The sequence below is a fragment of the Staphylococcus sp. GDX7P312P genome, from assembly GCF_008385775.1.
Lineage (GTDB): Bacteria > Bacillota > Bacilli > Staphylococcales > Staphylococcaceae > Staphylococcus > Staphylococcus haemolyticus.
The window spans coordinates 1-42420 of the sequence record NZ_VUKI01000003.1 but is presented as its reverse complement, the minus strand read 5'-3'; the positions used below and the strand labels follow the sequence as shown (position 1 = coordinate 42420).

Sequence of the window (42420 nt, the reverse complement as noted above, 5' to 3'; positions counted from 1 at the left end):
TTTTATTTTGTCCCAGCCTCTAGATAAAATTATTATTATTTTTTAGCTTGGTAACTATGATAATTATGCCTATCATCACTAAAATCACTTGGAAAAAGTTACCAATTAACAAGACAATAATGTAAAACGGGATGATAAAAAGCAGTGTTCCAAAGAATATAGAGAAAAATAGTATAACAAAAGACATGTTCTCAGAAATGTTGATATTCAAATTGTTCCCCAACAGCAACCTGATTAAATCATTTACAAACCACACACTTTTCCATATACAATACATAAACACTGCCAGTAAAAATATAGAATAAGGTACTACTACTAACATTTGAATAAACGCAATGATACCGTCCATTAACTATCTCCATTTACATATCAAATTTTTATTACTTTAAAACGTAGATTGAGTATTTATTCGTTTGTTATCTCATTAAAATAAGCACACTGCCATGCTTGTGTCTTAGCTGCTGTTTTATTTAATTCAGTTTCCCACGGTGGATACACCCTCAATGCCATTTTCCCTTTAGACTCATCACTTTTCAAAATACCTTTCTTGATCAATATATCCTTAGGAAATATAAACTGGCCTCTCCGATTATCATCCACAATATTAACTATTAATTGATTCTCTAAATCATCCTCAGTAAAAGGTATATTCGTATTATTTTCATCTTTCTTCCACATAGCGAAAAAGTAGCCTTTTTTGTTAGGTGTCTTTTGAGCTAACCTACTTTTAAAATGTCCATTTCGAGTTTTTATTTCTACCGCTTCATATTGTTGATTCCATTCTTCTAATACATAAGAAACATCAGAATCTGAAAATAACAATTCCAACAAATGATAAGATTGCATCGTCTCAATGGATTTCATAAATATCTCCTTTTATGATATTAATTTCACTTACAGCCAATATTATTTGCATTAAATATACTCTGATTTATTAAAATTAATATATAGAACTGTAGTTAAAATTACTAAGTAGACAACCATCCATATATTAATTATAAGAAAATCCTTATTTAAGATAAGCATTATATCTTCATTTAACATCATCATAAAATCACTTATCGGTGGGAAGATCCATAGAACATAGCTTGAAATAGAAAAAGCTTCAATTATAACAACTCTTAATATTGAAAACAGAAAAATCAACATCATTATTAACCAAACAAATTTATAAGATAGTTTTGGAATTGTTTTTAATAAGGTTGTAATAAGAACGCCCACGATTATTGTAATTATATGACTATAAATACCAATTACAATTTCTATTACATTAGGTATATGCTCAAATCTAAAAGTAATTATAGGATAAATAATTGCGACTATACCCAACGGTAAAATAAGTAATATTGAAAATATTAATTTATTAGTCAAATATGTACTTTTAGATTTTAGTTGAGTAAATAATAATTGTTTTTCTTGGAGAGATTCTGCGTCAATAATTGTTACAGTTATCCAACCAGTTACAAATAAAAGAACCATTGATGTGCTAGCAAAACTAGACATGATTGGTTGACCAGAATAAAAATATATAATAATTAGTAACGTAAAAAATGTCACAAAAGGTGCTATTAGCTTATAAGTTCTAATATAGTTTTTAAATTGATACTTAATTAACGCCATTTTTTGTATACCTTCTTACTTCTTCAATAAAATATCCGTTATGGATTAATAATGCTATCACTTGATTACTTTGAGATGAATTTACAATAATACTTCCATCTTTGCTCATTTGAAAGTCATGTTCTTTTAAAATAATAGATAATTCTTTTTCTGACACTTGTATAATTTTAATCAACATCTTCATATCCGCATTAGTTGAACTATTATCTATTAGATGATTTTGTTCAATATTATATCGATGGGTAACAAACGTATAATCTACTATTTGTTCATGTGAAGTTAGTACTATTGTTGCAAATTGTTTGAATTGAATTAATAACGACTTTAACTCTGCGATGGCATTTTTATCAAGACCAGAAAACGGTTCGTCCATAATATAAATATCTGCTTTTTTAATTAAACACTGGATTAAATTCACCTTTTGTTGAGTACCTTTAGAACATTCATGAATTCTTTTTTGCAAAAATGGTTCTAAGTTAAACAGATGCGTCAATTGACTTATTTTAATGTCAGATTGATTTTTAATACTTATACTATCAATAAAATCCAGATATTCTTTAACAGTTAAATTAATAGTCATTGGCAAATGATCTGGTGCGTAACTTATGTTACCTTTAACACTCATCAATCCACTAGAAGGTTTCATTATATTGGCTAGCATTTTTAAAGTAACACTTTTCCCTGAACCATTCTTACCTTCAATTAAAATAATAGAGTTATTTGGAAACTTCATACTCATATTTTTAATAATTGCTTGATGATTAATTTCTTTTGAAATGTTCTTACCCTCTATCGAAAATGCTTGCATTTCAATACTCCTAAATCTAAAAGACGTTATGTTTATTGTATCTTTCTTACTTATAAAAACAAAATTTTACTATTCAAATACATTATATAAGTATTCTACAATTTCCATATTTTTATTTAATATTTAAATCTAAAAAAAGCCTATCAAAGTGTTCATACTCTGATAGGCTAGGTTGATTCAAGTTTACATCATTAAACTAATAACGCTTTACTTTCAATTTCATGTTTTAACTTTTCAATAAATGCTTGAATATCCATTGTTTCGTTATCATCATGTGCATATTTTCTAACTGAAACAGTGAGATGTTGTTGTTCATCGTCTCCTAATACTAATGTGTATGGAATTTTATTCAATTGGCTTTCTCTAATTTTTTTGCCAAGCTTTTCTTCTCTATCATCTATAGCAACACGGATATTCTCATCTCTTAGTGCTTCTGCAACTGTACGAACGTATCCATCATTATTATCTGATACGCCAATTAAATTCACTTGTACAGGTGCCATCCATAGTGGGAATGCGCCTTTGAAGTGTTCGATTAAAATACCGAAGAAGCGGTCTAGTGAACCGAATACTACTCTATGCAATACAACTGGTCGTTCTTTTTCATTTTGTTCGTTAATGTAAGTTAATTCGAATTTCTCTGGCATTTGGAAATCTAATTGCACTGTAGCACATTGATGACTTCGATTTAATGCGTCTTTAATATGCACATCAATCTTAGGACCATAGAAGGCTCCGTCCCCTTCATTAATAGAATAGTCTAATCCAAGGTCATCCAATACATGTGCCAATGACTGTTCCGCTTCATTCCACAAATCAATTTCACCTAGATAATCATCTGGTCGTGTTGATAGTTCAATACTATAGTCAAAGCCAAAGACTGAATAAATATAATCAATTAATTTCAGAATTTCTTGCACTTCTGATTTGATTTGAGACTTCATAATAAAGATATGCGCGTCATCTTGGCAGAACGTTCTCACGCGTAGTAAACCATTCAACGCACCACTAAATTCATGACGGTGCACTTGACCAAATTCAGCAATTCGAAGCGGTAAATCTTTATAAGATCTAAGTTCATTTTTAAAAATCAACATATGTCCCGGGCAATTCATTGGTTTCAACGCGTAATCATTTTCATCCACTTTAGTGAAATACATGTTCTCATGATAATGGTCCCAATGTCCTGATTCTTCCCAAAGTCGTTTGTTCATCATCAACGGTGTTCTTACTTCATCATAATCGTGTTTCAATTGAACCTCTCTCAAGAAACTTTCCATTTGATTGCGAATGAACTGACCATTAGATAGGTAGAATGGCATACCTGGCGCTTCTTCAGAGAACATGAATAATTTCAACTGTTTACCTAAGCGTCTATGATTTCGCTCTTCCGCTTCTCGTAAGAATTCAAAATAGTCATCAAGTTGATCTTTAGAACTAAACGCTACGCCGTAAATACGTTGCAACATCTTGTTATCACTATTTCCTCGCCAATAGGCACCTGATAGTTTAGTTAATTTAAAATGATTTACAAATTTAGTACTTGGTACGTGTGGCCCAACACATAAATCAATAAACTCACCTTGTTGATAAAGTGAAAGTTGATCATCGCGATGTTCTTCAATAAGTTCCAACTTGTAAGGATTTTCTTTAAAAATGTTTTTAGCCTCAGCATAGCTTAAATCTTGTCGCACAAATTTTAAATTCTCATTGTGTATTTTCTTCATTTCTTTTTCGATTTTATTTAAATCTGCTTCACTAATGGATTCATCTAAATCGATATCATAGTAAAAACCATGCTCAATTACAGGACCGATTGTTAATTTTACATCGGGATATAATCGAGTAAGTGCTTGTGCTAAGACGTGGGCGGCAGAATGTCGCATTACATTTAAACCTTCTTGATCTTTAACTGTGTAAAATGTGAGTTCACAATCTTCTTGGAGAGGATGGGTTAAATCAACTAAGCGGTCATTCACACGACAAACGACTGCTTCCTTATATAAAGATTGGCTAATAGATTTCGCTACATCACTAGCGCGTACACCTGCTTGATAAGCTTTATTACTTCCATCTGGAAATTGGATATTGATTTGTTGATTAGACATGATACATCTCTCCTTAAACATTCATATAAATAAAAAAACCCGTCCCTACAAGAGGGACGAGTTTGTAACACCCGTGGTTCCACCCAACATTCCATCTCAACTAAGAGATGACACTTTAGCCATGCATTAACGCGCATGAAACGTTACATGTTTCCATGTAATCTATGAAAAGGTAGTAAACTATATTTTAGATTAGGAATATCTCAGCGTTTATTCCCTCTCTGTGAATCGTCAACATAGCTCTTGTCCTTCAATCGTGTATTAATTTTTTATAATCATATACCTATCTTATTAGTTAGTCAAATGCGCATCAGGATATCAAATTAACTACATTAATTACCTTTTTGACAATTTATAATTTTTAAAAAACAAAAATATCTAGCCGAAGCTATATTCACACACTTCAACTAGACATTTTTCATTTAAACTTGATATTTAAAGATATTTGGATCATAGATTTTTAATACTTTTACAAATAAATAATGGAAAAATAGTGCAGAAATTAATGGAACAATGATGTACGCAATAGCGATAATCAATAAGCCACTCGTTGTACCCATTTCCAATAAATTTAACGATTTAATCGGTCCAACAAGACCAATGAGCCCGAAACCTGCTGAATCTGGCGTACCTTTAATATTGAGCAAGCCTCCAACAAATCCTGATACACCTGCCGTACATACAATTGGAAGCATCATCATTGGATGACGTATCAACGTCGGCATCATTAATTTTACTGCTCCAAGTAATACCGTAATCGGAATACCTGGTTTATTTACGCGCCAACTACCGACTGCAAGCATAATCGCACTCGCTGCTACACCAACTGCTGCCGAACCAGCCGCTAAGCCTGAAATGCCAATTGCCAAACCTATCCCGATTGAAGATATTGGTGAAACAATCAATATAGAGAAGATCATCGCGATCAATATAGTCATGATAATAGGTTGTGTATTCGTCAATCCATTGATAACATCTCCCAAGCCTAACGTAATCAATTTAGTGTATGGCAAGATTAATAGTCCAAGTAATCCCGCCACAGCACCACCAACGATTGGTAACACAATCATATTTAAACTACCTAATTTATGACTAATCAATAAGATGATACCGACTGCAATCGATGCAGTAATCATCGTATTAATTAAATCTCCTATACCAACAATGACCCACTTATTATCTGTGAAAGTAGATGCGCCAGATCCTACAAATGCAGCTGCACCTGTAACAGCGGTTTGTAATTGCGTTAATTTAAATTGTCCTGCAATTAATACACCTGTCAAAATTGGAATTGAATATTGAATCCCTTGCGTTACAAAGGCTACTTTCGTAAATATATCGTTATACTGACTTAAATATTTACTTAATTCTCCTAATATTGCGTTTGGAATCATACCTACTACAATTGCTAAAGCTACACCATTTAATACATTAAATATAAATGTTCTGGGTGTTATCATTTCTCTCTCGCCCATAATTCTTATACCTCAAAAAGCTTTCTCTTTTTATAAATTTTAATCTTGATTTTAAAGTATTGTATCAATAATTCAATCACATTATTTTAAATCTTTAAAAAATAAATATGTAACATTCATTATTTGTTCACAACTTCGATAATATATTACATTAACAATTACTAATGTAACCTATTTTTGATTACTATATCATTTTGCATGCAATTTCATAAAATAAATTAGGATGAATATTCATTATAATGTTTATAAATTACACTTTATGTATAGATAATACTAATATCATATTTAAGGTTGGGATACATATGCGTACTTTTCAAGAGGAAGATAAAATTAAGTTACTAGCAGATATTATTGAAATTCAGTCAGAAAATGAAAACGAAATCGAAGTCTGTCATTATATACAAAACTTATTAGCACAATACGATATACCTTCTAAAATATTAAAAGTGAGCGAGACAAGAGCGAACTTAGTAGCTGAAATCGGGAGCGGTTCGCCAATATTAGCGATGAGTGGACATATGGACGTAGTTGATGCCGGGCGTCACGATAAATGGACTTATCCGCCATTTAAACTCACAGAACAGGATGGCAAATTATATGGACGTGGAACGACGGATATGAAGGGTGCCTTGATGGGAATGGTTATCGCACTCATTGAATTAAAAATGTCTAGAGATTTACCTAAAGGAACAATACGCTTACTTGCGACAACGGGAGAAGAAAAAGAACAAGAAGGTGCCAAACGATTTGTTAAAGATGGTTATTTAGATGACATTGATGGCTTAATCATCGGAGAACCTACAGATAACGGGGTATTCTATGCACATAAAGGTTCAATGGCGTGTAAAGTGACTGCCACTGGGGTTGCTGCCCATAGTTCAATGCCATTTTTAGGGAAGAATGCAGTAGACTCGTTAGTCCAGTTTATAAATCAATTAAATTCAAAATATGATGATATCAAACAGCATGACCTTCAACATGAGCTAGATGTTGCACCAATGGTAAATAAATTTATGAAGGGCACTTTAAGCGAAAAAGAAGAAAACTTCGCATCAGGATTTACATTGATGGGTTCTATTATTAAAGGTGGCAAACAATTCAACTCTGTACCCGAGGAAGCCTCTATTGAATATAATGTAAGACCTGTGCCTGAGTATAATAATGACTTTGTTAAGACACTATTCCAACAGACAGTTGATGAAATAAATCCTGAAGCATTGTCGTTTGAAGTCGTAAGTGATCATCGTCCTGTCACAAGTGATAAAGATAGCACTTTAATTCAAGTAATTACTGAAGTCGCACCGCATTACGTGAATAAAGAAGACGTCTTTGTCGCAGCATTTATTGGTACTACCGATGCTTCAAGTCTGTTAGGCGATAATCCTAATAATGTAGATCTTGCTATTGTTGGTCCAGGTATTACGATTATGGCCCATCAAGTGGATGAATATATAGAAAAGGACATGTATCTTAAATACATCGATATCTACAAAGACGTTGCAGTTAAGTACTTGGCTGAAAAGTAAATTATATAAAGAAAACGAGACGTAGCACCGACATTCATACCTTAGTTGGTTAAAGATGTCTAATGCTACGTCTGTTTAGTTAGTGTCTTTATTTATGGTCCAGGGGGAAGACTAACCTGTTAGTGACCGTAGTCTACCTTCCCTATAACGTTCATGTTGTTTAATACTAACTGTGACGACAACTATGATAGTTTTTCCCCTATTAGCAAATGCTTAACGTAAATCATTCTTTATGTCTGAAAACAAAGTCTCGATGTCTTCAATATCACTGATATTAGGTATAAATATCATTTCTTTCGCATTTGGATACGGCGATACTAATTCATATCCTTCTAGCTTTTCAAGAGGAGACTTTGTAGCTTTAACTAACAATCTATTATCATACAAACCACCTATCACTTTGTCCTCATAATAAATGAGATACTCCCCCATCATACTTCTCGTTTTAATTTTGCTTGAATTAATTTTATTTAAAAATATTTCGTGAAAACTTTTGTCTGTTGCCATTCGACATCTCCCCTTTGTTCTATGGATACCCCGATATTAAATAAATTGAGCCATTTTAAATTGAAATCATAGTTATTTTGATATTAAAAATATATAATAACGCTACTACACTTAAAGGAGTTGCTATATCATGAAGACGCTACTTATTAATGCCCACCCAGATTTTAATAATGAATCAACGTATACCGCCAAATTAAAAAATTTATTTCTAGATAAATATAAAACTACATTTCCAAACGGGGAAATTGAAGAATTAAATTTATATGATATTGATGTACCTCGTATCGAAGGTGATCAATTATTAAATGTTTGGAACAAGCAAAGTTTAGGCGAGTCCCTATCAGATGATGAAACAAAAATTGCTGATATCTCGGCATTCTTATTAAATCAATTTAAAGCTAATCATCGCATTGTCATTCTAACACCACTTCACAATTTCAATATCACATCGAGATTAAAAGACTACATCGACAACATTATGATTGCTAGAGAAACATTTAGATATACTGAGGATGGTTCTGTTGGCTTAATGACAGATGATTATAAAGCACTATTATTACAAGCAAGTGGTGGTGTCTATACAAATGACGACCGTTATACGCCACTTGAATTCTCATATTACTATTTAAAAGAAATGTTTAAAGAAATCATGGGATTTGATGAGTTTTACATCGCTCGTGCCCAAGGTACGTCAGTCTTACCTGAAGACGAAATCTTAGATGCTGCAAACAAGGATTTAAACAACGTATTCGATGCGTTTTACACACAAAAATAGTTTCAATTACACAAAAAGTGAGCGGGATGACATTACCCTATTTATGTCATCCCGCTCACTTTTTAAAATTTATTAAATTAATAAATCACTACACAATATTATCAATAATTTCTTTACGTAATTTACCTCTGATTTCAGCCATCGTATTTAAATTATATTTTTTATAATCTCCTGAGTTTAAACGAAAGGCATGGACACCAATCACTTCATTTTTACTATTTAAGACTGCCCCACCAGAAGAACCTGGTTCTGCCATCATTTGATAATAGCCAATCGGGTTCACATTACGTGCAGTCATCGTGTATTTCCCCTTTGAATGATACATTGTGCCGGCAGGATCATTTTTATATTTACCAGTCGGCTTACCATAGTGGTACATGTGAATAGGTGTGTTTGCTTTCATAGCTTTAATCGAACTTTCTGATGCAATCTTTCTTATCTTCATATACTTTGAAATATCTTCATACGTATACACTAGAGAAACATCACCATATTGCAGCATTTGAACACCAAAGACTTCAAGTGTACGCACAATTTTAGACCCCTCTTGTAATATGTTGATACGCATATTTTGTGGTTGTGACGGTGTCAAAGGCTTATGCGCGTTTTGATCATTAACAACATGATTCGCAGTTAGAATCGTATGCTTTCCAATTGCTGTACCAGTGCCATATGTTAATTGTTTTACTTTTGGATTCCAATTATAAACTGTTGCGATATTGGCATCTTTCGCCTTAGCATGTTCAATGGTTACACCTTTGTTTCCCGATTTCTTCATAATTTTTAGTGCGTCATCAATACCTGATTCTTTCGTCGTTTGACCGAAATCACGTACATTATCACCGCCGGGCACATTAGATGGCCAACGCTTAGGTGCTTTATTGTAATAATTCTTTTTCGTCGTTGATGATGCTTTTTTAGACGCTTTGACTGTTGTTTGCGCACTTGGTTTTGCAGTTTTAGTCTTAGTTACAACTGCCACTTTCGTAGATGGTTTACTTGCCGATACTTTTGACGAAGTTGGTTTACTTTTCGTTTTAGTAGTTTGTGCTAATAACTGTGGTCTCGCGGATTGTGTACCTGTTACTTTTGATGCTTTTTGTGGTTTTTTATTTGTTGAGACAACTTTTTTGTTAACCTTAGTTGGTTGCTTTTGTATTTGCTTATGTTTTGAAAAGTTTTGCGATGAAGGTTGTACTTTAGTACTTTTTGGTGTCACATGTGTTGAAGTAACATGTGCTCGTTTAGAAGGTGCCATTGTCTTTTGTAACGAAGCTTGATTGCGATTTGTTACCTTAGATGGCGTTTGTACCTTAGGCTGTGTTGCTACAACTTTATCTTTAGATACATTTATTGAGTTATTTTGTTGTTTAACAACAGGTTGTTGAGATGTTTGTTGTACACCTAAATGATCACTTTTAGTAGAAGCATGCGCTTCATTAAATTGAAAAAGAAAAGATAAACACATCGTTATCAGAAAGACTACTAATATAAGTGAATATCTCTTTAATGTTGCCCCTTTGTTCACTATACTCATCCCTACTTTCATCATGTTTCAAATCAATTAATTATTGCTTTAATTTATTATATACCTTAATTGATGTACACTACAATATTCATTTTTATAGTTTTTTAGCTTTTAATAAATATTAAAATTATATAATATCGAATTGTCATCACTTTAATTTATAACAATTTATTCACGCGTTCATAAATTAAAAAGACAGCTAGTAGAATTTAATCTGCCAGCTGCCTATTTTTAATAAATATTAATGATTATTTAGATTTACTATCTTTTTGCTTTCTTTTTTGCAAATAAACACCAAATACAGGTGCCATTCCGACTATTATAAAGAATAGCGTATAAAACATAACATGAACCAATGTACTTAAAGACATTTGCAATGGCCTCCTCTAATGCTACATTTCATTATCACCATAACATTAATCCCTGCCTAATTCTATCTATTATCCATAGGGAGGCAAGACTTACTTCTTCCTCTAATAAATAAAGACCTCATGACTATCATCACGAGGCCTTGATATGAAACATTAATATCTTTTTTATTATATCGTATTATTCATTCTTAAGGGCTTTTTCAATCGCTTTAACGTTCTCTTTCATAAATGATTGATACGTATTTTTGTCATCATCTTGTTGTTTCGTATGTGAGCCCATATTATAGAATTTAATTGTTTTTGCGTCAGTTTCTTTTCTAACTGTATCGGCAACTTTGTTAGATACATTTTCTTCAGCTAAGATATATTTCACTTTATCTTCTTTAATTTGTTTAACAATATTTGTTAAATCTTTTTGGCTAGGTTCTTCAGCATTCATATTTTCGATACCTTCTTGTTTGAAGTTATATCTATCTGCTAAGTAACCAATAGAGTCATGTGAAATATAAACTGTTTTACCTTCATTACCTTTAACTGCTTCTTTCATATCTTTATCGATGCCTTTTAAGTCTTTAACTAATTTATTATAGTTATCTTCATAGTAATCTTTATGTTTACTATCTTTCTTAACTAATTCATCTTTAATTTCTTTAGCAAATTTTTGACTAATCACAGGATCTAACCAGATATGAGGATCATATTTGCCATGATGATGGTGCTCATGTTCTTCGCCGTGTTCATGCTCTTCACCATGTTCATGCTCATGTTCATGTTCTTCGCCTTTTAATAAGTCACTATTTTTATTTAATGTTGATTCTAAAGATAATGTTTTATCTTTATCATTAATGGCTTTGGCAATTTTCTTAGCTACGGGGTCTAAATTATCACCTGTGTATACGAATAAATCTGATTTGCCAATATCAACCATTTGTTTCTGACTTGGGTCATATGTATGTGGGTCTACTCCGTTTGGATAAACTGATTCAACATCAACATATTTACCACCGATTTGTTGCGCAAATGATTTAAGTGGATAAACTGTCGTCTTAACTTCTAACTTACCTTTATGATCAGATGATTTATCACTATCACCTTTGCCACATGCTGCAAGTGATAATGCTAAAACAGCTACAAATAATAAAATAATACTTCTCTTAAACATGTACACATCTCCTAAATCAAAATCATTACGTTTTATTATTCACATTAATCCGTCTAATTGTCAATGCTAATTTTTAAAATTATTAATGTTAGACATCAGAAATGCATTTAATCCCCCTTGATTTATTCATTTTTTGAAAATGTATATCGATTTAGGTATACTTTTTAAATAGTAATAATTACGATTTATTTGTTAGATTATTTCCTTACCTCAATAACAATTTAAAATCGTAACGTTAGCATCTCATACATAGTTAGGAGTTTATTATGGAAATCATTATTGTTGGAGGTTTCTTAGGCAGTGGCAAGACAACGATATTGAACCACCTAATTAAAGACGCATTGAATCATGATTTAAAAACTGCATTGATTATTAATGAATTTGGAAAAATGAGTGTCGATAGTCAACTCATTGAGCCAACTATTCCTATTAGTGAGATTGTAGAAGGCTGCATTTGCTGTGCTATGAAATCAAACGTTTCACAACAATTGCATGAATTATATTTAGAACATCAACCAGATCTTGTGTTTATTGAATGTAGTGGTATCGCTGAACCATTGGCCGTTGTTGACGCCTGTCTAACACCTGTCCTAGCTCCAATTACCACTATTAGAAGTATGCTTGGCATCATTGATGCAAAGTTGTACGAGAAGATAGAAACATACCCTAGAGATATTCAAGCGTTATTTTATGAACAATTAAGTCATTGCTCTACGCTATTTGTAAATAAAATTGATATTGCTGATTTTAATCAAGTCGCTCGCTTATTAAGGCATCTAGAGGTGATTAATGGAGACGCAAACATACAAGTAGGACAATGGGGAGAATTAGCGTTAAACACATTGTTAAACGTGAAACATTTAGATGCTAAACAAAGAGGTACACTCCATCACGCCATCAATCATCGGTTGATAGATACGCCTCGCTCACAACCAAAAGCAGCGTTCATTGAAAGATTAACCCAACTCCCACAACAAGTTTACCGTGTAAAAGGATTTGTTCGTTTTACAGATCATGAATTGATACATCTAGTTCAGTATGCTGAAGGAGAAATCGAATTAACACCGATTCAATTCAAATCAGATGTTCCTTTATATTTGGTAGCTATTGGGAAACATTTAGATGATATCGAGTTAGACTTATAACACTAAAAAAATCCAACACGAAATCGTGTTGGATTGTCATATAAGCTTTTACTAAACAAAAGTAAAAGCTAGTGAATGATAATGCCTTTATCCGTCGTTTCAATTGTGGCATTCTTCGGTGCTTTAATCATTTTCCAAACCCAATAGAAATCACCAGCACAACATCCTGCATGAAATGTGGCAAAGAAGAAAAAGAGCCCTCGCGGAAACCATCCTAAAAATAACGTCACTATAAATAGCGTTGTAATAATGACAAACGGTGCGATACTACTAATTAAAAACGTAAGCGGTGTAAACGTCCCACCTGGTATCGCACAATAAATCATACCGCTAGCTGCCCCAAAGTAGACTTTATTCTTAGATGAAAATAGTTTGAAAAATACCCCGTGAATACACTCATGGACAACAAACATAAGTACAATAAGAATAATCACGAATAATGCGTTAACTAACAAAGAATCAAAAAATTTATGTGCATCCGAAAACTTCATAATAATATAAAAAATGATACCGAAAACGACAAAGCTAATATAAGAATATATAGCTAGTTTATTCGCCAATTTTTTATCTTCTAACAAGTTAATTTCTTCCAAAGATAACGCTCCTTTTGAAAGTTTTGTTACTACTATCGTAATATGATTTCGTGAAGTTCACAATGCATCATTGTTTAATTTTGATTTACTTTACTTTTATTTTTATAGAAGCACTCTTATTCTTAGCTTTATCTTTGGCATACATAACGAGTGTTGTACCTTTTTTCTGTGGTCTAATGTTAATCGCATATGTTCCTTTAGAATTAACAGTAGCACTTCCTAATTTAGTAGAACCTTTGTAAATATAGACGATTGACCCTTTTTCACCTTTTCCAGAAATCGTTCTTGGTGCCATCTTGCTGACTGTCGGCTTTTTAGGTGCTGTTCTATCTAATACAGTTATTGTTACAACTTTACTTTTATTTTTATATTTATTAACTGTATAAAGTTGAATTTTGCTATTCGCCAATTGTTTAGGTATTTTCATAAAATATTTGCCATCTATTACGGACGCTTGCCCTATCTTTTTACCATTCACATAAGCATACATCGTCATTCCCGAAGAAGCTTTACCTCTTATTTCCGTTGAAAAGTCTGCAACAGGATCTACTGAAAATGTTTGTATATTCTCCGTTCTTTCAACTTTAAACTGACAATTAAGTTGATTGTTAGCATACACAGGATCATATCTCATTTCATTACCATATTTATCAGCAGCTAATATTTGATCAATATTCACAACACCTGTCTTAATATAATCCGGAAGTTTAAACTGGAATTTAACTTGCCAGTTACCATTGTCCAATAATGTCAGTGTTCTTGTAGAATGTGTAAACTGCATTGGAATGTATTAATGAAGATGCTGCAACTACTTAATAAACCCTCTGAGTAATGATGCTATTTTTATTACAATAATTACTCGACCTATTAAAATGAACAGCTTTCGGAATTAATTTCTGATATTAAAAAAAATAGCAAAGCGTATTTACCATTGTAAATTGCTTCGCTATTTAAGTATTGGTCCTTATATATACTAAAGTTCTTTTGTAAGATCTGCATTACGCGCTTTTATGGATGGTGTATACTTTAATAAATTACCCAACAGATTACTTTTCATTAATATTCTTCTTAATTTAATACTTTTCTCTCTTTTTTGTACTTCTTTATCATTTATAGATACAAAATTTCTTCTGCCTATTGTCGCACCTTGCTTTTGAAATTGTTTAACTTTAGGTCTTAAAATATTTTCCCATTCATTTAATGCATACTCTATATTATCTGGATATTTTTGTAATACTTTTCCTAATAGATTAGCACCACCCAGTCCTAATGTTGCGCCCATTCCTGAATAAAGTGTTGGACACCATGCTGAGTCACCGACTAGTACAACACGACCTCGATACCATGATGGCATTTTTACTTGGTCCGTTGTACTAAATATGACATCATCAGCTTGATCTAATTGTTCCAACGCAAATTCCATATATTTTCCATAGGGTTTGCCAAATACTTCTCTAATTCTTTCACGTGGATCTTTTTTTCTTTCCCCTTGTGGATTATCCGTTTTATACGTAAATAGAACTGTTGCTGGATGATCCTTAAACGTAAATACAGTAAATGATTTATTAACTTCATGCAAAATGACGCCTTGATCTATTTTTAAATCAGGTGGATTTTCGGTTAGTTGATAGGCACAAATCATATAATCTAATTCTTTTATATATTGTTCATGCGGACCGAATGCTAGTTTTCTTACTTGAGAAAATACACCATCAGCCCCTATAAAAAGATCATAAGAACTTTCAGATTTCATATTAGTTTTAAGATTTTTAGTAGTAACTCTTACTTCAGATGAATTTTGCCAAATAGCATCTGGCACTGTATCAAATAATATTTCGATATCATTTGGCAACGCTTTATAGACAGCGTTCTCAATATCGCCACGCAACATCATCCATGGAGCAAAAGATCTCGGAATATCAGCAAAGCCAAGTGTATAACCGGTAATGCCATTTCTATCTATTGAGAAATTAACAGAAGTAGAACTACGTCTATCATGTAAGAATTGAAGTGCTCCTAAATCTTGAGCAGCAGATCTACCAAGTCCAAATAGCGCCAAGAAATAGCCACCTTTACGCCGTTCTGAGGCTTTCTCAATGATGACAGGATCCCATCCTGCTTTTTTTAAAGCTATTGCTGAAGATATACCACTAATACCTAAGCCTACTATTAATACTTTTTTTCTTTCTTTATTTGTTTTGTTATTTGAAACATTATTAGACATGTTACATTCCCCCTGTGTGTCTAATAATATTTACGAGTAACCTGTTATACAATAATCAAAAACCATCAATCTGTATGTTTAGTAACAAAAGAATAAAAAATGTTGTCAAAAGCACAAACAATCCTAAGATTTTTTTGATAGTTCTATGACTAATTGTTCTAATGGACCTGTGCTCATGAGTGTATATAGATGATTCATGATTTCTTCTTCTGGAATTCTTTCTGAATCTAATACCCAATATTTAATTGTAGTTATGATAGCTCCAGAAATGTAACTGTGAAAATATCTAAAAGGTATATGGTTGATGGTCATTTTATTATTTAAAGCAATTAATAAGTTTTGTGAAATCGTATCTGATAATTTTTCTTCTAATTTACTTTGCCTTTTTAGATTAAATAATACTTCATATAATTCAATATTATTTAAAACAATTTTAATGATGCTATTTGGTACATTATTGATAATCTTATTTAAATCACTAAACTCATTAATTTGTTGGTTAGCTAATCTATCATAATCAATATTTGCTTTCATTCGTTCAATTTCTTTATCTTCTAAGTGACTTAATAAGTCAAATTTATCCATATAATATTTATAAAATGTAGCACGGTTAATATCCGCTTCATCTGCAATCTGTTGAATCGTTATTTCTTCTAAACTATACGTTTTTAAAAGTTGAATAAAACCTTTCTCAATACTAGTAATCGTTCGTTTAACTCTACGATCCATAAAAATCACTCCTTATTTATTAAATAATGACAACATTTCAGATTATATTGTTGTTTAACATTCACATTTAAAGTTATTGATTATTGAATATCCTTATCTGCCTATTATAATAACAAATAGAATGATAAACAACATAGTGTTGTTTTATAAGGAGAGAAATTTTTATGAAAAAGAAATTAGTGTGGATAATTCCCATTGCAATCGTATTAATTTTAATGATTTTAGCGACAGCTTTTTATCCTGCATACAACCCGAAGCCAAAAGATGTACCAATGGCAATATTAAATAAAGATAACGGTATTGAAGTTCAAGGTAATTCAACCAACATTGGTAAAAATCTAGCAGATAATTTGAAGAAAAGTGATAATAAAACGTTAAATTGGGAGTCCGTGAAAAATGAGAAAGACCTTAAGCAAGGACTAAAAGATAATAAATATATTGGCGCTATCGTCTTCGAGAAAGACTTTTCTAAAAATGCCATTAGTAATGCTCAAAGTAAAATTATGACTGAAAAACAAAATGAAATTAAAGAAAAAATAAAGTCTGGTGAATTATCACCTCAACAAATTAAAGCAATGCAAGCAAAAATGGGTAGTAGTTCTCAAGAAATACCAAAACCAAAACAAGCACATATCGAAACAATCATTAATCAAGGCAGTAATGGGCAAGTATCCAATATTGCTCAACAAGCACTAAGTAAAATTACAGAGAACCTTAATAATCAGATTAGTAAGCAAAATGTTGAGTTATTAGCAAAAAATCAAATAGACTTACCAAGTAAGCAATTTAATCAATTTGTGAATCCGGTCAAAGTTGAAACTACAACTTTAAATGAAGTTAAAGATCACCAAGGTAATGGAAATGGTGCTTCAGCAATGTTTACACCAATATGGTTTGCAGCAATGATTACCGCAGTGCTATCATTCTTAACCTTTAAAAACAGAGAAAAATTAACATCACATAAAGATAAATTATGGTTTACAAGTAAAGTTATCCTATCAGTAACAATAGCTGCTTTCGCTGGTGCATTTGTCTATGTCTACTATACAGGTGGAGTATTGAACTTTGATTTTAATCACCCATTAGATACAGCATTATTCATAGCAATTGCAATATTAGGATTTGCACTACTCATACTAGGATTAATGGTATGGATAGGCTTTGGTGCTATTCCAATATTTATTTTATATCTATTCTTCACAATGCAAGCAGTTATGTTGCCTAAAGTAATGGTACCAAAATTCTATCAAGATTGGATTTTACCATGGAGCCCATTCTATCACTATGTAAATACTTTAAAAGAGTTACTATATACTAACTCTGGCTTAACTATGAACGGCACAATATGGATGTTCATTTCATTTATCATATTTGGATTAGTATCACTAATTTCAGCTGTTTGTGTTAAAAAAGCTAAATAACAAAGATACTTAACTACTTTATCATTGTCTATATTTACTAAGAAATTGTTTTAAAACTGTATATCGATTCAAATATACTCCTTAAAGGTGGGTTAAAACCTAACTTTATGGAGTATATTTATGTAACTATTTACTATTTTTCAGTTTTAATTATGATACGTTCTCTACATATTGAATGATAATAAGGTCTCCCTTTTTAACTAGCCTCATACTAAAGCAGACAACAATTCCTTATTCTTGTGCTTTATTTACCTCATCAATAATAAGTTGATTTAACTCTTTGTTCCAAGGATAGGGTTTTGTCAGTATATATGACCCTAACGTTTTGATAGAAATTGCTGTTTCGATGACTTTTAATTGTTGAGATTCTACCTCTTGTTTCACTGTACGGTAAGGTAAAAATGAAAATCCGATATTATCTAATAACAATGATTTAATGACGCCAATACTCCATAACTCTGTTGTTTTATGGATATCTAATTGGTAATCTCGCACAATTTGTTCAAACATGTTTCGATATACTGATCCTTTTTCATTAATCACAAAATGATTGTATTGCTTCTGCTTTAACAATTCATCAAAATGGTCTGGCGCCTCTACATGCGCAACGACGACAATATCCTCTTCACAAATCATTGTGGCATTTAATTTGTCATGATGTACTCCGTCATTTAAGACAAAAGCTATATCCACTTCATCCTCAAGTAATTTCTGATGATTCATACTGCAACTATTATTTTGAAGATTAATATCGATATGAGGATAGTGATTAATGATATTTTTAATCACTTCACTCAACCCCGTCAGCATTAATGATTCGGGTGCTGCTATTCTAATCGTACGCATCAAATTATTATGCTCAGACACTTGTTTAATCCGTTGCGATGCATCATAAATTTGATTAATCATCGGTAGGATATCCTTTAGAAATGGTGTCGGAAGTAATTGTTTATGATTATAATCAAACAACTTTTGGTTTAACGTTTTTTCTAAAAGTTGAACTTGCTGAGTCACATTGGATTGCGTGTAATTCAGTAATTCAGCCGTCTTGGTATAGCTACCTGTTTCTAATAGCGTCTTGATAATTTTTACTTGTCTCATTTCCATGATGTAACCTCCCCTATGTATTACTTATATTAATTCTTCTATTATTAACATTAATTTTACTTATATACATATCCTTACTATAATAGCACAGAAAAGGTAGGCGAATAATGTGTTTTCTTTCTTAATCTATGTCTTTGTAACTTCAATCACACCTGGTCCAAGCAATTTATTTATGATGAACACGACAAGAATATATGGATTACGTGGCGGTAAGTCTTTTATATTAGGTATTCTTTCCGGATTTGCTTTTCTAGGCTTAGTATCCTACATTGCCATACTTCTATTTAGCCAGTGGATTACTTATATCGAGACACCCCTTAAATTCTTAGGATTTGTGTATTTAATTTATCTATCTTATAAAATTTTAACTTCTACTAATAAAAGAACCACTTCCAATGCCTATCACAGCTTTAAAAGTGGTTTTATTCTTCAGGTATTAAACATGAAATCATTATTATTTTTTATTACGTTGATTGGTGCGTTTATCATACCGTCAGTCACTGGTTCAACATCAATTCTAATCTATTTAATGATCAGTGTATTCATAGGTTGGGCTTGTCTCTTAGTTTGGGCATTTGCCGGTAGTGTATTTAATGACTGGTTAAATAAACATCAAACTTCTTTTAATATCATCATGGCATTATTACTATTATATTCAGCAATTTCAATATTCTTTTAAAATAATTCGCCATAAAAATTACTTATCTTCATTTCCAAGTAACGTATTCAAAGTTTTGATGACGCCATCTCTATCATTATCAATCGAAATCAAATTCGCTTTACGTTTTAGTTCTGAATAGGCATTGTCCATTGCGACTTTGAATCGTGCATTTTCAAATAAAGGAATATCGTTTAGACCATCACCAAATACAATCGTTTGTTCACTACTAATATTTAATAATTGTTGTAGAAAGCGAATCGTTTTTCCTTTATCAACATCTTTGTGTGTGATATCTATCCAATTCTCTTCTGCAGCTACTATATAGAGATCATCTTCATATTTGTTTAAACCTTTCACATGTTCAAAGCACTGACCTTGTATGTCAAAAATCGTAATCTTCAACATATCTTTATCAATTGTATTTAAATCTTCTACAAAGGTTACTTTCTCATATGAACCTAGAACCATATCTCGTTCTTTCTCGGAAATATGCTCTTCAGCATAAGCCATACCTTCAGTGCAAACAATAACGACCAAATTTTCATCAATTTGCTTAATTGTATTAATCAACTCTAATCCAAGTTGATTATTGAACGTCTTAGCATAGATATTCATGTCATTGATTTTAATACGCGATGCACTATCTCCGATAATGAATAAATCTTTCGTTAAATCTCCCACAATTGCATCGACACGCTCATTTTGTTTTCCCGTGCAAAAAGCAAAGCGAATACCCTTATCTCTCAAATTCGTTAATAAACTTTCAAACTTCTCACGATTGAAACTACTTTTTGAATTTAAAAACGTCCCATCCATATCTGTAACAACTAGCTTAAACATTTTTATCCCCTCGTTTTTAACTATATTTGTTGTGACTAATGAAATAGTGAATACATATTAGCGATAAATTTGTACACTTTACCCCTTTGCTTCTTTAAAATATTACTACCCTTTTGACTGTTATAATACCCTTCTTATTTGAATAAATAAATTTACTTTTTTAACAACAGTTTCAATTTTCTGAGTTAGTAATTATTTTATGAAAAATAGTTTTTATTGTATCTACATATCCATAATTAGATTGTGATCTAGATATACGAGGTAATGCATTAAATTTATAATCCATTTGTCAATTTGGTTCATTTTTTTCCTAAATATGTATTAATTTATTGTCTATCTGTTCTTTATTACTAAAATAATATATAAAACCGCATCACTTATGATACGCTTCTGCGTATCGGTTAATGATGCGGTTTTTAATTATATAATTTCATTTAATAAGGTAATGAACAATTTTTTGATAAATGTTATTCTTCTAAAATTCTTTTTAATTTACACACTAAAAAATATCCTCCTTAACAATAATAAGTTATTTAAATTATTGATTAAGGAGGATATCTTTATATCTATTTATTTCTCAATCTAGAACTAGATTTTTATCGTGCTTTCAGTTCATTTCCTGTCATCCATTTATGATTTTTAATGATTTTACCATTATCTTTGGATTTGTAATCAACTACGTAAACAGTAGTCTTTTTCACGTTATCTATATTGGCTGTAGCACCTTTCATACCAGACATATGACTTGCTTCTAATTTAACAGTATCGCCTTTACTAAATCCATCTTTAGGTGCATCTTTGATTTCTTCGTTTACGACCCATTTATGATTGTTTACTTTTTCATTTCCATTTGTGGGTTTATAACTTACAACATAGGCATATGTTTTATACGCACCTTTTACAGTAGCTTCTGCACCTTTCATACCTGGCATATGTCCTGCTGTAATCGTTACTTTATCTCCCACTTTAAATTCACCCTCATTAGTCGATGTCATATCTTCAGGAACTTTACTTTCATCGTTATGCTTCATATGGCTCTCACTTTTTTGGTCATTAGTGTCTTTATCTTTTTCATCATTATTGGAGCAAGCTGATAATATTAGTAATGATCCTAATATCATAAAAAATAATTTTTTAATCATAATAAAACTCCTATCTTTTATTTTAATTTTAATGTAAAGGCATTAATTGCAACAATAACCGTACTTAGCGACATTAAAATAGCACCTATTGCAGGTGATAAAATCAAGCCGATAAATGCTAAAATACCAGCTGCTAAAGATACAGCAACAATATTATAACCTGCACCCCACCATAAGTTTTGCACCATTTTTCTCATAGTATTATTTGAGAGGGTCAAGAAATGGATAATATCTGATGGATTACTTTTAACGAGTATAATATCAGCTGACTCAACTGCTACATCCGTTCCTGCGCCAATTGCAATACCAATATCTGCTCTTATAAGACTTGGTGCGTCATTGATACCGTCTCCGACCATCATGACTTTATTACCCTCACTTTGATAATCTTTTATAATGCTTTCCTTATCTTCTGGCATGAGTTGTGCGTGGACATCACTAATACCTAATTCTTTTGCGACAGCGTGTGCCACTTCATTATTGTCACCTGTAAGCATGACTGGTGTAATATTTCTTGATAGTAAATCAGCTACCATTTGTTTTGAGCTTTCTTTAATTTGATCTCCTTGAGCAATCATGCCAATGACTTGTTGATCCTCAATTAAATAGCTGATTGAATTACCTTGTTGAGCTAATTTAGTAAATAAGTCATCGTCATAATTAAGTTTATGTTTATCAAGATAAGAGACATTTGTTATTTTATATGTTTTATTATCAATTAGACCTTCTAATCCGACACCTGGAATATTATTAACGTCTTGTGGATTAGTAAATGAAACATTTTTACTTTTCGCAAAATCAACAATACTTATAGCTAATGGGTGATTAGATTGACTTTCTAATGAGGCGAAAAGGCTTAATATTGTATCATTACTCAAATCATTTTTAAAGCTCTCATAATGATTCACAGAAAAGTTACCCTCAGTTAAAGTACCAGTTTTATCCATCATTACATAATCGATATGTTGAGCTATTTCTACAGACTCTCTATTTTTAATAATTAAACCATTATGTGCACCAATTGAAGTAGAACGTGCAGTGACTAAAGGTATTGCCAAGCCTAAAGCATGTGGACAAGCAATGACTAACACAGTTACAAGACGTTCTAATGCAAAATCAACATCATTTTGAATGAGCATCCAGACAATAAAAGAAATCACGCCAACACTTACAGCAAAGTAGAATAAATAACCCGCTACTTTATCAGATAACAATTCAGCACTAGATTTATCATTTTGTGCTTGATTAACAAGTCCCATAACTTGAGAAAGATATCCATCTTCTCCCACAGCTGTAACCTTGACTTGTATTGTTCCAGACCCATTAATAGAACCCCCGATGACGTTGTCATTTTGATTTTTTTGTACTTTTTTAGATTCTCCAGTGACTAGGGATTCATCTATAGATGTTTGTCCTTGAACGATAATACCATCTGTCGGAATGCTTTCTCCGGCTTTTACTTCGACGATATCATCAGTCATGATGTCTGATATTTTAACTTCTTCGCGTTGGCCATTATCCATAACTTTAATAGCACTATTAGGTAACAGTTCTGCCATTTTCTTTAAAGCATCTCCAGCATTTCCGACAGCATTCATTTCTATCCAATGTCCTAATAGCATAATTAAAATTAAGGTTGCTAATTCCCAAAAAAAGTCCATTGTATGACCAGTTGCACTACTAAAGTTATTCATATAAAAAGCATACAAGCTATAAATATAAGCTACTGAAATACCTAGGGCAACTAAGGTCATCATGCCTGGTTTTTTTGTAGCAATTTCATCTTTACCACCAGACAAGAACGGTTTACCACCATAAAAGAATAAAATTGTACTTAATATTAACACTACCCATTCAGAACCTGGAAATGTGAATTGAAAAGGTAAGTTAACACCCATCATTGGCGATAAAAGAATGATAGGTATTGCAAAAATTAATGAAACAAAAAACTTAACTTTAAAATTTCCATGATGATGTGCATGGCCACTATGATGATGTGAGGCATGGTTATCATGATGCATGTGATTGGAATGATTCATGTGATTTTGATGATTATGCTCTTCACCATTATTATTCAAATTAACCCCTCCTATTTATGAAAATATTATATTAGCTATACTTATACTATAACACATACCCCCTAGGGGTATAAATATTTTCGATTTATCTCCATTTATGGATTTATTTATATCATTCCGAAAATGATGTCTCCACGTCCTACATTAGACCTTGTCATCGATGTTTAAAACAAGGTTTTAATTAAATGTATTATTGCAAAAAGTATTATCTATATAGATATTTGTCTATATAGATGATAATCTATAATAAAGGAGGGATGACATCCATATGTCTTATAAGGAACTATCATTACAATTAAAAATTTTATCGGATCCAAGTCGATTAGAAATATTAGACTTATTATCTTGCGGTGAATTATGTGCTTGTGATTTATTAGCGTATTTTCAATTTTCACAACCTACATTAAGTCATCATATGAAAATTCTAGTAGATAATGAATTAGTATCTACACGAAAAGACGGTACTAAGCGCATGTACCGACTTAATCATAAGTCCTTAGATTCAATCAACAATGAATTAACTTATATTAGCTCTCCTACTCAACAATGTATGTGTAAAAAGATAAAGACAGGTGAATGTACATAATGACTATTCTAGCGATTATTATTTTTCTTTTAACTCTCATGTTTGTTATTTGGCAACCTAAGGGGTTAGATATTGGTATTACAGCATTGTTTGGTGCTATCATTGCTATTATTACAGGTGTTGTTAGTCTTTCAGATGTTGTTGAAGTTACAGGGATAGTTTGGAATGCTACGTTAACCTTTGTCGCTGTTATACTCATTTCATTAATTTTAGATGAAATTGGATTTTTCGAATGGGCAGCTATACATATGGTTAGAGCTTCAAATGGTCATGGATTTAAAATGTTTGTTTACATTATGTTGTTAGGCGCTATTGTAGCAGCTTTCTTTGCGAACGATGGAGCTGCATTAATTCTCACTCCAATCGTGCTAGCTATGGTAAGAAATCTAGGGTTTAATCAAAAAGTCATTTTTCCTTTTATCATTGCAAGTGGATTCATTGCAGATACTACGTCTCTTCCACTAATTGTAAGTAATTTGGTTAATATCGTTTCTGCTGACTACTTCCATATTGGATTTATTGAATATGTAAGCCGCATGATCATTCCCAATCTATTCTCTTTACTTGCAAGTATCGTTGTATTATGGCTATATTTCAGAAAAGTTATTCCTAACCATTTTGAAATTAAAAATCTTAAAGCACCTAATCAAGCCATTAAAGATCCAAAATTATTCAAGTTTTCATGGATTGTTTTATCAATCTTACTCATCGGTTATATAGTTAGTGAATTTATTCAAATTCCAGTATCGTTAATTGCTTGTTTGATTGCGTTTATATTTACTGTATTGGCCTATAAATCGAGAGTAGTAAATACAAAACAAGTTATCAAAGGTGCACCATGGAATATTGTGCTCTTTTCTATAGGAATGTATTTAGTTGTATTTGGTCTGAAAAATGTAGGTATTACTGCACTATTAGCTAATATTCTATCAAGCATATCAAACTATGGATTGTTTAGTAGTGTTATAGGTATGGGCTTTATATCCGCATTCCTTTCAGCCATTATGAATAATATGCCTACCGTATTAATTGATGCAATTGCTATTGGACAATCTGCAACTACCGGTTTAATCAAAGAAGGCATGATTTATGCTAATATCATTGGCGCAGATTTAGGACCTAAAATCACACCTATCGGCTCCTTAGCAACATTACTATGGCTACATGTTTTAACACAAAAAGGAGTAAAAATTTCGTGGGGCACATATTTTAAAACGGGTATTGTTATTACGATTCCTGTTCTGTTTATTACATTAGTTGGTTTGTACGTTACACTTATTATATTTTAAAAAAGAGGTGTCAATGATGACAAAGAAAATAATTTATTTTATATGTACAGGTAATTCATGCCGTAGCCAAATGGCTGAAGGCTGGGGTAAAAAAATCTTAGGTGATGAATGGCAAGTATATTCTGGAGGTATTGAGGCACACGGTGTCAATCCGAAAGCAATCGAAGCTATGAAAGAAGTTGGAATTGATATATCAAACCATACTTCTAATTTAATTGACAACAATATACTAAACCAATCCGATTTAGTAGTAACTCTATGTAGTGATGCTGATCAAAACTGTCCTATATTGCCGCCTAATGTAAAAAAGGAACATTGGGGATTTGATGATCCTGCAGGAAAACCTTGGTCAGAATTTCAACGTGTTAGAGATGAAATCAAAACCTCCATTGAATCATTTAAAGCTAGATAAACTTCAAGCGTCTCAATATGATTGAGACGCTTTTTAATAGATTTTCTATCATATAATGTTCTTAAAAAATCAACTTAATGATTGCAAAGACGATTAAAACACTTACAATCACTTTTTGAATAGAATCAGGTATTTTTTGCCCTATTTTCATACCTAGAGGCGTAAATAGTATACTACCTAAAATTAACGGTATTGCACTATTGATAGGAATATAACCCTGTAATAATTTAATAATAAATGCTCCAATAGAAGAAATAAATGCAATTACAATACTATTTGTAACAACCATATTCATTGGTAATTTAAATATAACAAGTAGTACTGGAATAATAATAAATGCTCCACCAGCTCCTACAATACCAGATACCAAACCGATGATACTACCTATTGTAATTAAAAGTACGCGATTAAACTTAATATGACTAGTAGATGGTGTGATTTTAATAAACATTAGAATAAGAGCTAACAAAGCAATGATTATATAAATTACATTAACAAAATGACTATTAAATACAGTTGCTAATAATGCACCTAGAATACTACCTATTACCATTCCACTTCCCATATTAAGTATAAGCGTTCTAGAAAAATTTTTATTTTTATATGCTTTTAAAGATCCACTCAATGTACTAAAAAACACCTGACTTGAAGTTAATCCTGAAGCAATATAAGCACTATAAGTAGGTAAACCAAATAAAGGTGGTAATAATAAGAGAGCAGGGTAAATAACAATGGCTCCTCCTATACCAACTAATCCAGAAATAAATCCTCCTAAGATACCAATAGCTAACATTACTATAATTGCTGTTACACTTATCATTTACTTTTTATTAATAATTCAACTGCTTCATTAATTAGTGCCTGAGAATCTTCACTATTTTCTTCAGACATTTTGACACATTCTACTAAGTTCTCACTAATGATAATACCCATTAAACGTTGAATAGAACTTTTAGATGCACTTAATTGACTAATGACATCTTTACAACTTTTTTCTTCCTCCATCATTTTAATCACACCATTAAGCTGTCCTTGTATGCGATGAATACGATTAATCATCTTTTTATTATATTCCAATATATTTCACTCCAAATTAATTTTTTAATAATTACATCATATTGATTAAATTTTATTTTGTCAAATACCCCCATAGGTATTTGACAAACTATCTAATTCATTATAATATACCCCTACAGGTATTTAAAAGGAGGCTATTATGTCACAATATAAAACGAAACACATTAATGATTTCACTAAAAAAGAATTACAAGAATTGGGTTCTAATGGTCAATTAATTGACGTTCGACAGCCTGAAGAATTTGAATTAGGACACGTTAAAAATGCTTTATTACATTCAGTTGAAAACATAGAAAATTTTAAACACGATCGCAATAAAACTTACTATATTTATTGCAAAAGTGGTAATAGAAGTAGAAAAGCAAGTCAATTTCTTACACAACGTGGATACGATGTGGTGAATTTAGATGGAGGTTATACCGCATACGAACAACAACATAATAATGAATCATTTAAATTAAAAAAAGATAAAGAAATTCAAATCAAAGATAATCGTAAGATGTTCAATTATAGTAATCTACAATGTCCAGGACCTATTGTTAATATTAGTAAAGAAATCAAAAACATCGCTATTGGTGATCAAATAGAAGTTGTTGTGACTGATCATGGATTTTTAAATGATATTAAAAGCTGGATCAAACAAACTGGACATACACTTGTTAGACTCAATGATTCTGGTAATGAAATTCGCGCTATTATTCAAAAAGAAGAAAATAAAAATATAGAAGTGACACACACGAAAAATGGAACAACGATTGTTTTATTTAGCGGTGAGCTAGATAAAGCAGTTGCAGCAATGATTATTGCTAATGGTGCTAAAGCCGCAGGTAGAGATGTAACCATTTTTTGCACATTTTGGGGCTTAAATGCACTTAAAAAAATTCAAAATCAACGCATTAAGAAAAAAGGTATTGCAAAACTTTTTGACTTCATGCTTCCAAATTCACCAATTAACATGCCTATTTCAAAAATGAATATGTTTGGTTTAGGAAATTTAATGATGCGTTATGTCATGAAAAAGAAAAATGTCGATGATTTACCTTCTCTTATCAATCAAGCAGTTGAACAAGGTGTTAAACTTATTGCTTGTACAATGAGCATGGATGTTATGGGCATTACAAAAGAAGAACTACGTGATGATGTAGAATACGGTGGCGTAGGTGCATATATTGGATATACAGAACAAGCTAATCACAATTTATTTATATAATTAAAAAGGAATGATATTATGTTTTTTAAACAATTTTATGATAAATATTTATCTCAAGCATCTTATTTAATCGGTTGTCAAAAAACTGGAGAAGCCATGATTATTGATCCTATTCGTGACTTATCTTCATATATTCGAGTTGCCGATGAAGAGGGTTTAACCATTACTCATGCAGCTGAAACACATATACATGCAGATTTTGCTTCAGGAATTAGAGATGTTGCTATAAAGTTAAATGCTAATATTTATGTATCAGTTGAAAGTGATGACACATTAGGTTATAAAAATATGCCTAACCACACTCATTTTGTTCAACATAATGACGATATTTATGTAGGAAATATAAAATTAAAAGTGCTTCATACACCTGGTCACACGCCAGAAAGTATAAGTTTTTTACTTACTGACGAAGGTGCTGGAGCACAAGTTCCAATGGGACTATTCAGTGGTGATTTTATTTTTGTAGGAGATATCGGTAGACCTGATTTACTAGAAAAAGCGGTTAAAGTAGAAGGATCATCTGAAATAGGCGCAAAACAAATGTTTAAATCGATTGAAAGTATTAAAGACTTGCCAGACTACATTCAAATTTGGCCTGGTCATGGCGCTGGTAGTCCTTGTGGTAAATCTTTAGGTGCTATTCCAACATCTACGCTTGGCTATGAAAAACAAACAAACTGGGCTTTTTCTGAAAATAATGAAGCTACCTTTATCGATAAACTCATTTCTGACCAACCTGCACCACCACATCATTTTGCACAAATGAAAAAAATTAATCAATTCGGTATGAATTTATATCAACCTTATACAGTTTATCCAGCTACAAGTACAAACAGATTAACTTTTGATCTCCGCAGTAAAGAGGCTTATCATGGGGGACATATTGAAGGTACAATCAATATTCCATATGATAAAAATTTCATCAATCAAATTGGCTGGTATCTAAACTATGATCAAGAAATTAACTTGATTGGAGACTATTACCTTGTTTCAAAAGCAACACATACTTTACAACTTATTGGATATGATAATGTGTCTGGATACCAGTTACCACATTCTCAAATTCAAACACAATCTGTTCATAGTAAAGACATAACTGGTAATGAAGCACATGTCTTAGATGTACGTAATGATAATGAATGGAATAATGGCCACTTATCTCAAGCGGTTCATGTACCACACGGCAAACTTTTAGACACAGATTTACCTTTCAATAAAAATGATGATATTTATGTACACTGTCAATCTGGCATTAGAAGTTCTATAGCTATTGGTATTTTAGAACACAAAGGTTATCACAACATTATTAATGTAAATGAAGGTTACAAAGATATACACCTTTCTTAATATTTATACTAATTAAGAAAGACTATAAGTAATTAGATATGGCACTGAACCCTTAAAATGGGAACTTAATAAAAACACTATGTTCTAGGCTGCTAATTCTCTGTATTTTACAGGGGCTAAGTAGCCTAGCTTTTGTTGAATTCGATTATTATTATAGTTTTTAATGTAATTTTCAACAATATCAATTACAATTTGATTCAATGTATCATTTACTAAGCTTTGATCCTGTTTGTTATCTATTTTATATGCAACAATTTCTCCGTTATAAAGATCCATAATTGAAGATAAATACAACATGGGGTTACCGAAAGATAAATAAGTAATATTTGTTGTTAATACTTCCATTGGTTGACTTGCTTTAAATTGTCTTTGTAGTAAATTATCTGTTTTATAACAAGGTTTACCAATGCTTTTAGTCTTTTTAGGTCTAACTCGACAATTTAAATCATTCTTCTGCATGATTCTCTGAATTCTTTTATGATTAACTGCTACTGAAGACAATTGATTAATCAAGGTTGTAATTTTTCGATAACCATAGATGTATTGGTTGTCTTTACACAATTGAATGATTTTTTGCTTCAAGTCATCATTTTTATAGTTCTTGTGTTCCCATCTATAATATGTCAGTTCAGGTATTTCTAAAACATCAAGTATTATTTTTACTGAATACTTATGCTTTAATTGATCAACTAATTTTACGATTACTTTTGGTACCCCTTCCTTTCCAATTCTTTTTACTTTTTTAAAATATCTATTTCAATATCTTTTCTATTATTCTCTAATTTTAATTCTTCAACTTCTGAGAGTTCTTCAAGTTCTTTACCATAAGTATATTGCTTACCGACTTGTTGAGAAAATCTATAAGTTTCCCCATTTCGATACCATCTCCACCATGTTTCCACCTGTGTTCTATTTCTAATATTTAATGTTTCTATAATTTTTTTATCGAATAACCAGATTTTTTCATCTCAATAGTTTTATACTTGTTTTTAATGAATAAGACACTCTTTTCATAGAAAAAACACCTCCGTATGATTCATTTTAAATGAATTCAACGAAAGTGTTTTTATATTATTCCCATTATTTGGGGGCCAGTGTCATATAATTAAAAATTATTTTTCCTTATTTGTAAGTGCCTAAGTATTCATAATAGGCACTAAACGAACTTCAATGTTTTGTTGTAAATTCTTTTTCATGGCTTGGTGGACAATATAAACGCCATTATCTCTTAACAATAAAAGTAGTAATTCTCCTTCATTAATCCAAGAGTTTAACGCGTGTTCAAAGAATTGACGTCGTTCCTCAAATTGAATTTGTGTCAATTGACGCTTCCCTTTTTTCATCATGGCTTTTTGATATTGAAATAAAAAGTCATCTTTATCTCTATAGTGTTGATAAAATGTTCCCCTACTAATGCCACTTTCATCACAAATATCTTTAATACTAATGTCATCATAAGATTTAACATTTAGTAGTGTAATCATACTTTTTTTCAATTTTGGTTAATATTTTATACACACGTTTATCCATGGTTTCTTCGTTCATTTGTGTCGCCCCATAACATTATTGAACATTTATATCTCATGTGTCTGATTATTTCAATTGATGCATGCAATTGTCGAAAATTGATTTATATTGAATATACAGTAATTAAGCAGAGTGTCAAATAAGGAGGTACACAGCATGATGCAGACGATTGCTTCACTTAAAGACGCAGTAAAATCCTATGATAAACATAAAGTTTTAGACCAAATCAGTCTAGACATTAACGAAGGCGAACTTTTGGGACTAATAGGACCTAGTGGTTCAGGTAAGATGTTCTTATTCTTCTTATCTTTATTATTTTATTTATCATTTTAAATATCATCGGACTTAAGCGTTATCGCAAAGTTTAACAATCTATCATATGACTTATAAAAATTGTAGCCTGGGACATAAATTAATATCTCAGGCTACAATAAATTTTAAGGGGCTATTTAATGAACTAGTGTTTATTTACATTTGCTCCTTTCTTAATTCTGTCCAACTTTCAAGCTATTATCTATCCTATAAATATATCTAATAGTCTACTTAAAAATTGGTCTTTTGTCAGTTGTTGATCGTGTTTGGCAAAGTAATAGAAATCTGATGAAAATGAGTTTAGCATCAAATTAATCTTAAACTCTAAATCTTGGGTCTGTTGCTGACTAGTGAACTGGTCTTTAATCAATTCTTTCAGTTGTTCATAAAACGGAATATTAATCATTGACTGATGTTGAGAATTTGATTTCTCAATAAAATTTAGGACATTAAAGTTTGCCTCTTTTAAATCTAAATAAATAGATAAAACACCATATATTTTATCCCTCACAGACGCATCTTGATGCTGATGAAGGAACGTATCCATTTCATCAAACATATCATGAACCTTTTCATCCATCATCGCTTGGCATAGTAACGATTTACTTTCAAAGTGACGATATAAAGTGCCTACACCCACGCCAGCTTTCTTCGCGATTTCCGACATATTCATCTCACTAATATCTTCACCCTGTGCTAATAATTGGGTCGTTGTCTGTAAGATGATTGCTTTGTTATGCGTTGCATCACTACGTTTTTTCCGTTGATTGGTCATCTTATCCCCTTCCAAACGATGTGCTCCCTTTTATGGTTCTAATCTATTAATTTTAACATCTAAATTGAATTCTTCTTTTAAAAATTGACGATAATTTTCACTTGTCACATCATATTTTTCTTTATCTCGTTGTTTCGTTAACGTTAAATTATTTTGAGACATTGTCGCACGACCATATGATTTAGGCATTGTAACGAGCAAACGTTTAACGAATGTAGAATTAGGATTAGTTTGATTGTATTCGATATTATAATCAAAATCATGAATGTCTCTAGGTTCTAACTCAGCTTCGTATTCTGTATCCCACTCATTGTCTTTCCATTTTTGAATGTAGAATAAGTTATCATTTACATAAATGGCACGATATTCTCCGTTAATATCCTCAATGATTGCATCACTATCTTGATTATTAATTGGCATAGCACTTATTGGCAAGTCACCATAACCGACATCAGCGACATAATTGACACTATCAATCGGCACGATTAATGACATATGAGAGCCTTTAAGACTACGTCCGCCCCCTGGTGTATGAATAGTTGCAGATACCATATTTGCTGTGAAGCCTTTTGCTTCTAAGTACGCTTTGAAGAAGTGATTCATTTCATAACAGAAACCACCACGTTGGTGATTAACGATTTTTTCATAGATATCATCTACTTCTACTGATATTCTCACACCATTTTGAACATCTATATTTTCAAAAGGCACTGTTAACATATATCGTTTTAAATAATAATTTAATGCTTCCAAGCTTGGTTCATTATATTTATTTGGATCTATATTTAAATATTTTTCAAGACCTTCAATATTCATTACTAAGCATCTCCTTTTTACTTTTTTCGTTTTTTAACACTATCTATATTATATTGAATTCATAAATTTGACAAACGGAACGCATTCCGAATAAAATAAGTGATAGTTGATTCCATTTAAGAAAAGAGGTGAAATTATGACTCAGACACAACCATCACATTTAAATATAAAACAACGTAATTTAATGATTGCGGTCATGATGATTGGTGCTTTTATTGGTGTCTTAAATCAAACGTTACTTACAACGATATTGCCAGAGGTCATGAAGGACTTTGCGATATCAAGTAGTACGGCACAGTGGTTAACGACCATCTTTATGTTAGTGAACGGTATTATGATTCCTGTCACAGCCTACTTAATTGAGAGATTTTCATTACGTACACTATTCTTTACGGCTGCGACCTGTTTAATACTTGGTTCTTTAATCTGTATGTTGGGTGTTAATTTCCCATTATTATTAGTGGGTCGTAGTATTCAAGCGTTAGGTGCAGGTATTTTAATGCCATTATCTCAAACACTATTATTCATTATTTTTCCTGTTGAAAAACGTGGTATGGCAATGGGTATCTTCGGTCTTGTCATAGGCTTTGCACCTGCGATTGGTCCTACAGCAGCAGGTTGGTTCATCCACCTATTCGATTGGCGCTATCTATTTTTAGTCGTGCTCTTAATTAGTGTGGTTGACGCTATTTTCGGCTTTTTATATTTGAAAAATATTACCGAGACACAACAACCTTCGTTAGACATCTTGTCAGTCATCATGTCTACATTAGGATTTGGTGGTTTACTTTATGGCTTTAGTTCAGCCGGTAACCTGGGTTGGTCACATCCATCCGTTTACGTGACGATCATCATTTCCATCATTATACTTGCGCTATTTATACGTCGTCAGTTGAAACTACCTTCACCGTTACTCGAATTTAGAGTATTTAAATACCGTAGTTTCACCATTTCGATGACTTTAATTGTATTAATGTTTGTACTCTTTATCGGTAATTTGACTATTTTACCTATATACATGCAAACCATGATGCATTGGTCACCTTTAGAATCTGGTCTCATCTTATTACCTGGTGGACTCGTCATGGGCTTGTTGTCGCCTGTTACTGGTAAATTATACGACCGTGTTGGCGGCCGAAGTTTAAGTATCACTGGCATGTTATTGATTATGATAGGTGCCTTATTCATGGCACAGTTCAATCCACAAACATCAGCATTGTATGTCATTGTGACATTCTCAATCTTGATGTTAGGTAATTCTATGATTATGACACCAATGACTACACAAGCATTAAACGCTTTACCTGTATCCTTGATTGCGCATGGAACGGCAATGAATAATACAATTCGCCAAATTTCAGCAGCTATCGGTACAGGTATACTTGTAACACTCATGACTGGTTTCGGTCACCTTTCACCATTACACGGTGCAGCCGGCCTTATCCATGGTCTAGATATGACATTTTATATCGTTGCCTTTGTAGCACTGATAGGTGCATTCATTGCACTCTTCTCAGAAAAAAGACAATCAAATACAACACACTAATCTTTAATATTATTTAATAGGAGGTGTTAAGCATGTTACTAAGACATGTTATTAACGCATATGTAGGAAAAGAAATTTTAAAAAGTAGTTTACCAAAAGTAAAAAATGACGATGCTATGGCACAACAATTTAAAGAAGGATTCGGATTATCACGTCGTTCAATGCGATTAGCAGGATTATTCGAATTTGTAGGTTCTATCTTTTTATTTAGTTCAATTTTAGGCAAACTTGGCCAAAAATTAGTCGTTGTGGGCACTCTAATGATTAACATAGTGATGGGTACAGCAATCTACAATCACTATAAAGCAGGACATGGTCACCAAGGTGCCAAAGCCGCTTCTAAATTCTTTATGTTAAATGTTCTTAGCTTAATCGAAGTTTTAAGTTTAAATCGTCGTCAATAAAAGATTATATTTTTTAAAACTGGATAAATATTTAATATAGTCATTTAATTAAAGGAGAACAATCATATGTCAAATGCAAAAGCGATTGATACACATGCACATTTATGGAGCGAAGACTATTTAGAGAAATTAGGCAAATTAGGTAGTCAAGGTACAGAGGTTGCTAAAGGAATTAATCAATCTGCCTCTAAAGAAGATCTAGACAAGCGCTTTAAAATGATGGACGATGCTGGCGTTGATATGCAAATCATCTCTGCCACACCACAATCACCACAATGGGGTACAAAAGAAGAAGCACATCAAAGTGCACAAGAGATTAACGATTTATATGAATCATTGATTCAACAATATCCAGACCGTTTCTTAGCATATGGTGCAGTATCTCTTCCATATGTCGATCAAGCTATTAAAGAAGCGCAAGAACTACTTAAAAAAGATGCCTTTGTAGGTATTGCGATTCCAACTATTGTGAAAGATAAAGTGTCAGTTGCCGACAAACAATTCGAACCTTTCTTCGAAGCTATGAACGAATTAAATGCAACACTTTATATTCATCCAACTGGTTGTGGTGCCCAAAGTCCACTCGTGAACGACTATCAATTAGAATGGGTGATTGGCGCACCATTAGAATCTACATTCATTACGTTACAATTAATTAAAAACGAGATTCCACAAAAATATCCAAATATCAAATTCCATATTTCACATTTAGGTGGTGCTTTACCATTCTTCATGACTCGTATTAAAGACAATTACGAAGACTGGAACGCCTTTAACATTGATCCATATGAAGTATTAAATCGTCAATTTTGGTATGATACTGCTAATTTCCATGAACCTTCTTTAATCAATACCATTGATACATTCGGTAAGGATAAGCTCATGATGGGGTCAGACTTCCCTTACTTCCAAGATGAGAAATATACACGTGGTGTAGACTATATTAAAAACAGTGATATTGATCCAGACACAATTGACGGTATTTTAAGAGGTAATGCAATTCAGCTCTTTAATATTTAATTTTATATTTCTACTACTACTTATTCATGTTAGCAATTTATAAGAAATGAAATTATTATTTGAGCTGTGTTAATTGTAGTTATGAGATTAAAAATGCTTGTTTTAATCTTATATACTTGATTAACAATAAAGGCTGTTGAAAAGACATATAGAACATAAACAATCTTTAAATTCCATGTAAATTAACTACGAAAATATACGAAAGTAAGTTCATATAAAGTTGGGCTCGTAAGAGGTAAAGATATATATAAGAGCAGAACGGATAACTAGTAATTAGCTATCTGTTCTGCTCTTTTTTGTAATCTTTAAATGCTTTTTATTTAGAAATCACATATAAAATTGAGAATCTAAGTATTGAATTTAAAAAGTTGGAATTACTTTGGATATAGATATTAATAATACCGGTTTAATAACTTTTCCAGAATTTGAATCTAAAATTGCTTGGTTAATATATTCGAAGTCATAAAATTTAACTAATTTATTAAAATCAAATTGTCCTTGCTTATATAATTCAATTAATTGAGATATTTCAAATTGAGCAATCGCATCACTCATCAATACACCTTAATGGACTTATTTTGGAGTACTAAATCTGTAAAGCTATTCATTTCTAATTTATTTTGTGTTACAGCTATAGAGGCCATTACTCCTTGCGTACCAAGAACATCTATAGCAGACTACATAACAGTTGAAACTCCTATTTTGTCAACAGAAAAACTCACCCCTTTGCCATTAGTTATTTTATTTACTTCTTCAATTAAATCTTCATTAGAAATATTAATCACATGCGTGGCACCTAATTCCTTTGCAGTACTTAATCTGCGACCATGAATCTCTACAGCAATAACTTTTGTACAGCCTTGTGCTTTTGCTAACATTAATGCTGCTGAACTTACCGCACCAGTACCAAATACAACTATACTATCTCCAACTTTAGGTTTTAAGCCATTTACAATTGTTCAAGCTCCAGTTAAGAATCCACATCCTAAAGGGACAACTAATCTTAAATCAATATCATTATCTATTTTAACTAAGTTTCTATAATTTGTAATTGTATGTGTAGAAAAAGAGCTTTACGTAAAGAAATTAGATACTGCTGTTCCATCTTGCTTTTTGAATGTGTATGATCCGTCTATTCTAGCCCCACTCATATTTAATGTAGTCCAATTTATACAAGAAGAAGGATTCTCTGAATTGCAGTTTTCACATTCTCCCCAAGTATTGTAAGCCATTAAAACTTGATCTCCAACTTTAAAATTTGTAGCTTGCTCACCTACCTTTTCGATAATTCCTGCTCCTTCATGTCCTAATAGTGCTGGAAAAGAAAATTCTGCATCACCAATTCTCATTGCTTCGTCAGAGTGATAAATATATAAAACTACCACTTTAACAATAACTTACTCACTTTGTATATCTTGAAGTTCTAAATCTCCGAATTCATAATCCCCTTTAACTTTGTTAATAACTGCTGATTGTTTAACATAATATCATCGCTTTATCAATTAATATACATATTTTTAGGTTCTATACTTAATTGGACTGATGAAAATCAGTTCAATTTTTTTATGTCTTTAAGAATATAAAAATGGCGCAAATATCTCTATAATTGTAAGTGCCTTAAACCAACAATGAGGAGAGATATTGCGCCTATGACTGATTGTATATCAAAAATACTTAGAATTAAAGATAAAAATATTAAATTTGAAGACACATTAGATGAAAAAGTCTATAAAGGAATGACCTGTTTATTCTTTTACGGTGAACTATCCTATACACCTCCAAGGTGGGCATTATGTGGGTATAAAAATAAGGATTATTCAATCGTTAAAAATGGCAAGAAACAATCATGCATTACGCTTAATAAAATGAATGAAAGACCAGTTTATTTAGTATTAGCGAAGCAACGCTTTTATTGTAAATGTTGTGAGTCTCACTTTACTGCTAAAACAAATGTTGTTGATATGTACTGCTATATTGCTAACTCGACCAAGCTAGCGATTGTCGATAAAGCCACAGAAGTCCGTTCAGAGAAAACCATCGCCCGTGATACATCTGTATCACCTACCACGGTCTCTAGATACATTGATATGATTGCGAATCAAATACATCAAACGCCTTAATCAATCCTCGCCCGAACACCTTATGATGGATGAATTTAAAAGAGTTAAAAATGTATCAGGGAGTATGAATTTTATTTACGCCGATGCGTTGACGCATCCTATTGTAGATATCGTAGAAGATCACCGTTTATTTTCGTTAAAACGATATTTTAATCGGTTTCCTTTAAAAGAACGTCAAAAAGTAAAAACCATTACGATTGATATGTATCCACCTTATATAAATTTGATTCGTAATATGTTTCCTAATGCACATATTATTATTGATCGCTTCCATATTGTACAATCTATTCATCGTGCGCTTAATATGGCACGTGTCAGTGCCATGAATGACCTAAAAAACGCACATCGCCCAGATTACAATAAGTGTAAACGTTATTGGAAACTGGTCTTAAAACCTACGGAAAACTTAGAATCCTTTGAATATAAAAAAATGAGATTGTTTAAAGAATGGAAGACCGAAAAAGGTGTCGTCAAGCATATTTTAGCTTTAAACTCAACATTAGAACGTACTTACCACTATGTAAATCAACTACGCACCTGTATTAAAACGAATGACTTCTCGGCATTAGTGACAACTTTATCTATGATTGACTTATCACTGACTCATAAAAAATTTAAGCCAGTTGTAGGGACTTTACGCAAGTACACTGATTTCATCAAAAACACCCTCACTTATACTAATCTGACCAACGGTCCAATTGAAGGCATTAACAATAAAATTAAATTAATTAAACGGGTATCTTATGGTTATAGAAATTACAATCACCTGCGCAATCGCATAATTTTGTGTTCTAAACTTTACGCATATAGACCAAAAAAGAGATTAAGCAATGTTTCGTTGCTTAATCTCTATAATTGAGGCCATCAGTCCAATTTGACAGAGAGCCATATTTTATCGCTTTTGTAATCGTTTTCGTAATTTTACTTCTTACTAAAAGTATTGTATTAGAAGAAATGAATAAAGCTAGTAATTATAACTTAGCAAAAATTGATTTGTTTTAATAGATGATACTAATATCAAAGTAAATTAAAGAATAGTAATTGATTCACCCACTATCTTTAAAACCCACTTTTTTAAAAGTATATTAGAATAAATATTTTTTAGATTAAACGCTTGAAACGGAGACCCGTCTCACTTATAATGATTTTATTAAATATGTATGAAACAAATAATTTGAAGGTGAGGTTTATATGTCAAAGCGAAGTGATGCTATTAAAAATGAAAAGCTTATTATAAAAACAGCTAATGAACTTTTCAATATGTATGGTGTAGATTCGATAAGTATGAAAAAAATAGCGGAAGCCGCTCAAATTGGTAAAGGAACATTATATCGTCACTTTTCCAATAAGTCCGATATTTGTTCTGCACTGTTGAGTCAAGAAATTGAACACATGTTTAATCAGATTGATTATAAAAAGAAAATTCAAACTGATCAGCAAGAATTACTTCGTTTTATATTTTTATCTCTTATTGAAATTATGGAGAAAAATGTAAGTTTAATTAAAGAAATTGAACGTTCAGACAAAAAAAATCGTGTACTTATGCAGACACCCTTCTATGTAAAACTTAAATCAGAAGTTATGTCATGTATAACAAAAATGGATATTGTCAATGATCCTGATTTTCATGCTGATATTTTACTGAATTCTTTTTCAGCAGATGTATTTGAGTATCAACATTATGTTAAAAAGATTCCCTCCAAACAATTTGTAGATCGTATTTTGAAAATTTTTGTTCGAGGTATTCAGTCCTCAAAACTTTGATAACGAAAGGAAGATAAAAATGGATTTCAAGAATACAGCTTTAGTTTTAGTTGACTTACAAAAAGGTATTGCGAATACTGCTGAAACAGCTCCGCATAGTGTCTCAACAGTATTAAATAATGCTGCAAAAATGGTGGAATTATTTAGAAAGAATGAAGGTTTTATAGCATTTATTAGGGTTGATTTTATTGACGGTAAAGATGCTCTAAAGCCTAATGCGATGAAATCCTTGCCAGGAGGTAGTCCGAATCCTGATTTTGCTGAAATAGTTGATGAACTTGGGGTAAAATCAACGGATTATGTTGTAAGTAAACGAGGATTTAGTGGCTTTTTTGGCACAGACTTAGATTTACAACTACGACGTCGAGGTATTCAAAATATCGTCATTGGTGGCATTTCTACACATATGGGTGTTGACACTACTGCGCGTGATGCTTATCAAAATGCATATAATCAATATTTTGTTTCTGACATGATGTCTGCACCTGAAGCATCATTACATCAATTTTCAATTGAACAAACATTTCCATTTATGGGACAAGTTGTTACAACAGAATATATGATTAAAATTTTAGACTCTAAAAAGTAGTAATCTTTAAAAGAACACGAAAGTCTTTATTTTGACTTTCGTGTTCTTTTATTGACAAATTCTTAAAATAGAACCAGAAAGGAAATTTATAATGAAGAAAAAAAATATATCCCCTTTATTTATTCTAATTATGGCTGGTCTGGCTGCGTTTGGTCCACTATCAATTGATATGTATCTACCAGCATTGCCTGAAGTTAAATCTATGCTAAATACAAGTACTGCTCAAGTTCAAATGACACTTACATTTTTTATGATTGGCCTGGCTTTTGGTAATATTACTATTGGAACACTATCTGATACGTTTGGTCGAAAAAATCCTTTAATATTTAGTTTAATTGTTTATATTTTATCTTCAATCGTTATTGCAATTGCACCGCATATTACAATCGTTCTTATATTTCGTTTCATACAAGGATTTGCTGGTGGAGCTGGTATCGTCTTATCAAGAGCTATTGCCACAGATTTATATAAAGGGAAAGAGCTCACGCAGTTTTTAGCAATGTTAATGCTTGTCAATGGAGCAGCACCAGTGTTAGCACCAATGTTTGGTGGTATAATTTTAAATTTTTTAAATTTCCGTATACTTTTCTGGATTTTAGCATTACTTAGTAGTTTAATGCTTATAGGTACACATTTAAAAATCAATGAAACTTTACCTCCTCAAAATCGTAGACAGGCTCATTTTAAAATTATAGCTGAAGATTTTAAATTATTATTAACACGTCAATCATTTGTCATTCCAATGATTATTCAAGGTTTTACATTTGCTATGTTCTTTGGATATATGGCAGCTTCTCCGTTTATTATGCAAAATATATACGGTCTCAGTGCCCAACAATATAGCTACATTTTTGCTTTGACGGGTCTAGGATTAATTTTCACTGCCCAAATAACAGGGCGTCTCGTTGAACACATGAATCAACATACACTCTTTCGTATATATTCAGCTATCCAATTAGTAGGGACAGTTATTACGATAATTGCGTTAACCAATCACCTTACTTTATGGATTTTATTACCATCATTTATTCTTATAGTTGGACCAGTCGCCGGTATAGGTACTTTAGGATACGCAATAGCAATAGAAGGTCAAACGAGAGGTATCGGAAGTGCTTCTAGCTTAGTAGGTTTAATGCAATATTTAATTGGTGCTATTACAACACCACTTGTAGGATTACAAGGAGAAAATAGTTATACACCGTATATCATTGTCATTTCAATTACAATGATAATTATTGTAACTTTTCAAATTTATCATAAAGTATTTATTGAAATACATTAGTATAATATATGATAATTTAGCACTAAGGTAATCAAGTATCTATAATTGTCTATTAGTTTTACTAAATTAATTTTTGTTTTTTCTCATTGTATACATTTTAATTCATTTGTATCGCTATTGTCTTTTCTAATTGGAGGAATTTCATTAATCGTCATTTTTTATATACTCTAAACGAAATATTGAAGTTTCTATTATATTATATATATATTAATTTAGAATCTCAGATTCAGAGCTTATTGAAAATTTTTTTAAAATTATGATTATAATAAAAATTTAGAGGATGTTAGATAATAATCATTTGATTTTTCTAAAGGAGATATTTATTATTTTAAAATTAAAGTAAATAAACATTAATCCTGAACACCGTGAGACGTGTTCAAGATATTATTATGGCAAAGCAATAAAGCGCAGTCCGCCGCATCAGAGATCATCATATCACCTAACGTCAAAAAAAGATTACTGGGGCTATGATGAGCCATCAAGAAAAGAATGGTCAGAATTCTAACGTGTTAGAGATGAAATTG

At 31.7% G+C, this 42420-nt stretch carries 41 protein-coding genes and 3 pseudogenes; 18 read left to right on the top strand and 26 right to left on the bottom strand.

Annotated features, from left to right (window positions below; translation table 11 throughout):
* Positions 1 to 405 precede the first annotated feature (405 nt).
* The 5 genes from F1592_RS01570 to F1592_RS01550 form a co-directional block, all read right to left on the bottom strand.
* Entirely contained in the window at positions 406 to 864 is a 459-nt protein-coding gene (locus tag F1592_RS01570; protein ID WP_053016964.1) for a MepB family protein, read from the bottom strand.
* Between the two features lie 51 nt (positions 865 to 915).
* Complete coding sequence (locus F1592_RS01565; protein ID WP_053016963.1) at positions 916 to 1620, bottom strand: hypothetical protein; 705 nt, start codon at positions 1618 to 1620, stop codon at positions 916 to 918.
* Positions 1607 to 2428, bottom strand: a complete 822-nt coding sequence (locus F1592_RS01560; RefSeq protein WP_053016962.1) for an ATP-binding cassette domain-containing protein — start codon at positions 2426 to 2428, stop codon at positions 1607 to 1609. The genes F1592_RS01565 and F1592_RS01560 overlap by 14 nt, the downstream gene beginning before the upstream one ends.
* Positions 2429 to 2619: 191 nt before the next feature.
* Positions 2620 to 4536 (bottom strand): threonine--tRNA ligase, encoded by a 1917-nt coding sequence (gene thrS, locus F1592_RS01555; protein ID WP_149809641.1) that lies wholly within the window; start codon positions 4534 to 4536, stop codon positions 2620 to 2622.
* Positions 4537 to 4958: 422 nt separating this feature from the next.
* Positions 4959 to 6011, bottom strand: a complete 1053-nt coding sequence (locus tag F1592_RS01550; RefSeq protein ID WP_149809642.1) for a PTS sugar transporter subunit IIC — start codon at positions 6009 to 6011, stop codon at positions 4959 to 4961.
* A 302-nt stretch (positions 6012 to 6313) separates the two neighbouring features.
* Between F1592_RS01550 and F1592_RS01545 the strand changes: the two genes are divergently transcribed.
* On the top strand, positions 6314 to 7537 hold the full coding sequence (locus F1592_RS01545) for an ArgE/DapE family deacylase (protein WP_053016959.1): 1224 nt from the start codon (positions 6314 to 6316) through the stop codon (positions 7535 to 7537).
* A 213-nt stretch (positions 7538 to 7750) separates the two neighbouring features.
* On the opposite strand, the gene F1592_RS01540 is transcribed toward F1592_RS01545, so the two are convergent.
* Complete coding sequence (locus F1592_RS01540) at positions 7751 to 8044, bottom strand: TfoX/Sxy family protein (RefSeq protein ID WP_053016958.1); 294 nt, start codon at positions 8042 to 8044, stop codon at positions 7751 to 7753.
* 130 nt (positions 8045 to 8174) lie between these two features.
* On the opposite strand from F1592_RS01540, the gene F1592_RS01535 reads away from it, so the two are divergent.
* Positions 8175 to 8819 carry an FMN-dependent NADH-azoreductase gene (locus tag F1592_RS01535; protein ID WP_053016957.1) on the top strand — a complete coding sequence of 215 codons (645 nt, stop codon included), beginning with the start codon at positions 8175 to 8177 and terminating at the stop codon, positions 8817 to 8819.
* Positions 8820 to 8907: 88 nt separating this feature from the next.
* On the opposite strand, the gene F1592_RS01530 is transcribed toward F1592_RS01535, so the two are convergent.
* The 3 genes from F1592_RS01530 to F1592_RS01525 form a co-directional block, all read right to left on the bottom strand.
* Complete coding sequence (locus tag F1592_RS01530; protein WP_053016956.1) at positions 8908 to 10287, bottom strand: trypsin-like peptidase domain-containing protein; 1380 nt, start codon at positions 10285 to 10287, stop codon at positions 8908 to 8910.
* 308 nt (positions 10288 to 10595) lie between these two features.
* Positions 10596 to 10718, bottom strand: coding sequence for a hypothetical protein (locus F1592_RS13930; RefSeq protein ID WP_259343085.1), 123 nt, complete (start codon positions 10716 to 10718; stop codon positions 10596 to 10598).
* 178 nt (positions 10719 to 10896) lie between these two features.
* The gene (locus F1592_RS01525) at positions 10897 to 11880 is read right to left on the bottom strand and encodes a metal ABC transporter solute-binding protein, Zn/Mn family (RefSeq protein ID WP_053016955.1); all 984 of its coding nucleotides are present in this window, start codon (positions 11878 to 11880) and stop codon (positions 10897 to 10899) included.
* Between the two features lie 266 nt (positions 11881 to 12146).
* Here F1592_RS01525 and F1592_RS01520 point away from each other — a divergent pair, with 266 nt between their 5' ends.
* Positions 12147 to 13025 carry a CobW family GTP-binding protein gene (locus F1592_RS01520; protein WP_053016954.1) on the top strand — a complete coding sequence of 293 codons (879 nt, stop codon included), beginning with the start codon at positions 12147 to 12149 and terminating at the stop codon, positions 13023 to 13025.
* A 68-nt stretch (positions 13026 to 13093) separates the two neighbouring features.
* Here F1592_RS01520 and F1592_RS01515 read toward each other — a convergent pair whose 3' ends face one another.
* The 4 genes from F1592_RS01515 to F1592_RS01500 all read right to left on the bottom strand — a co-directional run bounded on the left by F1592_RS01515 (position 13094) and on the right by F1592_RS01500 (position 16571).
* Positions 13094 to 13618, bottom strand: coding sequence for a DUF3267 domain-containing protein (locus tag F1592_RS01515; RefSeq protein ID WP_149809643.1), 525 nt, complete (start codon positions 13616 to 13618; stop codon positions 13094 to 13096).
* An 85-nt stretch (positions 13619 to 13703) separates the two neighbouring features.
* Positions 13704 to 14363: an Ig-like domain-containing protein gene (locus tag F1592_RS01510; protein ID WP_053016952.1), complete on the bottom strand. Its 660-nt coding sequence runs from the start codon at positions 14361 to 14363 to the stop codon at positions 13704 to 13706.
* Between the two features lie 228 nt (positions 14364 to 14591).
* Entirely contained in the window at positions 14592 to 15842 is a 1251-nt protein-coding gene (locus tag F1592_RS01505) for an FAD-dependent monooxygenase (RefSeq protein ID WP_053016951.1), read from the bottom strand.
* A 123-nt stretch (positions 15843 to 15965) separates the two neighbouring features.
* Entirely contained in the window at positions 15966 to 16571 is a 606-nt protein-coding gene (locus F1592_RS01500) for a TetR/AcrR family transcriptional regulator (RefSeq protein WP_053016950.1), read from the bottom strand.
* Between the two features lie 164 nt (positions 16572 to 16735).
* Between F1592_RS01500 and F1592_RS01495 the strand changes: the two genes are divergently transcribed.
* Entirely contained in the window at positions 16736 to 17992 is a 1257-nt protein-coding gene (locus F1592_RS01495; protein ID WP_053016949.1) for an ABC transporter permease, read from the top strand.
* Positions 17993 to 18223: 231 nt separating this feature from the next.
* Here the strand turns inward: F1592_RS01495 and F1592_RS01490 are convergent, their stop codons facing one another.
* The gene (locus tag F1592_RS01490) at positions 18224 to 19099 is read right to left on the bottom strand and encodes a LysR family transcriptional regulator (protein ID WP_053016948.1); all 876 of its coding nucleotides are present in this window, start codon (positions 19097 to 19099) and stop codon (positions 18224 to 18226) included.
* Between the two features lie 109 nt (positions 19100 to 19208).
* Here F1592_RS01490 and F1592_RS01485 point away from each other — a divergent pair, with 109 nt between their 5' ends.
* Positions 19209 to 19778 (top strand): LysE family translocator, encoded by a 570-nt coding sequence (locus tag F1592_RS01485; RefSeq protein ID WP_149809644.1) that lies wholly within the window; start codon positions 19209 to 19211, stop codon positions 19776 to 19778.
* An 18-nt stretch (positions 19779 to 19796) separates the two neighbouring features.
* Here F1592_RS01485 and F1592_RS01480 read toward each other — a convergent pair whose 3' ends face one another.
* The 3 genes from F1592_RS01480 to F1592_RS01470 form a co-directional block, all read right to left on the bottom strand.
* Positions 19797 to 20600, bottom strand: a complete 804-nt coding sequence (locus F1592_RS01480; RefSeq protein ID WP_053016946.1) for a Cof-type HAD-IIB family hydrolase — start codon at positions 20598 to 20600, stop codon at positions 19797 to 19799.
* 596 nt (positions 20601 to 21196) lie between these two features.
* On the bottom strand, positions 21197 to 21742 hold the full coding sequence (locus F1592_RS01475) for a YdhK family protein (protein WP_031869236.1): 546 nt from the start codon (positions 21740 to 21742) through the stop codon (positions 21197 to 21199).
* 17 nt (positions 21743 to 21759) lie between these two features.
* Positions 21760 to 23820, bottom strand: a complete 2061-nt coding sequence (locus tag F1592_RS01470; protein ID WP_188294661.1) for a heavy metal translocating P-type ATPase — start codon at positions 23818 to 23820, stop codon at positions 21760 to 21762.
* A gap of 268 nt (positions 23821 to 24088) precedes the next feature.
* Between F1592_RS01470 and F1592_RS01465 the strand changes: the two genes are divergently transcribed.
* Genes F1592_RS01465 through arsC form a run of 3 tightly spaced genes read left to right on the top strand, consistent with a single transcriptional unit; the run spans position 24089 to position 26107 of the window.
* On the top strand, positions 24089 to 24406 hold the full coding sequence (locus F1592_RS01465) for an ArsR/SmtB family transcription factor (RefSeq protein ID WP_011274435.1): 318 nt from the start codon (positions 24089 to 24091) through the stop codon (positions 24404 to 24406).
* On the top strand, positions 24403 to 25695 hold the full coding sequence (gene arsB, locus F1592_RS01460) for an arsenite efflux transporter membrane subunit ArsB (protein ID WP_188294662.1): 1293 nt from the start codon (positions 24403 to 24405) through the stop codon (positions 25693 to 25695). Before F1592_RS01465 ends, arsB begins: the two co-directional genes overlap by 4 nt.
* Positions 25696 to 25711: 16 nt before the next feature.
* Positions 25712 to 26107 (top strand): arsenate reductase (thioredoxin), encoded by a 396-nt coding sequence (arsC, locus tag F1592_RS01455; protein WP_031919618.1) that lies wholly within the window; start codon positions 25712 to 25714, stop codon positions 26105 to 26107.
* Positions 26108 to 26168: 61 nt separating this feature from the next.
* Here arsC and F1592_RS01450 read toward each other — a convergent pair whose 3' ends face one another.
* Both F1592_RS01450 and cstR read right to left on the bottom strand, forming a co-directional pair.
* Positions 26169 to 26927: a sulfite exporter TauE/SafE family protein gene (locus tag F1592_RS01450; protein ID WP_031919617.1), complete on the bottom strand. Its 759-nt coding sequence runs from the start codon at positions 26925 to 26927 to the stop codon at positions 26169 to 26171.
* Positions 26924 to 27184 carry a persulfide-sensing transcriptional repressor CstR gene (gene cstR, locus F1592_RS01445; protein ID WP_031919616.1) on the bottom strand — a complete coding sequence of 87 codons (261 nt, stop codon included), beginning with the start codon at positions 27182 to 27184 and terminating at the stop codon, positions 26924 to 26926. Before cstR ends, F1592_RS01450 begins: the two co-directional genes overlap by 4 nt.
* 139 nt (positions 27185 to 27323) lie before the next feature.
* Between cstR and F1592_RS01440 the strand changes: the two genes are divergently transcribed.
* Positions 27324 to 28394 carry a DsrE/DsrF/DrsH-like family protein gene (locus F1592_RS01440; RefSeq protein WP_149809645.1) on the top strand — a complete coding sequence of 357 codons (1071 nt, stop codon included), beginning with the start codon at positions 27324 to 27326 and terminating at the stop codon, positions 28392 to 28394.
* Between the two features lie 18 nt (positions 28395 to 28412).
* Entirely contained in the window at positions 28413 to 29741 is a 1329-nt protein-coding gene (gene cstB / locus F1592_RS01435) for a persulfide dioxygenase-sulfurtransferase CstB (protein ID WP_149809646.1), read from the top strand.
* A gap of 84 nt (positions 29742 to 29825) precedes the next feature.
* Here the strand turns inward: cstB and F1592_RS01430 are convergent.
* A pseudogene (locus F1592_RS01430) lies at positions 29826 to 30755 on the bottom strand (IS3 family transposase).
* Positions 30756 to 30877: 122 nt separating this feature from the next.
* Positions 30878 to 31225: a TetR/AcrR family transcriptional regulator gene (locus tag F1592_RS01425; protein WP_223197199.1), complete on the bottom strand. Its 348-nt coding sequence runs from the start codon at positions 31223 to 31225 to the stop codon at positions 30878 to 30880.
* A 199-nt stretch (positions 31226 to 31424) separates the two neighbouring features.
* Here F1592_RS01425 and F1592_RS01420 point away from each other — a divergent pair.
* A pseudogene (locus F1592_RS01420) lies at positions 31425 to 31556 on the top strand (ATP-binding cassette domain-containing protein); the annotation flags it as partial.
* A gap of 226 nt (positions 31557 to 31782) precedes the next feature.
* Here F1592_RS01420 and F1592_RS01415 read toward each other — a convergent pair.
* Complete coding sequence (locus F1592_RS01415; RefSeq protein ID WP_182474352.1) at positions 31783 to 32355, bottom strand: TetR/AcrR family transcriptional regulator; 573 nt, start codon at positions 32353 to 32355, stop codon at positions 31783 to 31785.
* Between the two features lie 30 nt (positions 32356 to 32385).
* Entirely contained in the window at positions 32386 to 33171 is a 786-nt protein-coding gene (locus F1592_RS01410) for an arylamine N-acetyltransferase (protein ID WP_031919611.1), read from the bottom strand.
* A 136-nt stretch (positions 33172 to 33307) separates the two neighbouring features.
* Between F1592_RS01410 and F1592_RS01405 the strand changes: the two genes are divergently transcribed.
* The 3 genes from F1592_RS01405 (at position 33308) to F1592_RS01395 (ending at position 36141) form a co-directional block, all read left to right on the top strand.
* Positions 33308 to 34717, top strand: a complete 1410-nt coding sequence (locus F1592_RS01405) for a DHA2 family efflux MFS transporter permease subunit (RefSeq protein ID WP_119521884.1) — start codon at positions 33308 to 33310, stop codon at positions 34715 to 34717.
* Positions 34718 to 34749: 32 nt separating this feature from the next.
* Complete coding sequence (locus tag F1592_RS01400) at positions 34750 to 35121, top strand: DoxX family protein (protein WP_002467321.1); 372 nt, start codon at positions 34750 to 34752, stop codon at positions 35119 to 35121.
* 66 nt (positions 35122 to 35187) lie between these two features.
* On the top strand, positions 35188 to 36141 hold the full coding sequence (locus F1592_RS01395; protein WP_053016934.1) for an amidohydrolase family protein: 954 nt from the start codon (positions 35188 to 35190) through the stop codon (positions 36139 to 36141).
* A 360-nt stretch (positions 36142 to 36501) separates the two neighbouring features.
* Here F1592_RS01395 and F1592_RS13695 read toward each other — a convergent pair whose 3' ends face one another.
* The 3 genes from F1592_RS13695 to F1592_RS13685 all read right to left on the bottom strand — a co-directional run bounded on the left by F1592_RS13695 (position 36502) and on the right by F1592_RS13685 (position 37526).
* Entirely contained in the window at positions 36502 to 36696 is a 195-nt protein-coding gene (locus F1592_RS13695; protein WP_223197198.1) for a hypothetical protein, read from the bottom strand.
* Positions 36697 to 36818: 122 nt separating this feature from the next.
* Positions 36819 to 37019: a zinc-binding dehydrogenase gene (locus F1592_RS13690; RefSeq protein WP_107366725.1), complete on the bottom strand. Its 201-nt coding sequence runs from the start codon at positions 37017 to 37019 to the stop codon at positions 36819 to 36821.
* Positions 37020 to 37214: 195 nt separating this feature from the next.
* Positions 37215 to 37526 (bottom strand): alcohol dehydrogenase catalytic domain-containing protein, encoded by a 312-nt coding sequence (locus tag F1592_RS13685; protein ID WP_223197197.1) that lies wholly within the window; start codon positions 37524 to 37526, stop codon positions 37215 to 37217.
* Positions 37527 to 37790: 264 nt separating this feature from the next.
* Here F1592_RS13685 and F1592_RS01385 point away from each other — a divergent pair.
* The 4 genes and pseudogenes from F1592_RS01385 to tcaB all read left to right on the top strand — a co-directional run bounded on the left by F1592_RS01385 (position 37791) and on the right by tcaB (position 41896).
* Positions 37791 to 39107 (top strand): annotated as a pseudogene (locus tag F1592_RS01385) (ISL3 family transposase).
* Between the two features lie 345 nt (positions 39108 to 39452).
* Complete coding sequence (locus F1592_RS01380) at positions 39453 to 40025, top strand: TetR/AcrR family transcriptional regulator (RefSeq protein ID WP_076690068.1); 573 nt, start codon at positions 39453 to 39455, stop codon at positions 40023 to 40025.
* 19 nt (positions 40026 to 40044) lie between these two features.
* Complete coding sequence (locus F1592_RS01375) at positions 40045 to 40614, top strand: isochorismatase family protein (protein WP_031919607.1); 570 nt, start codon at positions 40045 to 40047, stop codon at positions 40612 to 40614.
* A 91-nt stretch (positions 40615 to 40705) separates the two neighbouring features.
* Positions 40706 to 41896 carry a putative multidrug effflux MFS transporter TcaB gene (tcaB, locus tag F1592_RS01370; protein ID WP_149809647.1) on the top strand — a complete coding sequence of 397 codons (1191 nt, stop codon included), beginning with the start codon at positions 40706 to 40708 and terminating at the stop codon, positions 41894 to 41896.
* Positions 41897 to 42420 lie beyond the last annotated feature (524 nt).

What these genes read in the sequence shown, in the direction of transcription:
- F1592_RS01530 (WP_053016956.1), bottom strand. Translation starts at nt 10,287, where the DNA reads ATGTGTTTATCTTTTCTTTTTCAATTTAATGAAGCGCATGCTTCTACT.
- F1592_RS01570 (WP_053016964.1), bottom strand. Translation starts at nt 864, where the DNA reads ATGAAATCCATTGAGACGATGCAATCTTATCATTTGTTGGAATTGTTA.
- F1592_RS13930 (WP_259343085.1), bottom strand. Translation starts at nt 10,718, where the DNA reads ATGTCTTTAAGTACATTGGTTCATGTTATGTTTTATACGCTATTCTTT.
- F1592_RS01405 (WP_119521884.1), top strand. Translation starts at nt 33,308, where the DNA reads ATGACTCAGACACAACCATCACATTTAAATATAAAACAACGTAATTTA.
- F1592_RS01500 (WP_053016950.1), bottom strand. Translation starts at nt 16,571, where the DNA reads ATGGATCGTAGAGTTAAACGAACGATTACTAGTATTGAGAAAGGTTTT.
- F1592_RS01395 (WP_053016934.1), top strand. Translation starts at nt 35,188, where the DNA reads ATGTCAAATGCAAAAGCGATTGATACACATGCACATTTATGGAGCGAA.
- F1592_RS01425 (WP_223197199.1), bottom strand. Translation starts at nt 31,225, where the DNA reads ATGATTACACTACTAAATGTTAAATCTTATGATGACATTAGTATTAAA.
- thrS (WP_149809641.1), bottom strand. Translation starts at nt 4,536, where the DNA reads ATGTCTAATCAACAAATCAATATCCAATTTCCAGATGGAAGTAATAAA.
- F1592_RS01490 (WP_053016948.1), bottom strand. Translation starts at nt 19,099, where the DNA reads ATGGAAATGAGACAAGTAAAAATTATCAAGACGCTATTAGAAACAGGT.
- F1592_RS01375 (WP_031919607.1), top strand. Translation starts at nt 40,045, where the DNA reads ATGGATTTCAAGAATACAGCTTTAGTTTTAGTTGACTTACAAAAAGGT.
- F1592_RS01505 (WP_053016951.1), bottom strand. Translation starts at nt 15,842, where the DNA reads ATGTCTAATAATGTTTCAAATAACAAAACAAATAAAGAAAGAAAAAAA.
- F1592_RS01495 (WP_053016949.1), top strand. Translation starts at nt 16,736, where the DNA reads ATGAAAAAGAAATTAGTGTGGATAATTCCCATTGCAATCGTATTAATT.
- F1592_RS01400 (WP_002467321.1), top strand. Translation starts at nt 34,750, where the DNA reads ATGTTACTAAGACATGTTATTAACGCATATGTAGGAAAAGAAATTTTA.
- F1592_RS01565 (WP_053016963.1), bottom strand. Translation starts at nt 1,620, where the DNA reads ATGGCGTTAATTAAGTATCAATTTAAAAACTATATTAGAACTTATAAG.
- F1592_RS01465 (WP_011274435.1), top strand. Translation starts at nt 24,089, where the DNA reads ATGTCTTATAAGGAACTATCATTACAATTAAAAATTTTATCGGATCCA.
- F1592_RS13690 (WP_107366725.1), bottom strand. Translation starts at nt 37,019, where the DNA reads ATGTTAGCAAAAGCACAAGGCTGTACAAAAGTTATTGCTGTAGAGATT.
- F1592_RS01410 (WP_031919611.1), bottom strand. Translation starts at nt 33,171, where the DNA reads ATGAATATTGAAGGTCTTGAAAAATATTTAAATATAGATCCAAATAAA.
- F1592_RS01415 (WP_182474352.1), bottom strand. Translation starts at nt 32,355, where the DNA reads ATGACCAATCAACGGAAAAAACGTAGTGATGCAACGCATAACAAAGCA.
- F1592_RS01540 (WP_053016958.1), bottom strand. Translation starts at nt 8,044, where the DNA reads ATGGCAACAGACAAAAGTTTTCACGAAATATTTTTAAATAAAATTAAT.
- F1592_RS01535 (WP_053016957.1), top strand. Translation starts at nt 8,175, where the DNA reads ATGAAGACGCTACTTATTAATGCCCACCCAGATTTTAATAATGAATCA.
- tcaB (WP_149809647.1), top strand. Translation starts at nt 40,706, where the DNA reads ATGAAGAAAAAAAATATATCCCCTTTATTTATTCTAATTATGGCTGGT.
- F1592_RS01480 (WP_053016946.1), bottom strand. Translation starts at nt 20,600, where the DNA reads ATGTTTAAGCTAGTTGTTACAGATATGGATGGGACGTTTTTAAATTCA.
- F1592_RS01440 (WP_149809645.1), top strand. Translation starts at nt 27,324, where the DNA reads ATGTCACAATATAAAACGAAACACATTAATGATTTCACTAAAAAAGAA.
- arsC (WP_031919618.1), top strand. Translation starts at nt 25,712, where the DNA reads ATGACAAAGAAAATAATTTATTTTATATGTACAGGTAATTCATGCCGT.
- F1592_RS01550 (WP_149809642.1), bottom strand. Translation starts at nt 6,011, where the DNA reads ATGGGCGAGAGAGAAATGATAACACCCAGAACATTTATATTTAATGTA.
- F1592_RS01380 (WP_076690068.1), top strand. Translation starts at nt 39,453, where the DNA reads ATGTCAAAGCGAAGTGATGCTATTAAAAATGAAAAGCTTATTATAAAA.
- F1592_RS13695 (WP_223197198.1), bottom strand. Translation starts at nt 36,696, where the DNA reads ATGAGTGATGCGATTGCTCAATTTGAAATATCTCAATTAATTGAATTA.
- F1592_RS01545 (WP_053016959.1), top strand. Translation starts at nt 6,314, where the DNA reads ATGCGTACTTTTCAAGAGGAAGATAAAATTAAGTTACTAGCAGATATT.
- F1592_RS01525 (WP_053016955.1), bottom strand. Translation starts at nt 11,880, where the DNA reads ATGTTTAAGAGAAGTATTATTTTATTATTTGTAGCTGTTTTAGCATTA.
- cstB (WP_149809646.1), top strand. Translation starts at nt 28,413, where the DNA reads ATGTTTTTTAAACAATTTTATGATAAATATTTATCTCAAGCATCTTAT.
- F1592_RS01560 (WP_053016962.1), bottom strand. Translation starts at nt 2,428, where the DNA reads ATGCAAGCATTTTCGATAGAGGGTAAGAACATTTCAAAAGAAATTAAT.
- F1592_RS01520 (WP_053016954.1), top strand. Translation starts at nt 12,147, where the DNA reads ATGGAAATCATTATTGTTGGAGGTTTCTTAGGCAGTGGCAAGACAACG.
- F1592_RS01475 (WP_031869236.1), bottom strand. Translation starts at nt 21,742, where the DNA reads ATGATTAAAAAATTATTTTTTATGATATTAGGATCATTACTAATATTA.
- F1592_RS01450 (WP_031919617.1), bottom strand. Translation starts at nt 26,927, where the DNA reads ATGATAAGTGTAACAGCAATTATAGTAATGTTAGCTATTGGTATCTTA.